49 protein-coding genes and 1 riboswitch (1 of these 50 cut by a window edge) are annotated in these 56,592 nt (G+C 71.2%); of the genes, 14 read left to right on the forward strand and 35 right to left on the reverse strand.

The genetic code is table 11. The annotated features are described in order from the left end of the window. Positions 1-150: 150 nt before the first annotated feature. Positions 151-1,503, reverse strand: a complete 1,353-nt coding sequence (locus ACFRIC_RS07625) for a class II 3-deoxy-7-phosphoheptulonate synthase (protein ID WP_382781000.1) — start codon at positions 1,501-1,503, stop codon at positions 151-153. Positions 1,504-1,639: 136 nt separating this feature from the next. Then, complete coding sequence (locus ACFRIC_RS07630) at positions 1,640-2,857, reverse strand: glycoside hydrolase domain-containing protein (RefSeq protein ID WP_382781003.1); 1,218 nt, start codon at positions 2,855-2,857, stop codon at positions 1,640-1,642. Positions 2,858-2,984: 127 nt separating this feature from the next. On the opposite strand from ACFRIC_RS07630, the gene ACFRIC_RS07635 reads away from it, so the two are divergent. Together ACFRIC_RS07635 and ACFRIC_RS07640 are read left to right on the forward strand one after the other, a co-directional pair. After that, positions 2,985-3,041 (forward strand): trp operon leader peptide, encoded by a 57-nt coding sequence (locus tag ACFRIC_RS07635; protein WP_101392327.1) that lies wholly within the window; start codon positions 2,985-2,987, stop codon positions 3,039-3,041. 113 nt (positions 3,042-3,154) lie between these two features. Next, entirely contained in the window at positions 3,155-5,056 is a 1,902-nt protein-coding gene (locus tag ACFRIC_RS07640; RefSeq protein ID WP_382781007.1) for an anthranilate synthase family protein, read from the forward strand. Here ACFRIC_RS07640 and ACFRIC_RS07645 read toward each other — a convergent pair. The 5 genes from ACFRIC_RS07645 to ACFRIC_RS07665 all read right to left on the reverse strand — a co-directional run bounded on the left by ACFRIC_RS07645 (position 5,008) and on the right by ACFRIC_RS07665 (position 10,231). Next, positions 5,008-6,003, reverse strand: a complete 996-nt coding sequence (locus ACFRIC_RS07645; protein ID WP_382781009.1) for a 2-hydroxyacid dehydrogenase — start codon at positions 6,001-6,003, stop codon at positions 5,008-5,010. The genes ACFRIC_RS07640 and ACFRIC_RS07645 overlap by 49 nt on opposite strands. A gap of 79 nt (positions 6,004-6,082) precedes the next feature. Further along, positions 6,083-7,111 carry a 6-phosphofructokinase gene (locus tag ACFRIC_RS07650; protein ID WP_382781012.1) on the reverse strand — a complete coding sequence of 343 codons (1,029 nt, stop codon included), beginning with the start codon at positions 7,109-7,111 and terminating at the stop codon, positions 6,083-6,085. A gap of 141 nt (positions 7,112-7,252) precedes the next feature. Continuing rightward, a complete protein-coding gene (locus tag ACFRIC_RS07655) occupies positions 7,253-7,954 on the reverse strand; it encodes a response regulator (RefSeq protein ID WP_382781015.1) in 702 nt (233 codons plus the stop codon). Between the two features lie 19 nt (positions 7,955-7,973). Next, entirely contained in the window at positions 7,974-9,197 is a 1,224-nt protein-coding gene (gene macS / locus ACFRIC_RS07660) for a MacS family sensor histidine kinase (protein WP_382781018.1), read from the reverse strand. A 107-nt stretch (positions 9,198-9,304) separates the two neighbouring features. Continuing rightward, entirely contained in the window at positions 9,305-10,231 is a 927-nt protein-coding gene (locus ACFRIC_RS07665) for a lysophospholipid acyltransferase family protein (RefSeq protein ID WP_382781021.1), read from the reverse strand. Positions 10,232-10,390: 159 nt separating this feature from the next. Between ACFRIC_RS07665 and ACFRIC_RS07670 the strand changes: the two genes are divergently transcribed. Both ACFRIC_RS07670 and ACFRIC_RS07675 read left to right on the forward strand, forming a co-directional pair. Beyond that, complete coding sequence (locus ACFRIC_RS07670; RefSeq protein ID WP_382781024.1) at positions 10,391-11,200, forward strand: alpha/beta hydrolase; 810 nt, start codon at positions 10,391-10,393, stop codon at positions 11,198-11,200. After that, positions 11,193-11,957, forward strand: coding sequence for a hypothetical protein (locus ACFRIC_RS07675; protein WP_382781027.1), 765 nt, complete (start codon positions 11,193-11,195; stop codon positions 11,955-11,957). Before ACFRIC_RS07670 ends, ACFRIC_RS07675 begins: the two co-directional genes overlap by 8 nt. Before the next feature lie 144 nt (positions 11,958-12,101). Here ACFRIC_RS07675 and ACFRIC_RS07680 read toward each other — a convergent pair whose 3' ends face one another. The 6 genes from ACFRIC_RS07680 to ACFRIC_RS07705 form a co-directional block, all read right to left on the reverse strand. Then, positions 12,102-12,866, reverse strand: a complete 765-nt coding sequence (locus ACFRIC_RS07680) for an endonuclease/exonuclease/phosphatase family protein (RefSeq protein ID WP_382781030.1) — start codon at positions 12,864-12,866, stop codon at positions 12,102-12,104. Positions 12,867-13,008: 142 nt separating this feature from the next. After that, on the reverse strand, positions 13,009-13,962 hold the full coding sequence (locus ACFRIC_RS07685) for an ROK family glucokinase (RefSeq protein WP_382781033.1): 954 nt from the start codon (positions 13,960-13,962) through the stop codon (positions 13,009-13,011). Positions 13,963-14,016: 54 nt separating this feature from the next. After that, on the reverse strand, positions 14,017-14,517 hold the full coding sequence (locus ACFRIC_RS07690; RefSeq protein WP_382781036.1) for a DUF5304 domain-containing protein: 501 nt from the start codon (positions 14,515-14,517) through the stop codon (positions 14,017-14,019). A 92-nt stretch (positions 14,518-14,609) separates the two neighbouring features. Continuing rightward, complete coding sequence (locus ACFRIC_RS07695) at positions 14,610-15,779, reverse strand: ArsA family ATPase (RefSeq protein ID WP_382781039.1); 1,170 nt, start codon at positions 15,777-15,779, stop codon at positions 14,610-14,612. 330 nt (positions 15,780-16,109) lie between these two features. Next, complete coding sequence (locus ACFRIC_RS07700) at positions 16,110-16,550, reverse strand: SRPBCC family protein (protein ID WP_355769797.1); 441 nt, start codon at positions 16,548-16,550, stop codon at positions 16,110-16,112. A 124-nt stretch (positions 16,551-16,674) separates the two neighbouring features. Further along, the gene (locus tag ACFRIC_RS07705) at positions 16,675-17,430 is read right to left on the reverse strand and encodes a metallophosphoesterase (protein ID WP_382782718.1); all 756 of its coding nucleotides are present in this window, start codon (positions 17,428-17,430) and stop codon (positions 16,675-16,677) included. A 338-nt stretch (positions 17,431-17,768) separates the two neighbouring features. Here ACFRIC_RS07705 and ACFRIC_RS07710 point away from each other — a divergent pair, with 338 nt between their 5' ends. Then, complete coding sequence (locus ACFRIC_RS07710; RefSeq protein ID WP_382781041.1) at positions 17,769-19,565, forward strand: AMP-dependent synthetase/ligase; 1,797 nt, start codon at positions 17,769-17,771, stop codon at positions 19,563-19,565. Positions 19,566-20,018: 453 nt separating this feature from the next. Here ACFRIC_RS07710 and ACFRIC_RS07715 read toward each other — a convergent pair whose 3' ends face one another. Then, entirely contained in the window at positions 20,019-21,161 is a 1,143-nt protein-coding gene (locus ACFRIC_RS07715) for a glycosyltransferase family 4 protein (RefSeq protein WP_382781044.1), read from the reverse strand. A 180-nt stretch (positions 21,162-21,341) separates the two neighbouring features. On the opposite strand from ACFRIC_RS07715, the gene ACFRIC_RS07720 reads away from it, so the two are divergent. Continuing rightward, positions 21,342-22,547: a glycosyltransferase 87 family protein gene (locus ACFRIC_RS07720; protein ID WP_382781046.1), complete on the forward strand. Its 1,206-nt coding sequence runs from the start codon at positions 21,342-21,344 to the stop codon at positions 22,545-22,547. Here the strand turns inward: ACFRIC_RS07720 and ACFRIC_RS07725 are convergent. Further along, entirely contained in the window at positions 22,508-23,836 is a 1,329-nt protein-coding gene (locus tag ACFRIC_RS07725) for an MATE family efflux transporter (RefSeq protein ID WP_382781049.1), read from the reverse strand. The genes ACFRIC_RS07720 and ACFRIC_RS07725 overlap by 40 nt on opposite strands. A gap of 135 nt (positions 23,837-23,971) precedes the next feature. On the opposite strand from ACFRIC_RS07725, the gene ACFRIC_RS07730 reads away from it, so the two are divergent. Further along, positions 23,972-24,505 (forward strand): PadR family transcriptional regulator, encoded by a 534-nt coding sequence (locus ACFRIC_RS07730; protein WP_382781052.1) that lies wholly within the window; start codon positions 23,972-23,974, stop codon positions 24,503-24,505. Between the two features lie 155 nt (positions 24,506-24,660). Here the strand turns inward: ACFRIC_RS07730 and ACFRIC_RS07735 are convergent, their stop codons facing one another. The 5 genes from ACFRIC_RS07735 to ACFRIC_RS07755 all read right to left on the reverse strand — a co-directional run bounded on the left by ACFRIC_RS07735 (position 24,661) and on the right by ACFRIC_RS07755 (position 30,269). Next, a complete protein-coding gene (locus ACFRIC_RS07735) occupies positions 24,661-25,860 on the reverse strand; it encodes a hypothetical protein (protein ID WP_382781054.1) in 1,200 nt (399 codons plus the stop codon). A 77-nt stretch (positions 25,861-25,937) separates the two neighbouring features. Continuing rightward, positions 25,938-26,960, reverse strand: coding sequence for an NlpC/P60 family protein (locus ACFRIC_RS07740; protein WP_382781057.1), 1,023 nt, complete (start codon positions 26,958-26,960; stop codon positions 25,938-25,940). A gap of 241 nt (positions 26,961-27,201) precedes the next feature. Then, positions 27,202-28,233 carry an NlpC/P60 family protein gene (locus ACFRIC_RS07745; RefSeq protein WP_382781060.1) on the reverse strand — a complete coding sequence of 344 codons (1,032 nt, stop codon included), beginning with the start codon at positions 28,231-28,233 and terminating at the stop codon, positions 27,202-27,204. Positions 28,234-28,643: 410 nt separating this feature from the next. Beyond that, positions 28,644-29,993, reverse strand: a complete 1,350-nt coding sequence (locus tag ACFRIC_RS07750) for an NYN domain-containing protein (protein ID WP_382781063.1) — start codon at positions 29,991-29,993, stop codon at positions 28,644-28,646. 36 nt (positions 29,994-30,029) lie between these two features. Next, positions 30,030-30,269, reverse strand: a complete 240-nt coding sequence (locus tag ACFRIC_RS07755; RefSeq protein WP_037624014.1) for a hypothetical protein — start codon at positions 30,267-30,269, stop codon at positions 30,030-30,032. 152 nt (positions 30,270-30,421) lie between these two features. Between ACFRIC_RS07755 and ACFRIC_RS07760 the strand changes: the two genes are divergently transcribed. Continuing rightward, positions 30,422-31,180, forward strand: a complete 759-nt coding sequence (locus tag ACFRIC_RS07760) for a rhomboid family intramembrane serine protease (RefSeq protein ID WP_382781066.1) — start codon at positions 30,422-30,424, stop codon at positions 31,178-31,180. 42 nt (positions 31,181-31,222) lie between these two features. Further along, positions 31,223-31,504 carry an Lrp/AsnC ligand binding domain-containing protein gene (locus ACFRIC_RS07765; RefSeq protein ID WP_339128929.1) on the forward strand — a complete coding sequence of 94 codons (282 nt, stop codon included), beginning with the start codon at positions 31,223-31,225 and terminating at the stop codon, positions 31,502-31,504. A gap of 39 nt (positions 31,505-31,543) precedes the next feature. On the opposite strand, the gene ACFRIC_RS07770 is transcribed toward ACFRIC_RS07765, so the two are convergent. From ACFRIC_RS07770 to ACFRIC_RS07795, 6 genes are all read right to left on the reverse strand, one after another. Further along, positions 31,544-32,905 (reverse strand): aminotransferase class V-fold PLP-dependent enzyme, encoded by a 1,362-nt coding sequence (locus ACFRIC_RS07770; protein WP_382781070.1) that lies wholly within the window; start codon positions 32,903-32,905, stop codon positions 31,544-31,546. Positions 32,906-33,092: 187 nt separating this feature from the next. Further along, positions 33,093-33,209: riboswitch (SAM riboswitch) on the reverse strand. 84 nt (positions 33,210-33,293) lie between these two features. After that, positions 33,294-34,358 (reverse strand): anthranilate phosphoribosyltransferase, encoded by a 1,065-nt coding sequence (trpD, locus tag ACFRIC_RS07775; RefSeq protein WP_382781073.1) that lies wholly within the window; start codon positions 34,356-34,358, stop codon positions 33,294-33,296. A 179-nt stretch (positions 34,359-34,537) separates the two neighbouring features. Continuing rightward, the gene (locus ACFRIC_RS07780) at positions 34,538-36,178 is read right to left on the reverse strand and encodes a cytochrome bc complex cytochrome b subunit (protein WP_382781075.1); all 1,641 of its coding nucleotides are present in this window, start codon (positions 36,176-36,178) and stop codon (positions 34,538-34,540) included. Next, a complete protein-coding gene (locus tag ACFRIC_RS07785) occupies positions 36,175-37,251 on the reverse strand; it encodes a Rieske 2Fe-2S domain-containing protein (protein WP_382781078.1) in 1,077 nt (358 codons plus the stop codon). Before ACFRIC_RS07785 ends, ACFRIC_RS07780 begins: the two co-directional genes overlap by 4 nt. Continuing rightward, positions 37,248-38,057, reverse strand: coding sequence for a c-type cytochrome (locus tag ACFRIC_RS07790; protein WP_355765867.1), 810 nt, complete (start codon positions 38,055-38,057; stop codon positions 37,248-37,250). The genes ACFRIC_RS07785 and ACFRIC_RS07790 overlap by 4 nt, the downstream gene beginning before the upstream one ends. Before the next feature lie 64 nt (positions 38,058-38,121). Further along, complete coding sequence (locus tag ACFRIC_RS07795) at positions 38,122-38,742, reverse strand: heme-copper oxidase subunit III (RefSeq protein WP_328453310.1); 621 nt, start codon at positions 38,740-38,742, stop codon at positions 38,122-38,124. A gap of 202 nt (positions 38,743-38,944) precedes the next feature. Between ACFRIC_RS07795 and ACFRIC_RS07800 the strand changes: the two genes are divergently transcribed. Next, entirely contained in the window at positions 38,945-39,346 is a 402-nt protein-coding gene (locus tag ACFRIC_RS07800; protein WP_382781082.1) for a hypothetical protein, read from the forward strand. 85 nt (positions 39,347-39,431) lie between these two features. On the opposite strand, the gene ACFRIC_RS07805 is transcribed toward ACFRIC_RS07800, so the two are convergent. From ACFRIC_RS07805 to coxB, 4 genes are all read right to left on the reverse strand, one after another. Continuing rightward, on the reverse strand, positions 39,432-40,703 hold the full coding sequence (locus ACFRIC_RS07805) for an Ig-like domain-containing protein (protein WP_382781084.1): 1,272 nt from the start codon (positions 40,701-40,703) through the stop codon (positions 39,432-39,434). Positions 40,704-40,833: 130 nt separating this feature from the next. Beyond that, on the reverse strand, positions 40,834-41,232 hold the full coding sequence (locus ACFRIC_RS07810; protein WP_355765877.1) for a cytochrome c oxidase subunit 4: 399 nt from the start codon (positions 41,230-41,232) through the stop codon (positions 40,834-40,836). Then, on the reverse strand, positions 41,229-42,962 hold the full coding sequence (gene ctaD, locus ACFRIC_RS07815; protein WP_382781088.1) for a cytochrome c oxidase subunit I: 1,734 nt from the start codon (positions 42,960-42,962) through the stop codon (positions 41,229-41,231). The genes ACFRIC_RS07810 and ctaD overlap by 4 nt, the downstream gene beginning before the upstream one ends. Next, positions 42,959-43,924, reverse strand: a complete 966-nt coding sequence (gene coxB / locus ACFRIC_RS07820; protein ID WP_382781091.1) for a cytochrome c oxidase subunit II — start codon at positions 43,922-43,924, stop codon at positions 42,959-42,961. The genes ctaD and coxB overlap by 4 nt, the downstream gene beginning before the upstream one ends. A 298-nt stretch (positions 43,925-44,222) precedes the next feature. On the opposite strand from coxB, the gene ACFRIC_RS07825 reads away from it, so the two are divergent. Beyond that, positions 44,223-45,605, forward strand: a complete 1,383-nt coding sequence (locus tag ACFRIC_RS07825; protein ID WP_382781093.1) for a cysteine desulfurase/sulfurtransferase TusA family protein — start codon at positions 44,223-44,225, stop codon at positions 45,603-45,605. A 124-nt stretch (positions 45,606-45,729) separates the two neighbouring features. Here ACFRIC_RS07825 and ACFRIC_RS07830 read toward each other — a convergent pair whose 3' ends face one another. After that, positions 45,730-46,704, reverse strand: coding sequence for a carbohydrate kinase family protein (locus ACFRIC_RS07830; RefSeq protein WP_382781096.1), 975 nt, complete (start codon positions 46,702-46,704; stop codon positions 45,730-45,732). Positions 46,705-46,837: 133 nt separating this feature from the next. On the opposite strand from ACFRIC_RS07830, the gene ACFRIC_RS07835 reads away from it, so the two are divergent. Together ACFRIC_RS07835 and ACFRIC_RS07840 are read left to right on the forward strand one after the other, a co-directional pair. Then, a complete protein-coding gene (locus tag ACFRIC_RS07835) occupies positions 46,838-47,059 on the forward strand; it encodes a hypothetical protein (protein WP_326788238.1) in 222 nt (73 codons plus the stop codon). A gap of 236 nt (positions 47,060-47,295) precedes the next feature. Next, positions 47,296-49,272, forward strand: coding sequence for a hypothetical protein (locus ACFRIC_RS07840; RefSeq protein WP_382781100.1), 1,977 nt, complete (start codon positions 47,296-47,298; stop codon positions 49,270-49,272). A 138-nt stretch (positions 49,273-49,410) separates the two neighbouring features. On the opposite strand, the gene erpA is transcribed toward ACFRIC_RS07840, so the two are convergent. After that, positions 49,411-49,767, reverse strand: a complete 357-nt coding sequence (gene erpA, locus ACFRIC_RS07845; protein WP_037623995.1) for an iron-sulfur cluster insertion protein ErpA — start codon at positions 49,765-49,767, stop codon at positions 49,411-49,413. A gap of 334 nt (positions 49,768-50,101) precedes the next feature. On the opposite strand from erpA, the gene nadA reads away from it, so the two are divergent. Next, a complete protein-coding gene (gene nadA, locus ACFRIC_RS07850; RefSeq protein ID WP_382781102.1) occupies positions 50,102-51,286 on the forward strand; it encodes a quinolinate synthase NadA in 1,185 nt (394 codons plus the stop codon). A 214-nt stretch (positions 51,287-51,500) separates the two neighbouring features. Here nadA and ACFRIC_RS07855 read toward each other — a convergent pair whose 3' ends face one another. The 3 genes from ACFRIC_RS07855 to ACFRIC_RS07865 form a co-directional block, all read right to left on the reverse strand. Beyond that, complete coding sequence (locus ACFRIC_RS07855) at positions 51,501-54,638, reverse strand: efflux RND transporter permease subunit (protein WP_382781105.1); 3,138 nt, start codon at positions 54,636-54,638, stop codon at positions 51,501-51,503. Positions 54,639-54,794: 156 nt separating this feature from the next. Continuing rightward, a complete protein-coding gene (locus ACFRIC_RS07860; protein ID WP_382781108.1) occupies positions 54,795-55,469 on the reverse strand; it encodes a response regulator in 675 nt (224 codons plus the stop codon). Then, positions 55,466-56,592, reverse strand: partial view of a sensor histidine kinase gene (locus ACFRIC_RS07865; protein ID WP_382781111.1) — the 3' portion only. 169 nt of this gene lie beyond the right edge of the window; the window shows 1,127 of its 1,296 coding nt (coding positions 170-1,296); the start codon falls outside the window, past its right edge; the stop codon is at positions 55,466-55,468. The genes ACFRIC_RS07860 and ACFRIC_RS07865 overlap by 4 nt, the downstream gene beginning before the upstream one ends.

Below are 56,592 nucleotides of genomic sequence, written 5' to 3' on the forward strand. Positions count from 1 at the left end.
TTTGTGGGGCTCGCCGTCGCTTTTCTGGTCATCGCAACAACCCCCCCCCACACACACCACACACGATCTATCTGGGGGGTGGTGGTTTCTGTTGGCGCCCCCCCCCCCCCACTCCAGGTGCCCGTAACAGGCGTGACGCCTGTTGATCTCCTACTGGTCGCGGTACATCTCGGCGACGAGGAAGGCCAGGTCGAGGGACTGGCTGCGGTTCAGGCGCGGGTCGCAGGCCGTCTCGTAGCGCTGGTGCAGATCGTCGACGAAGATCTCGTCGCCGCCGCCCACGCACTCGGTGACGTCGTCACCGGTGAGCTCGACGTGGATGCCGCCCGGGTGCGTACCGAGACCCTTGTGGACCTCGAAGAAGCCCTTCACCTCGTCGAGCACGTCGTCGAAGCGGCGGGTCTTGTGGCCGGAGGCCGCCTCGAAGGTGTTGCCGTGCATCGGGTCGGTGACCCAGGCCACGGTCGCGCCGGAGGCGGTGACCTTCTCGACCAGCTCGGGCAGCTTGTCGCGGACCTTGTCCGCGCCCATGCGCACGATGAAGGTCAGCCGGCCGGGCTCGCGGTCCGGGTCGAGGCGCTCGATGTACTGCAGCGCCTCCTCGGCCGTCGTCGTCGGGCCCAGCTTGATGCCCACGGGGTTGCGGATCTTCGACGCGAACTCGATGTGCGCTCCGTCGAGCTGACGGGTGCGCTCGCCGATCCACACCATGTGGCCCGAGACGTCGTACAGGTCGCCCGTACGGGAGTCGACGCGGGTCAGCGCCGACTCGTAGTCGAGGAGCAGCGCCTCGTGGGAGGCGTAGAACTCGACGGTCTTGAACTCCTCCGGGTCGGTGCCGCAGGCCCGCATGAAGTTCATCGCGTTGTCGATCTCACGCGCGAGCTGCTCGTAGCGCTGGCCGGACGGGGACGACTTCACGAAGTCCTGGTTCCAGGCGTGCACCTGGCGCAGGTCGGCGTAGCCGCCGGTGGTGAAGGCGCGCACCAGGTTGAGCGTCGAGGCGGACGCGTTGTACATCCGCTTCAGCCGCTCGGGGTCCGGGATACGGGCCTTCTCGTTGAAGTCGAAGCCGTTGACCGAGTCGCCCCGGTAGGTCGGCAGCGTCACGCCGTCGCGGGTCTCGGTGCCCTTGGAGCGGGGCTTGGAGTACTGGCCGGCGATCCGGCCGACCTTCACCACCGGCACCGAGGCGGCGTACGTGAGGACGGCGCCCATCTGGAGCAGCGTCTTGAGCTTGTTGCGGATGTGGTCGGCCGACACGGCGTCGAAGGCCTCGGCGCAGTCGCCGCCCTGGAGAAGGAACGCCTCTCCCTTGGCGACGGACGCCATCCGGGCGCGCAGCTGGTCGCACTCGCCCGCGAAGACGAGCGGCGGATACGACTCGAGGTCCGCGATCACATCGCGCAGAGCCTCGGCATCGGGGTACTCGGGCTGCTGCGCCGCGGGCAGGTTTCGCCAGGTGTTGCCAGCGCTCGCGCTGGACTTAGCGTTCACGGTCACCCGGACAACATTACGGGGTCGTGTCGGGCGTCCCATCCACATGCCCATCAAGTGAGACGAACCGCGCTCGATCGGTGACGCTCCGGACGGGCGCCGCGACCGCTCGCGACACCCGCCCGGAGAGGTGCGGACGGTCCTAGTCCACGTCGAGGCGGTCGCGGTCGATGGAGATCCGCACCCCGCCGTGGGTCTCGGTCGTGTCGCCCACGTACTGGTGGACACGCTGGTGCTTGGACCACAGCGTCGAGGGGATCGAGGAGTCGGACGTGCTCGACACCCGGTTCCAGCGGGCGAAGTGGATCACGTCGGGCAGGGTGACCCGGCTCTTGTTGGCGATCAGGTCGGACACCAGGGACGAGGTGTTGCCGTACGCGCCGGAGCGGTAGCCGAGCGCGTGCAGACGCACGGTGTAAGCCTGGAGGTAGGCGAGCACCGAGTCGGTGACCTTGCCTCCGGGCTCGTAGTGCTCCAGGTCGAGGTAGAGCACCGTGCCCTTGCCGAAGCCCAGCGCGGCCGCCTGCTTGACGGCGTCGTCGGCGCCCGCGGTGCCCTGCGAGACCGGGCTGGTGATGGCCGCGCAGCCGCCTCCGCAGCTCCCGCCGTCGGAGGAGGGCTGCCGGCCCACGTACAGCGGGAAGAAGCGCCAGCCGCGCGTGTACTGCGTCCGCACCCAGTCCGCGGTCAGGTGCTGCTGGGCGCAGGCGCGGTTGATGCCGCCGATGTAGACACCGATGGCGCCGTACGGGGAGTCGTCGCGCCAGGCGTCCATCGCCGACTGGCTGGGGGCGGTGCAGGCGTCGAAGCCCTCGCCGCGGAAGGAGGTCGCGTCCTTCGGCAGCGGGGCCGCCGCGCGCTGCTGCCCCGGCTCCTCGCGGCGGGCGGCGGCGACGGGCAGTCCGGCGCTGCTCAGGACGTCCTGGATGCGCGCGCGGTCGTATCCGTAGGCCGCGGTGACGGCGATGCGGTCGGCGGTGGCCCGGTAGGTGCGGGCCACCGGGTTCTCGGTGACGGCTCTGGGGGCCACCGGGGCGGGCTGCACCAGCAGGGCCTCGGTACGGCCGCTGGCCCTGGCCGGGCAGTTCTGGTCGGTGCCCGGGGTGCCGAGGTAGACGGCGTGCCGGTCGAAGCGGACGCAGGTGTCGGGATGTTTCTTCAGGTCCACGATCCGCCAGGAGTCGGGGACGGTGAAGATGTAGCCGCGGTAGGCGACCTGGGTGAGGTCCTCGGCGTCGCTCGGTCGCGGGGCGGAGCTCGCGGGGACGAGCGGTCCGGCGGCGAGGGCGGCGGCCGCGAGGAGCACGGTCAGGGCGCGGGCTCCGGTCCGGAGGGTCTGGGGCGAACGGCTTGCGCGCATGGTTCTCGTTTCTCGGTGCGTTCGGGCTGTCTCTGGCCATGCATGGCCGGTGACCGGACGGTAGGAACGCCCCGCGGGGCCGTTTCACGCTGTTGCCCGCCCCTCACCGTCGGGTAAGGTGCGGCGCATGTTCGCGCATTCGAACCAGAACTGGTGGTGGACCGCTCATCCGGCGGCCCACTGACTGCGCGTCGACACACGACTTCGCGAAGGCCGCCCGAGGGGCGGCCTTCGGTGTTTGCGGACCCGGGTCGTTCCTCTCCGAGATGCACGATCCCGAGAGAAGGACCGCACCCGATGAATCTGCTCGACCTGCTGGACGATCCCCGTCCCTTCGCCCTGCTGCGCCGCCGTACGCCGGGCCGCGACCATGACGTGGTCGAACTGCTGCTGGGGCCGGTGCGCGAGGTGGCGCGCCTCGCCGACCTCCCCGACGAGTGCCTCGCGCTGATCCCGTTCCGGCAGATCCGGGAGCGCGGCTTCGACGTACGCGACGACGGCACCCCGCTCGCGGTGCTCGTCCCCGAGGAACGCCATGAGGTGCCGCTCGCGCGGGCGCTGGCCGAGCTCCCGGACCACGACGTCCGGGTCGAGGGCGGCGGCTTCGACGTGGGCGACGAGGAGTACTCCGGGATCGTGGAGCGGGTGCTGCGGGAGGAGATCGGGCGCGGCGAGGGCGCCAACTTCGTGATCCGGCGGACGTACGAGGGCCGCATCCCGGGGTTCGGACGGGCGGACGCCCTGGCGCTGTTCCGCCGGCTGCTGACCGGCGAGCGGGGCGCGTACTGGACGTTCGTCGTGCACACCGGGGAGAGGACGCTCGTCGGCGCGAGCCCCGAGGTGCATGTGCGGATGTCGGCCGGGACGGTCGTGATGAACCCGATCAGCGGGACGTACCGCTACCCGGCCGGGGGGCCGACGCCCGAGGATCTGCTGGCGTTCCTCGCCGACGGCAAGGAGATCGAGGAGCTCTCGATGGTCGTCGACGAGGAGCTCAAGATGATGTGCACCGTGGGTGACATGGGCGGGGTGGTGATCGGGCCGCGGCTCAAGGAGATGGCCCATCTCGCGCACACCGAGTACGAGTTGCGGGGCCGCTCCTCGCTGGACGTGCGGGACGTGCTGCGGGAGACCATGTTCGCGGCGACCGTCACCGGCTCGCCCGTGCAGAACGCCTGCCGGGTGATCGAGCGTCACGAGGTCGGCGGTCGGGGCTACTACGCGGGGGCCCTGGCGCTGGTCGGGCGGCAGCCGGAGGGCGGACCGGACGGCGGGCCCGGGGCGCAGACCCTCGACTCCCCGATCCTCATCCGCACCGCCGACATCGACGCGGACGGCCGGCTGCGGGTGCCGGTCGGCGCGACCCTCGTCCGCGGATCGGACCCGGCGGGCGAGGTCGCCGAGACGCACGCCAAGGCGGCGGGTGTGCTCGCCGCCTTGGGGGTGCGGCCCGGCCGGCCGCGCCCGGACGGCGCCCGGCCGCGGCTGGGCGACGATCCCCGGGTGCGGGCGTCGCTGGACGGACGGCGTGCCTCGCTGGCGCCGTTCTGGCTGCGGATGCAAGAGCGTTCCGGTGAACTCGCCGGGCACGCGCTGGTCGTGGACGCCGAGGACACCTTCACCGCGATGCTCGCGCACGTCCTGCGGTCGTCCGGGCTCGAGGTGACGGTGCGCCGCTACGACGAGCCGGGGCTGCGGGAGGCGGTCCTCGCGCACGAGGGTCCGGTCGTCCTCGGCCCGGGGCCCGGCGATCCCTCCGACGGGACGGACCCGAAGATGCGTTTTCTGCGCGGGCTGACCGCCGAGGTGCTGCGTGACCACCGGCACGGCGTCCTCGGTGTCTGCCTCGGGCACGAGCTGATCGCGGCCGAGCTGGGGCTGGAGATCGTCCGCAAGGACGTGCCGTACCAGGGCGCGCAGACCCGGATCGACCTCTTCGGGCGGCCCGAGACCGTCGGGTTCTACAACAGCTTCGTGGCGCGCTGCGACGACGAGGAGCTGGCGGAGCTGGCCGCGCACGGCGTCGAGGTCGGCCGGGCCGCGAACGGCGAGGTGCACGCGCTGCGCGGTCCCGGCTTCGCGGGCGTGCAGTTCCACCCGGAGTCGGTGCTGACGCTGAACGGCGCGGCCGTGGTGCGGGAGCTGACCGGTCAGCTCCGGGGCACGAGCACGTTCTCCGAGCGGCGGCCCTCGGCGTAGTCGCGGACGTTCGCGGCGGTCGCGTCGACGATCTGGCCCACGGCGTCCAGGGTGTAGTACGCCTGGTGCGAGGTGACCAGGACGTTCGGGAAGGTGACCAGGCGGGCCAGGGTGTCGTCCTCGACGGTCTCGAGGGACTTGTCGAGGAAGAACAGCCCGGCCTCCGCCTCGTACACGTCGAGGCCGACGCCCGTGAAGCGGCCCTCGCGCAGTTCGGCGACGAGGGCCTGGCTGTCGATGAGGCCGCCGCGGCTGGAGTTCACCAGGATCGCGTCGTCCTTCATGGCGCGCAGGGCCTCGGCGTCGATGAGGTGCTGCGTCTGCGGCATGAGCGGGACGTGCAGGGTGACGAGGTCGGACTCGGCGAGCAGGCGCTCCTTGGAGACGTACCGCATGCCGAGTCCGAGGCACGCCGGGTTCTCGGCGATGTCCCAGCCGAGCAGGTTCATGCCGAAGCCGTGGGCGATCCGGGCGAAGGCCGCGCCGATCTTCCCGGTGCCGACGATTCCCGCGGTGCGGCCGTGCATGTCACGGCCCATCAGCCCGTCGAGGCGGAAGTCGAAGTCGCGGGTGCGGTTGGCGGCGCGCACGATGCGGCGGTTGACGGCCATGCCGAGGGTCCAGGCGAACTCGGCGACCGAGTAGGGCGAGTAGGACGAGACCCGGGCGACCGTCAGGCCGAGACGCTCGGCGACGTCGAGGTCGATGTTGTTGAACCCGGTGGAGCGCTGGGCGACGAGCTGGGTGCCGCCGGCCGCCAGGGTCTGCAGGACACGGTGTCCCAGGGCGCAGTTGACGCTCGTGGACACGGCCTCGTGGCCGGCCGCGATGGGGGCGGTGTCCTCGCTGAGGAAGACGTCGAGGCAGCGGACCGCGTGGCGCTCCCCGAAGGCCTTCTCCAGCAGGGGCTTCTCGTCGGACTGGACGCCGAACGCCAGAATCTCCACCGGTCTCTCCCGTGCTGGGGTACGGGCCGAATATACGGCCCGTACCCCTTGACCGCGCGGGCACGGCCGGGTGCCGGTGTCAGCCGAAGAACACCCCGACCTCGGCGTACAGGGCGGGGTCGACCGTCTTCAGCCTGGCGGTGGCCTCGGCGATCGGGACGCGGACGATGTCGGTGCCGCGCAGCGCCACCATCTTGCCGAAGTCGCCGTCACGAACGGCCTCGATGGCGTGCAGCCCGAAACGGGTGGCGAGCCAGCGGTCGAAGGCGCTGGGCGTCCCGCCGCGCTGGACGTGCCCGAGGACCGTGGTGCGGGCCTCCTTGCCGGTGCGCCGTTCGATCTCCTTGGCCAGCCACTCCCCGACGCCGGAGAGCCGGACGTGCCCGAAGGAGTCCAGGCTGCCGTCCTTGAGGACCATGTCGCCGTCCTTGGGCATGGCGCCCTCGGCGACGACGACGATCGGCGCGTACGAGGCCTTGAAGCGCGAGGTCACCCAGGCACAGACCTGGTCCACGTCGAAGCGCTGCTCGGGGATGAGGATGACGTTCGCGCCGCCGGCCAGGCCCGAGTGCAGGGCGATCCAGCCCGCGTGGCGGCCCATCACCTCGCAGACGAGGACGCGCATGTGCGACTCGGCGGTGGTGTGCAGGCGGTCGATGGCCTCGGTCGCGATGTTGACCGCCGTGTCGAAGCCGAAGGTGTAGTCGGTGGCGGAGAGGTCGTTGTCGATGGTCTTCGGTACGCCGACGACGTTGATGCCGTACTCGTCGCCGAGCCGCGCGGCGACGCCCAGGGTGTCCTCGCCGCCGATGGCGATGAGCGCCTCGACCTCCTGCTTGACGAGGTTCTCCTTGATTCTGCGGATGCCGTTCTCGTGCTTGAGGGGGTTGGTGCGCGAGGATCCGAGGATGGTGCCGCCCCGCGGCAGGATCCCGCGCACGGCGGTGATGTCGAGCCGTACGGTGTCGCCTTCGAGCGGCCCCCGCCAGCCGTCCCGGTAGCCGACGAAGTCATAGCCGTACTCCTGCACGCCCTTGCGGACAATGCCCCGGATGACGGCGTTGAGCCCGGGGCAGTCGCCGCCTCCGGTCAGTACTCCGACCCGCATGGAAAGTCCCTTCGCCACGTTTGGCTGTCGGACTCACGCTAATAGTGATCCACGTCACTTCGGCATGGTGCGGACGGGCTGTTCCGGTGAATTGTCGGGTAGTTGATCAATAGATCACCCGGAAGGTGGCATCTGTACCGTTCACGCCCCGTCCAGGCCCCGCTCGATGGCGTAGCGGACCAGTTCGGCGCGGTTGTGGAGCTGCAGCTTGCCCAGGGTGTTCTGGACGTGGTTCTGGACGGTGCGGTGGGAGATGACCAGACGTTCGGCGATCTGCTTGTAGCTCAGACCCTTGGCGACCAGGCGCAGCACCTCGGTCTCGCGGTCGGTGAGCTGCGGGGCCCTCGGCTCGTCGGTGCCCGTCCCGGGGGCGGTTTCCGAGGCCAGCCGGCGGTACTCGCCGAGGACCAGACCCGCGAGGCCCGGGGTGAACACGGGGTCGCCCGCGGCCGTCCGGCGCACCGCGTCGGCCAGCTCCTCGGCGGACGCCGACTTCAGGAGGTAGCCGGTCGCCCCGGACTTCACCGCCTCCAGCACGTCGGCGTGCTCGCCGCTCGCCGACAGGACCAGGACGCGCAGGGACGGGTCGGCGCCGACCAGCTCCTTGCAGACCTGAACGCCGGGCTTGGCGGGCAGGTTCAGATCGAGGACGAGGACGTCGGGCGCGGCCGCGAGCGCGCGGCGCACGGCCTGTTCGCCGTCGCCGGCGGTCGCGACCACGTCGAACCCGGCGGCCTCCAGGTCCCGGGCCACGGCGTCACGCCACATGGGATGGTCGTCCACGACCATGACCTTGATGGGGGTCTCCCCCGTCCGCGGCTGGTCCGCGGTCGTGCCCGTCATCGTCCTGCCGCCGCCTTCGTCATCGTGTCCTCGCCTTCCCCCGCGCGTCCTTCGGTACCTTCAGCTCGACCTCGGTGCCCTGTCCCGGGACCGAGACGAGTTCCGCCGTGCCGCCCAGCTCGCGCAGCCTGCCGCGGATCGAGAGCGCCACGCCGAGCCGCCCCTCGCCCTCGGCCTGGGCGAGCCGCCCCTCCGGGATGCCGGGGCCGTCGTCGCGGACCGTCACGATCACCGCGTCCGGTTCGTCCTCGACGAGGATCCAGGCCGGGGCGTCCTCGCCCACGTGCCTGCGCACATTGTCCAGGGCGGCGCCCACGGCCGCGGCCACCTCCCGCGCGGCGGGCGGGTCGAGCGGCACCGGCGCGCCGGGCTCGGAGAGGGTCACGCGCGCGGTGGCGTACGGGGCCAGCAGGACACGCAGATCGAGCGGGCCCTCGGGATCCTCGTCGTCGGGCTCGTCGACGGCACGGACCAGCGCGCCGAGCGCGGCGTCCTCCGACACCCGGGAGACGGGCACCAGACCGCCCGACACCAGCGTGCGCAGCGCGACCTCCTGCTCGCCCGCCATCCGGCCGAGCTCCGCCGCCTCGCCGCCGAGCGCGCTGCCGCGCCGCTGCACCATGGCCAGGACCTGGAGCACCCCGTCGTGGATGTCCCGGGCCAGCCGCTCACGCTCCCGGGTCGCCGCCTCGATCTCCAGGGCGCGGGCGAGGGTGCGCTCGGAGGCGCGGGCCACCTCGACGACGTAGCCGATGGCGATGGAGGCGACCCAGACGAGGATCACGTTGTGCACGGTGTCCCGGGTCGGGGCGCCGCGCTCGACGAGGTTGGCCGCGGCGACGAGCGTGGAGGCGAAGGCCGCCCAGCGCCAGCCGCCCTTGATCGCGAAGGCCAGGACGGCGCCGGCCGTCCATATCGACGGCAGCGTCGGGCCGCCCCCGTCGATGCGCGCGGCGGAGTCGGCGACGCGGGTGAGCAGGATGCCGGTCAGCGCCACGGTGAGGTCGGCGGCAAGGAACCGCTTGGTGCAGTTGGCCGCGCCGGAGACCCTGGGGAGCGTGGCCAGCGTCCAGACGAGCAGGAACGCGAAGAACGCGACGGCCACCCACGGGCGGTCGAACTTGTCGTACGTCGTGGCGAACAGCCCGATCGCGTACAGCACGGTCAGCACCCGGTAGCCGGTCAGCGCACGCCACAGCGGCTGCTCGACCGACATCCTCATGACTCTCTCGCGCCTGGCCATGCCCCCACCCCGCCCTGCCCCGCCCTGCCGACGTCCCTACGGACGCTCCTGGGAGCCGGACCGTTGCCTTCCGGCCGGCCCGGCCTCCTCCGTGCCCCCGGCCCCGCCTACGGACCGGCCTGTTCCACGTCCCGCGCTCCGGGAGCGGCCTGCGCCCCGGGAGCGGCCTGCGCTCCGGGAGCGGCCTGCGCCTCGTCGGGAGCGGCCTGCTTCTCGGCCTGCGTCCCGGTCTCTTCCCCGGCCGTCGGCTCCGCGGTCCGCTCCGCCGGCTCCTGGGCCTGCTCGTCGGCCTGCTTCTCGGCTTGCTTCTCGGCCTGGGCGAGCTGCGCCTTGGCCGCCTTCTCGGCGTCCTTCTCGGCCTTCGCCGCCTCCGCGATCTGCCGCTTGGCGGCCGTCGCGTAGATGTCGACGTACTCCTGCCCGGACAGCTTCATGATCTCGTACATGACCTCGTCGGTCACCGCGCGGAGCACGAACCGGTCGTGTTCCATGCCGTTGTAGCGGCTGAAGTCCAGCGGCTTGCCGATGCGGATGCCCGGACGCATCAGCTTGGGCATCAGCTTGCCCGGCGGCTGGATCTTCTCGGTGTCGATCATCGCCACCGGGATGACGGGCGCGCCGGTCGCGAGCGCCACCCGTGCGAGGCCGCCCGGCTTGCCGCGGTAGAGGCGGCCGTCGGGCGAACGCGTGCCCTCCGGGTAGATGCCGAACAGCTCACCGCGCTCGATCACGTCTATACCGCTCTTGATGGCCGCCTCGCCCGCGCCGCGCGCGCCGGAACGGTCCACCGGGAGCTGGCCGACGCCCTTGAAGAAGGCGGCCGTCATCCGGCCCTTGATGCCCGGGGTCGTGAAGTACTCGGCCTTCGCGATGAAGGTCACCTTGCGTTCGAGGACCGCCGGCAGGAAGAAGGAGTCCGAGAACGAGAGGTGATTGCTCGCCAGAATCGCCGGGCCCTCGGCGGGGATGTTCTCGAGGCCTTCCACCCAGGGCCTGAAGGCGAGCTTCAGCGGCCCTCCGATGGAAAACTTCATTGCGCCGTAGATCACCCGCGTGCCTCCTGTGTCGTAGATCAGACCTTAACCCGGAGCGCCGTAGAAGGACCCGACGACCCTGGTCGGTGTCAGTACGGTCGCGTACGGTGAAGCACACCCGGAGTCGTTTTCCGCCCAACTCATGAACAGGAGACCGAGGTGCCGGTCCTTCCTGGAGCCGAGCCGTTCCGCCACGAGGGCGGAGACGTCGGCGTCCTCCTCTGCCACGGTTTCACCGGCTCCCCGCAGTCACTGCGTCCCTGGGCCGAGTATCTCGCCGACCGTGGTCTGACCGTCGCGCTGCCGCTGCTGCCCGGGCACGGCACCCGCTGGGAGGACATGCAGCTCACCGGCTGGCAGGACTGGTACGCCGAGGTCGACCGCGAGTTGCGCGCGCTGCGCCGGACCTGCTCGCGGGTGTTCGTGTTCGGGCTCTCGATGGGCGGCGCGCTGGCGCTGCGGCTCGCGGCGAAGCACGGGGACGAGGTCGACGGCGTCGTGGTCGTCAACCCGCTGAACAAGGTGCACGGTCCGGCCGCGCGTCTCCTGCCGGTCCTGCGGCACCTGGTCCCCTCGACGAAGGGCATCGCGAGCGACATCGCGAAGGAGGGCTCCGAGGAGATCGGCTACGGCCGGGTGCCGCTGCACGCCGCGCATTCGATGCGCCGGCTGTGCGCGGTCGTCGACGCGGAGCTGCCGCAGGTCACCCAGCCGCTCCTGCTGCTGCACAGCCTCCAGGACCATGTGGTCTCCCCCGCGGACTCGGCGCGCATCCTCGGGCGGGTGTCCTCCACGGACGTCACGGAGATCGTGCTGGAACAGAGCTACCACGTCGCGACGTTGGACCACGACGCGGACCGGATCTTCGAGGAGAGTCACTCCTTCGTCACCCGGATCGCGCCCGGTGCCGGCAAGGAGGCCGACGCCGGTCGGGTGGGCGGGCAGGAAGGGACGGCAGCCGGTGACTGAGCACGACGCGGACCGCGGCGACTCCGAGGAGAAGGGCGTGCCTGTGGGCGAGCCGCTCGACGGTGCCCGCGGCGAGGGGGTCGGCGACCCGCTCACCGAGTCCGCCGGGGACCCGCTCGCGGAGCCGTCCGGAGACGCCCGCGGCACGTCCGCCGGCGACGAGCAGAGCGTGCCCTTCGACGAGGAGGCCGCCTGGAAGTCGATCGTCGAGGGCTACGGCGAGGAGCCGCCGGACCCGCCGGGCTCGCGGCCCTTCCGGTCGATCGAGGACCTGGCGCTCCCCGAGCCCGGTCCCGACGCCGACGCCGGGACCGGCGGCGGCTCCGGGGACGACACGGGCGAGGACGACACCCCGGCTCCGGGTGCCGGGTCCGAGCCGGAGGCCTCCGGCTCGGGGCCCTCCGCCGTCAAGCCGCTCGGCAGTTCGATCTCCTTCGCGCCCGGCGTCGGCGGCCCGCGGGACTACCGCGCGCCCGAGCCGTCCGAGGACGACTTCGACGAGGACGACGAGGGTCACTTCGTCCCGCCCGAGCCGCCCCCGCTGCCCGCCGCGGACACGACCGCCAAGTTCGCCTGGCTCGGCGTGCTCGGCGGCCCCGCCCTGCTGCTGCTGGCCGTCCTGTTCGGCTGGGACATGACCTGGTGGCTCACCACCCTCGGCATCGGCGGCTTCCTCGGCGGCTTCGCCACGCTGGTGACGCGCATGAAGGACGACGACGAGGACCACGAGGACCCGGGGCGCGGCGCGGTGGTCTGACCGGGATCGCGGCCCGGGTGCGTCGAGATCCGGGTGCGCCGAGAACCGGGTCCGGTGGAGATCCGGGTGCGGTGGAGATCCGGGTCCGGGCGTGGTTCCGCAGGCGGGTGGTTCGAGGTGGGGTGGGAGGCTTCGGCCCGCTCCCTAGGACGCGGGCACTCTGAGGGCGGCCAGTACGGGCAGATGGTCCGTGGCCGCCCTCAGGTCCGCTTCGCTCACTCCGGGCAGGCCGAGCGGCACCCCGCAGCCGAGGACCTCGATGCCGGAGCTCGCGAAGACGGCGTCGATGCGCCGGTAGGGACCCGCGAACGTCCAGGTGTGCTCCCCGCCCCAGGGCCGGGTCGCCCAGCCGTCCTGGAGCGCGCCCGCCAGACGGCGGAACGTCGGTCCCGCCGGGCCTTCGTTGAGGTCCCCGCCCGCGACGACGTGCGGGGCGCCGAGACCGGCGAGACGGTCGAGGAGCATGCCGCCCTGCTCGTGGCGCTCGGCCTTCTGGAGCGACAGATGACAGCTCAGCACGCCGAGCCGGGCGCCCCCGAACCGCACGACCGCCGTGGCGAAGCCCCGGCGGTGCTGTCCCGGGGTGAGCGGCAGCAGGACGTCCTCGGTGCGCTCCACGGTGGCCCGCAGCGTGCACAGCAGCGCGGGCCCGGAGGCGGTGGCGCCCCCCGACAGGATGACGAGACCGGAGGCGGCGGCGAGACGCGCGAGCTTCTTGCGCCAGCGGAAGAAGCGGGGCGCCTCCTGGACCAGGACGAGGTCCGGTGCGCAGGCGCTGATCACTCGGGCGAGCGCGTCGGTGTCGTCGCGCATCGAGCGGATGTTGTAACTGAGCACGCGGATCACGGCCGAGCCGTCGGCTTCGGTGCGGGACGCGGGCAGCGGACTGGCGGAGAACGCGGTCGGCATGGCGATCAAGATACGCGCCCGACGCCCGCGCGGGGGGCCGAAGAACCGCATGGCTCGCCTTCGGGAACGAAAGGTGCGGACACGACTGCGCCCGCCGGCCTGTGCGGGGGGCGGCGGGCGCTGTCGTGCGAGACGGGGTGACCTACATGATCGGGTCGGGCTCCCGGGCCAGGTCCGCCGCTCCGACGAGACCCGCCTTGTTGCCGAGCTGCGCGGCGATCACGTCGGCGACCGGACGCCAGTTGCCGCCGACCAGCCAGCGCTTGTACGACTTACGGATCGGGTCGAGGACCAGCTCGCCCTCGTCCGACAGGCCGCCGCCGACGATGAAGGCGGACGGGTCGAAGAGCGAGGCGAGGTCGGCCAGACCCGCGCCGGCCCAGCGGGCCAGCTCACGGTAGGAGTCCACCGCGACGTGGTCGCCCTGCCGGGCGGCCATGGAGATGTGCTTGCCCTCGATGCCTTCGGGGGTGCCGTCGCCGAGCCCCAGGAGGACCTCCGCCGCCTCCGGGGTCGCGTTGGCCCGCTGCTTGGCGTACCGGACGAGCGCGCGCCCGGAGGCGTACTGCTCCCAGCAGCCCTGCGAGCCGCAGCCGCACAGCAGCCCGTCCGGGACCATCCGGATGTGGCCGAACTCGGCGGCCACGCCGAAGTGGCCGCGGCGCAGCTTGTTGCCGATGATGATGCCGCCGCCGAGGCCGGTGCCCAGGGTGATGCAGATGACGTTGCGGTGGCCCTTGCCCGCGCCGAACTTGTACTCGCCCCAGGCGGCCGCGTTCGCGTCGTTCTCCACGACGACCGGCAGGCCCACACGCCGCTCGACCTCGGCCTTGAGCGGCTCGTTGCGCCAGTCGATGTTCGGCGCGAAGTAGACCGTCGAGCGCTGGCGGTTCACATATCCGGCGGCACCGATGCCGACGCCTACGATGTCGTGCCCGGCGCGCGCGCCCTCCACGGCCGAGGCGATGGCGTCCACGATCGCCTGCGGCGTGGTCGGGGTCGGCACCTTGTGCGTCGAGAGGATATTGCCTTCCTCGTCGACCACACCGGCCGCGATCTTCGTGCCGCCGATATCGACGCCGATGGTGAGTCCCATGAATCCCTCAGTTTCGGTCGAGCCCCGCTACGGCCAACCGTACCCGAGGGGCGATTAGTCCAGGTCGATGTGTTCGCCCGGACCGGACTCGTCGTCGCGGGAACCCGTGTCCCGAGTGGTCCAGCGACGCTCCTGGTTCTCGACGGCCGAGCGGTACGCGGCGAGCAGTTCCGAACCGGCGGCGGCGAGGTGGTCGAAGACCTCGGGGTTGCGTTCCAGCACCGGTTCCACGGCGGCCTTGGCCTGCTGCACGACCTGGTTGACCATCTGCTGGGCGGTGCCGGAGGCGACCGCGCCGAACAGCGGGGACTGGAGTCCGGAGAGCTTGTCGGCGACGGCGTCGACGAGTTTGCGCAGTTCCTCGGCGGCCGAGCCGGGCGGCGGGCCCTGCCGGGCGCGGCGGCGGGCCTTCTCCGCGGCGAGGTCCTCGGCGCAGGCCGTCGCCCAGGCGTCGTCGTCGGTGGCGTGCGCTTCCTGGACGGGTACCTCGTCGACACGGACCTCGTCGGCCGTCTCCTCCTGAGCGGCCTCGGACGGTGGGCGCTCTTCGCTCATGGCGGGACTCCTGCCTACGATTTCCTTGCTTTCGACGTTACCCGAACGGGCGTATCCCGTTCACCGTGCCGGTGCCCCGGATCGCGGCAGGGTCACTTCTCGCGCGGCCACAGCCCGGGATCCGGCGTGAAACGGACCCGCAGCTCGCCCTCGCGCAGCGCGGCTCCGGCCACCGTGCAGCGGCGGAGCGCGGAAGGCAGCGGGACGATCCTGCGGAACTGGCCGACGGTCACGACGAGTTCGTCGCCGCGCCGGATGAGGTCGAGTTCGTCGCGTATCGCGCCGGGCAGCGGAATGTGCCACACGAGCACGCCGTCGTCGGCGAGGCGGTCGGTCACGGGCCACTCGACCGGGGTGGGCGCGGTGTTGACGCCGGGCACGGGGAGCGCGGCGAGGTCGTCGGTGCCGCGCGGGTCGTGGCCGCGGTGCGGGACCTCGTGGACGGCGTACGTCTCGCGCCATTCGTCCAGGGCCTTGCGCTGCTGGGCCGCGAGGGCTCCCAGCCAGGCGTCGTGGGTGGCGCCGGGCAGGACGCGGTTCGCCACGAGGCCGTCCACGGGCAGTCCGCGCAGGGCGAGGGCGGTGGAGGCGGTGCGGACCGCGTCCGTGCCGGCCGGTCCGGGTTCGGCGACCAGCCGTACGGTCGTGGCGCGGTCCTCGACCACCGCCTGCACGGCGGCCAGTTCGATGTCCCAGCGCCCCGCGGTCTCGTACAGCCACTCGGAGGGCATGGGCACGCCCGCGAGCCGTCCGAGGACCGGGCGCAGGGCGCGGGCCGCCTGGCGCTCCGGCGGGAGCAGGCGGCGCAGGTAGCGGCGGAGCTCCTCGGGGAGGGCGAGGAGGGCGAGGGCCTGGGGGGCCGGGGGCAGGTCCACGACGAGCAGGCCGTACGCGTCCGACAGCGCGGCGTCGCGCAGGGCGCGCAGGAGGGCCAGTTCCTCGGCGCCGGGGAGCGGGGTGACTTCCTCGGCGTCCAGGCGGGAGGCGCCGAGGAGGTCGAGGGCGGTGGTGGCGCGGCGCTGGAAGGCGGTGAGGTCGTCGCGGAAGCGGGCGGCGGGGTCGGGGCGCCAGGCGGTGAGGCCGGGGGCGGCTTCCACGGGGTCGGGGCCGGTGGGGACGCCGAGGACGGCGCCGAGGGTGTCGGTGCGGTCGGCGGTGAGCACCAGGGTGCGGGTGCCCTCGCGGGCCGCCCGCAGCGCGGTGGCCGCGGCGACGGTGGTACGGCCTGTGCCGCCTTGGCCGGTGATCAGGATGGTGCGCATGGGGCTGAACGCTACCGGTGCGGTGGCCTCGGCGGTTTCCGGGTCCGGCCGGTGGGTGGGTCGGGGCCGCGCCGGTACATCAGCCCGTCGCCGTCGGGTGAGGAGTGACCGTCGGTGGCGACGGCCATTGATGTACCGCCACGTCCCCTCGCGCCGGATCCCGGCTGCGGGTGCGCGATCCAGACGGTTCCAGCAGGATTCAGCCCCGGCCGGCGAAATTTTCAGCCCCTCCGGCGTTTGAGGAGCGGGGTCTGGGGCGGAGCCCCAGGTATGGGACGGGTAGGGGCGGAGGGGGCGAAGAAAGGCCGGGGTGGGCCGGGCCCCCGGGGGTCAGGCGGTTTCTTCTACGCGCTTCTTCAGGCCGGCCAGGGCACGGTCGATGATGACCTTCTCGGCCTTGCGCTTGATCATGCCGAGCATGGGGATCTTGACGTCGACGGTCAGCCGGTAGGTGACCTCGGTGGCCCCCTCGCCCGCGGGCTTGAGAAGGTACGAGCCGTCCAGCGACCGGAGCATCTGGGACTTGACCAGGGTCCAGGAGACCTCGTGGTCCCCGGTCCAGGTGTAACCGAGGGTCTGGTCGTCCTTGATCGCACCGGCGTCCATGACCAGCCGGACCTGCTCGGCACGGCCGAGGTCGTCCGACTTGAGGACCTCCGCCTCCTTCACCTCGCCCGTCCAGTCCGGATAGCGGGCGAAGTCGGCGATCACCGCCATGACGTCAGCCGGTGCCGCCTCGATCGTGATGCTCGAACTGGTGTGTTCCGCCATCGCGGTGGCTCCTCCAGATGCGGTCCGGTGAGGGAGGGTGGTGCGCACGTGTGTGCAGCGTGAAGGCTACCGCGCACGGCCGTGGGCGCCGTCACCCCACCTGCCCTTCAGCCCCGTCGCGGCGTCACCACTCCAGCACCCAGGGACGGCCCGACCCCGCGAAGTGCCCCACATTGACGCATTCCGTCGCCCCGACACGCATCCGGCGGGCGAGGGGCTGATGGACGTGGCCGAAGAGCGCGTAGCGGGGGCGCGTACGCCGGATCGCGTCGAGAAGTGCGCGGGAGCCTCGCTCGAAGCGGCGCGCGACGGTGTCGTACACGAGCTCCGGCACCTCCGGCGGGATGTGCGTGCACAGCACGTCGACCTCGCCGACCGCCTCGATCTTGGCCGCGTACTCCTCGTCGCTGATCTCGTACGGCGTCCGCATCGGTGTCCGCAGTCCCCCGCCGACGAACCCGAAGACCCGGCCACCGATCTCCACCCGCTCCCCGTCGAGGACGGTGGTGCCCGGTCCGGCGTACTCCGGCCACAGGGTCGGCATGTCGACATTGCCGTAGGTGGCGTACGTCGGATTCGGGAACGCGGCGAACATCTCGGCGTACTGCTTGCGCACGGCCTTCTCGATCGCCGCGGCCCGGTCGGTGCCGATGCCCGCCCACAGCCGGGCGCCGAACGCGCGCGCCTCCTCGAAGCGGCGGGCCGTGCGCAGCTCGACGATGCGGTCGGCGTTCTCCACGCCGAACAGGTCCGGGAAGATGCCGCGCGCGTGGTCGGCGTAGTCGAGGAAGAGGACCAGGTCACCGAGGCAGATCAGGGCGTCGGCGCCGTCGCCGGCCCGGGCCAGGTCGCGGGCGTTGCCGTGCACGTCGCTGACCACATGAACGCGCGTCCTCGGACGGCCGACAGGTGTGGATGCCATGACGATCAAGCGTAGGCGCGTGCGGCAAACGTGAACAGAGGCGGCCGGACCTGCGATTACTGGCATGCCCGGAAGGCCGTGGACTACTGTGCGCGCAGGAACGCCACCACGTGTGACGCATGGAACATCTCGCCGGGACCCCCTGTCGAAGAGGCCATACCGGCGGGTAACGTCCGGGCAGTCCAGTCGTACTCGGGATTTCAACAAGTGATCTCTTGAGTACTTGCCCGAGCCTTGGACCGCACCGTCGCATCACACAGAGTCGTGGCGTCGGCGCCCTATGAGGAGCAGCAGTCTTGCGCGAGTTCAGCCTTCCGGCTTTGTACGAGGTCCCTGCGGACGGAAATCTCACCGACATCGTCCGCAGAAACGCCGCGCAGCATCCCGACGTAGCCGTGATCGCCCGCAAGGTGGGCGGCACCTGGACGGACGTCAGCGCCACCACCTTCCTCGCCGAGGTGCGTTCCGCTGCCAAGGGCCTGATCGCCGCGGGCGTGCAGCCCGGTGACCGGGTCGCCCTGATGTCCCGTACCCGCTACGAGTGGACGCTGCTCGACTTCGCCATCTGGAGCGCCGGCGCCGTCACCGTGCCGGTGTACGAGACCAGCTCCCCCGAGCAGGTGCAGTGGATCCTCGGCGACTCGGGCGCGCGGGCCTGCATCGTCGAGCTGCCGGCGCACGCGGCCTCCGTGGAGTCGGTGCGCGACCGGCTGCCCGCCCTCGAGAACGTCTGGCAGATCGAGGCCGGCGGCGTCGAGGAGCTGGGGCGCCTGGGCGCGGACGTCAGCGACGCGACCGTCGAGGAGCGCAGCTCGCTCGCCAAGGCGGACGACCCGGCGACCATCGTCTACACCTCCGGGACGACCGGCCGCCCCAAGGGCTGCGTCCTGACCCACCGCGCCTTCTTCGCGGAGTGCGGCAACATCGTGGAGCGGCTGCGCCCGCTGTTCCGCACCGGCGAGTGCTCGGTCCTGCTGTTCCTCCCGCTCGCGCACGTCTTCGGGCGGCTCGTGCAGGTCGCGCCGATGATGGCGCCGATCAAGCTGGGCTGCGTCCCGGACATCAAGAACCTCACCGACGAGCTGGCCTCGTTCCGGCCGACGCTGATCCTCGGTGTGCCGCGTGTCTTCGAGAAGGTCTACAACTCGGCGCGCGCCAAGGCCCAGGCGGACGGCAAGGGCAAGATCTTCGACAAGGCCGCGGACACGGCGATCGCGTACAGCCGCGCGCTGGACACCCCCTCGGGGCCGTCGCTCGGTCTGAAGATCAAGTACAAGACGTTCGACAAGCTCGTCTACAGCAAGCTGCGCGCGGTGCTCGGCGGCCGTGGCGAGTACGCGATCTCGGGCGGTGCCCCGCTGGGTGAGCGGCTCGGCCACTTCTTCCGCGGTATCGGCTTCACGGTCCTGGAGGGCTACGGCCTCACCGAGTCCTGCGCGGCCACGGCCTTCAACCCGTGGGACCGTACGAAGATCGGCACGGTCGGTCAGCCGCTGCCCGGCTCCGTGATCCGTATCGCCGACGACGGCGAGGTGCTGCTGCACGGCGAGCACCTGTTCAAGGAGTACTGGAACAACGAGGGCGCGACCGCCGAGGCGCTCGCCGACGGCTGGTTCCACACCGGTGACATCGGCACCCTCGACGAGGACGGCTACCTCCGCATCACCGGCCGCAAGAAGGAGATCATCGTCACCGCGGGCGGCAAGAACGTCGCCCCGGCCGTCATAGAGGACCGCATCCGCGCCCACGCGCTGGTCGCGGAGTGCATGGTGGTCGGCGACGGGCGTCCGTTCGTGGGCGCGCTGGTCACGGTCGACGAGGAGTTCCTGGGCCGCTGGGCCGAGGAGCACGGGAAGCCGGCCGGCTCGACGGCGGCGTCGCTGCGCGAGGACGCCGATCTGATCGCGGCCATCCAGAACGCCATCGACGACGGCAACGCGGCGGTGTCCAAGGCGGAGTCGGTCCGCAAGTTCCGGATCCTCGCCCACCAGTTCACCGAGGAGTCGGGGCACCTGACGCCGTCGCTGAAGCTGAAGCGGAATGTGGTGGCCAAGGATTACGCGAACGAGATCGAGGCACTTTATCGGGGCTGATGCCCGAGCGACCGGGTTCCGCCCCGGCCGGGAACTTCACGGCTCGGCCCCTCCACATGGAGGGGGCGAGCCGTTTCCCTTCCGGTCCAGGTGTCTCCGGGGGCCGCCGTAGGCGGTGGAGGTCGTTCCCGGGCGGGAGGTGCGTCGTGGTTGCTCGCGCAGTTCCCCGCGCCCCTGAACGGCCGCCCTGACGGGCGCCCGCCAGGGCCCGTTCAGGGCCCGTTCAGGGGCGCGGGGAACTGCGCGGCCAGGCCGGGGCGGCCCGCAGGCGCCCGCGGACAGCAAGCGGCACCCCCGTAAGCGCGGCGCAGCCGTCCCTGGCGGGCGCCCGCCAGGAGCGGGGCCCGTAGGACGTGCCCCGCCAGGGGCGCGGGGAACTGCGCGACCAGGCCCCGGCGGCCCGCAGGCGCCCGAGATCCGCAAGCGGCACCCCCGTAGGCGCACCCGGGGACGCTAGAGCAGCTCGCGCAGGTGTTCGGCCAGTAGGTCCCAGCGCCATTTCTCCTCGACCCAGGACCGGCCCCGTTCGCCCATGCGGCGGCGGAGTTCGGGGTCGCCGAGCAGGGTGACGACGCGGTCGGCGGCCTCCTCGGCGGAGCCGCCGCGGACGACCCAGCCCGTCTCGCCGTCGAGCACCGCGTCGGGCGCGCCCCCCGAGTCGCCGGCCACCACCGGAAGGCCCGTCGCCGACGCCTCCAGGTAGACGATGCCGAGCCCCTCGACGTCGAGTCCGCCCCGGCGCGTGCGGCACGGCATCGCGAACACGTCGCCGGCCCCGTAGTGCGCGGGCAGTTCCGACCAGGGCACCGCCCCGGTGAACCGGACCGAACCCGCGACCCCGGTCTCGTGCGCGAGTTTGCGCAGGTCCTTCTCGTACGGCCCGCCGCCGACGATCAGCAGCACCGCGTCCGGCTCCTTGGCCAGGATGCGCGGCATCGCGAGGATCAGGGTGTCCTGGCCCTTGCGCGGGACGAGGCGGGAGACGCAGACGACGACGGGCCGGTCGGTGAGGCCGAGCCGGGCCCGGACCTCGTCGCCGCCCGAACCGGGGTGGAAGGTCCGCTCGTCGACACCGGGCGGCAGCTGCACCATCCGCGCGGCCGCCTCAGGCGTCAGCGCGGCGGCGATCCGCGAGCGGGTGTACTCGCCGAGGTAGGTGATCGTGTCGGTGGACTCGCCGATCCGGCGCAGCAGCGTCCGGGCGGCGGGAAGCTGGGCCCAGCCGGCCTCGTGGCCGTGCGTGGTCGCCACGAGGCGGGTCGCGCCCGCTCTGCGCAGGGCCGGCGCCATCAGGCCGAGCGGTGCGGCGGCACCGAACCACACCGACGTGCAGCCGTGCTCCCGCAGCAGGCCGACGGCCCGCCGGGTGGCACCCGGCGTCGGAAGCAGCATGGTCGTACGGTCCCGTACGACGGTGAAGGGCTGCTCGGCGTCGAACGCGGCGGTCGCCTCGGCGCCCTCGTGGCCGCGCTTCCAGGTCGAGGCGTAGACGACGAGCCGCTCGGGGTCCAGGCGCAGCGCCATGTTGTGCAGAAAGGCCTGGATGCCGCCGGGGCGGGGCGGGAAATCGTTCGTCACGATCAGGGTCTTGTGCATCGTGTTCGACACTATCGAACCTATACTCACAGCTCCGCGCGGCCGCGCTTGACGGCTCGTACACAGACCGGTGGGTCACCCTGGGTCCGCGATGAAGCGCGACGGTGGGACACACGGATTCCGGACGATGAGGGCCAGGTGGGCATGACCGGGGCACGGAGGACGAGGTTCCCCTTCGCCATGACCGCACTGCTGCTGATCTGGGGTCTGACCAGACTGGCGCTGCTGCTCTTCGTGGCCAAGGTGTACGTCTTCCCCGGCCCGGACGTCACCAGCGACGTCTCGGTGATCTACCACGGCTGGTACGAGGTCCTTCAGGACGGCCGGTTCCCGCTGCACGACGTCACCTGGCAGTATCCGCCGGCCGCCTCCCTCGCGATCCTCTCCCCCGCCCTGCTGCCGTTCCTCGACTACGCGCACGCCTTCTTCGTGCTGGCCTTCGTCGCCGACCTGGTGGTGTTCGGGCTGCTCCTGTTCGCGGGCTCGCGCCCCGGCAGGAGCGTCCGCGGCGCCTGGGTGTGGATGGTCGGGGTCCCGCTGCTCGGGCCGACCGTGTACGCCCGCTACGACGTGATGGTGACGGCCGTCGCGGTCGCCGCGCTGCTCGCCGGCTCCCGCCACCCGCGGCTGATGGGGGCGCTCACGGGGTTCGGCGCGATGGTGAAGGTCTGGCCGGTCCTGCTGCTGCTCGGCGCGGTGCGCGGGCGGGCCTGGGCCTGGGCCGCGGGGACGGCGACCGGGATCGCGGCGGTGTTCTTCGCGACGATGCCGGGCGCGTTCTCCTTCCTGACCTTCCAGCGCGACCGCGGCACCGAGGTGGAGTCGCTCGGCTCCCTCGTCTTCCACGTGGCCAGGCACCACGGCTGGAACGGGCGGGTGCTGCTCAACTACGGCTCGGTGGAGTTCGTCGGTCCCTACGTCGACGTGGTGAGCACCGCGGCGCTGGTCCTGACCGGGCTCGCCTTCGGCTGGCTCATCCTGTGGCGGCTGTGCGCCAAGCGGTTCCTGTCGCACACGCTCGCCGACGCGGCGTTCGTCGCCGTGCTGATGTTCACCACGACCAGCCGGGTCATCAGCCCGCAGTATCTGGTGTGGCTCGTCGGGATCGCCGCGGTCTGCCTGTGCTTCCGGGCCGGCCGGATGGCGCTGCCCGCCTTCCTGGTGCTCGTCGCGTGCTTCGTGACGGTGCTGGAGTTCCCGACCTGGTTCGGCGACGTCGTCGGCAGCACGGACCTCGGCATCACCCTCCTGGTGCTGCGCAACGGCCTGCTGGTGGCCGCCTCGGTGCTGGCCGCGCGGGAGCTGTGGCGCTCCACGGTCTCCCGGCCCGCGCCGGAGCTGCCCGCTCAGGCCGCCCGCGCCAAGGAGACCCTGGCCTCCCCCTGAGGTCCGGTCCGCGCGCTCCGCCGGGCCCACAGCCACAGGGCCGCGCACTGCACCGTCATGGACAGCGCGAGGGCCAGACAGACGCCCGCGAGCCCCAGTCCGGACAGGGCGAGGGCGAGAGGGAGCTGGACCGCGGTGCCCGTCAGCGTCACCCGCAGCAGCACCGGCGCTCCCCCGCTGCCCTCGAAGACCCCGCCGAGGGCGATGAAGCAGGCCATCAGCAGCAGGTAGGGGCCGACACAGCGCAGGAACAGCACGCCGTCGTGGGCGACTGCGGGGCCGGCGCCGAAGGCCCGCATGATCCAGGGGGCGAGGGCGGCGAGCAGGCCCGCGGCGAGGAGGCCGACGCTCCCCGAGACGAGGACGGCCTGGCGTCCGATGGCGCCCCGCTCGTCACGGCCCGCGCCCCGGCTGTGCGCGGTGTGGATCGAGGCGGCCTGGCGGACCGCGTAGAACGCCATGGTGGCGACGTACATGACCTTGTAGGCGATCGCGTAGGCCGCGACCGCCGTGGTGCCGAGCCGGGCCACGATCGCGACCAGGACCAGGGCGCCGCCCTGCCGCACGGTGAAGTCGGCGGACATGGGCAGTCCGGTGGTGAGGGTGCGGCGCAGGGCGGCGCCGGTGGCCTCGGCGGGCCGCGCGCCGGCCGCCTCGGCGAGCAGCGTGTCGCGGCGCAGGGCGCGCAGTCCGGCGACGAGGGCCACCGAGCGGCACAGGACGGTCGAGAGGGCGGCGCCCCGGACGCCGTACGCGTGGATGAGGAACGGGTCGAGGCCGAGGATCAGGCCGTTGGCCAGCAGGGCGAGGCGCATCGGGGTGCGGGTGTCGCCGGCGCCCTTGAGGATGCCGTCGACGAGGTTCTGGGCGAAGAAGACGGCGATGCCGGGCAGGGAGATCGCGAAGTACTGGACGGCGAGGGTCAGCGCGCGCCCGTCGCCGCCGAGGACCAGCCGGGCCAGTGGTGCGCGCAGCAGGAAGCCGCCCAGGGCGATCACCGGCGTGACCGCGGCGCACAGCGCCCAGCCGCCGCGTACGGCCGCGCGGACCGCGCCCGGGTCGCCGGCGCCCCGGGCGTGCGCGACCAGGACGGTGGTGCCGGAGGCGAAGACCAGGGCGACGCCGAGCAGCACGTTCTCGGTGTTCGTCGCGACGGCGACGGCGGCCACGGCGGCGCCGCCGAGCCGGGAGACCCACACCGTGTTGATGATCCCGGCGGCGACGGAGGCGAGCAGCGAGAGGTAGACGGGGTGGGCGAGCGCCATGAGCTGCTTGCGATGGGCGTTCACAGAGGCTCCCTCGATACGAGCTACCTCGTTTAGAGGTAGCTCGATAAGAGGTACCATTGCCTGGCTGAACCCCGCAACCACCCGGACACGCCGACCCCGCGGGCCGTCGGCGTCCACGAAGGAAGGGCCGGCCGGATGCTGGAGCTGTCGATCCTGGGCTTCCTGTACGAGGAGCCGCTGCACGGCTACGAGCTGAAGGAGCGCATCAAGGCGCTGACCGGACACGTCCGGCCGGTCAGCGACGGCGCCCTCTACCCGGCGATCACCCGCCTGGTCGACGGCGGCCTGCTCGACCAGCACACCGAGCCCGGCAGCGGCGCGGCCCCGCGGCGCATCCTGTCGCTCACCGAGAAGGGGCGCGCGGACCTCATGGAACGGCTGCGCCACCCCAAGCAGGCCGAGATCACCGACCAGGTCCGCTTCAACACCCTGCTCGCGTTCCTGCGCCACCTCGGCGACCCCCGCGAGCAGGCCGCGGTGCTGCGCCGCCGCCAGGAATTCCTCCTGGCCCCGACGAGCTTCTTCTACGAGGGCGAGCGGCCCGTGCGCGCGGAGGAGGCGGGCGACCTGTTCCGGCAGGGAATGCTGCGGGTGGCGCGGGCGACCGGCGAGGCGGAACGGACCTGGCTCGCGGAGGCCATCAGCCGGCTGGAGGGCGAACAGGCCTGAGGATCGGTGAACAGGGTCGATGAGCAGGCCTGAAGGTCGGTGACCAGGTGGACAGGGTCGGTGAACAGGCCTGAGGGTCGGCCGAGTCGGCCTCCAGGGCTCGGGCGGGCCGGATCCCTGGCGCCAGGGCGCCGGGCGAAACGGCGCCCGGCATCTCAGCTCAGTTGGTCCCTGAGGTACTGGCGCCACAGCGCGGTGAACGACTCCGGTGTCGTGTGCAGCACCTCCCGCAGCGCGGCATCGACCGCCCCCGCCCGCTTCCCGTGGTCGCCCACCGCACGGTAGAAGTCGTTCAGCCGGACCTCGCCCCACCGGTCCGCGATCAGCCGGCAGGCCATCCAGCCGCCCTCGTACGCCCGCGCCAGCCGGCCCGCGTCCCCGCTGAACCCGAAGTCCCCGTCCCCGGGCAGCGCGGCCGGGACGTCCCCCTCGGCCACCGCGCGCTGCAGTTCCGGAGCGACCTGGCCCGCCGTCCGCCCGCTGCCGCGATAGCCGGCCCAGTCCGCGTACCCCTCGGACAGCCACAGCGGGGTGGCGGCCGTGGTGTGCGCGCGGGTGGCGACGTGCGTGGTCTCGTGGGTGAGCACGACCTGCTTGCCGAGGTCACCGAGGACGCCGTACGCGTCCGGGTTGACGATGATCCGGTCCGCGGGCGCCTTCGCCGAGCCGCCCGCCTCACCGGTGGTGACCGCCGCGATCCCCCGGTACCCGGACGCCGGGGCCCCGAGCAGCCCCGCCATCCCCTCCAGCGACTTCGGTACGAGGACGACGACGTGCCGGGACCAGTCCGCGCCCCAGGCGTCCGAGACGGCCGGCACGGCACGGTCCGCGAGGCCCGCGAAGGCCCGCAGCCGCCCGTCGGACTGCCCGACCCCCAGGACGAGGCTGTGCCGGCCCCGTACGGCCGTCACGGTCCCCTCGTCCCACAACTGGTCGCCGCCCTTGCCGGCCGGCTCGTCGGAGGTGACGCGCCAGGTTCCGCCGGTTCGGGTGAGCCCGAGCGCGCGGTCCACCTTGACCGGCGCGGTGTCGTAGCCGTCGATGCCGTAGCGCAGTTCGGCACGGGCGGTGGCACGGTCGCCGGAGCGGTTCAGGTCGGCCAGCCGGTAGGACCAGGCCGAGAGCGGCACCTCACGCAGGCTCGCGAGCCCCTGTCCGGCCCCGGCCGCCGTGCCGGTGGCACGGAACGCCGCGTCGTCCCGGTCCAGGACCGCGGCCGCCCGCCGGTCCAGGACCCGCTGCACATCCGCCGCCGCGGTGTCCGGCGCGGCCCGGCCGCCGCAGCCGACGAGCCCGGCGAGCAGCAGCACGACGGAGAGCCACGCTCGCGACGCACCACACCTTCGACCGGCCATTCTCCCGATCGTACGGTGCCCGCGGCCGCCCGCCGGACCGCCCGCCGGGCCCGTACGGAGCCGGGACGGCGCCCCCGTCAGACGCGCGTGACGGACGAGATCGGCATCATCCCGACCGGGTCGTAGCGCACCGGTGCGCCCGGGTAGGGCGCGTGGATCACCTGGCCGTTGCCCACGTACATGCCGACATGGCTGGCGTCGGACCGGTAGGTCACCAGGTCACCGGGCCGCGCCTGGGAGAGCGGGATCTGCCGTCCGGCGAACCGCTGGGCCTGCGAGGTGCGCGGCAGGCCGACCCCGGCGTGCGCGTAGGACCACTGCATGAGGCCCGAACAGTCGAAGCCGCCGGGCCCGTTGGCGCCCCACACGTAGGGCCGGCCGAGCGCCGAGCGGGCCGCCGCGACAGCGATGGCCGCGCGCGACGAGGAGGCGACGGAGCCGCCGAGTCCCGGCAGGTCGCCGCGGGTCGCGCGCGACGCCCGGTCGTAGGCGGCGCGGTCCGCGTAGGGGAGCGAGTTGAGCAGGTGCCGCGCCTTGGCCAGTTTGCCCTCGATGACCCGCTTGTTCCGGGCGACGGCCTTGCGGCTGCGTTCCAGCTCGGCCAGTTTCCCGTCGGCCTCGCGGCGTTCCTGGGCGAGGTCGCGCAACGCGAGCTGGAGGTTCTTGAGTTCGCCGGCCTGGCGGGTGCCGATCCGGTCGAGGGCGGAGGCCTGGTCGAGATAGTCGTCCGGGTCGGCGGAGAAGAGCAGCGCGAGGGACGGGTCGATGCCGCCCGAGCGGTACTGCGCCCCGGCGAGCGAACCCAGCGCGTCGCGCATGGTGTTGACGCGGTCCTGCTGCCGGGCGATCTGGTCCTGCGCCGTGCCGATCTGCTCGCGCAGCGCGTCGCCGCGCTCGTCGGCCTTGTTGTACGCCTCGGTGGCCTTCTCCGCCTGGGCGTAGAGGCGGTCCACCTCGGCCCGGGTCTCGTCGTGCGGCGCCGCCGAGGCGGGCAGGGTGCCGAGCGCGGCGGCCGCCGCGGACATCACGCAGGCGGCGGCACCGAAGGCGCCGGCGCCCCGGTGGAAGCCGGTCGGTGCAAGGCGGCGATGGAACCCCACGGGTGACCGCACTCCCTTCCGCTGACGGTCCCCCGCCGTCGGGGGATCGCGGCAGACAGTAACCGCGCGACCACACGTCGGCCAAAGACCCTCGCGGGCACGCACAGTGACGCCCCGCCGGAGACGCAGGTCACCGACGGGGCGTGGGGTCAGCGCGAGTTGTCGCAATTCGCCCGTTTGGGCGGTGTGGCGGGAGAGCGCTCGGGGCGGCCCGCACCGCGTGCGGGACCGCCCGTCCGGATCAGATCCGGACGCCGAACTGGAAGGGCATGTTGCCGATCGCCTCGTAGCGGACGACCGCGCCGGTGTGCGGGGCGTGCAGCACCTGGCCGTTGCCCGCGTAGAGGCCGACGTGGTGCTGGTCGCCGTAGAAGATGACCAGGTCGCCGACCTGGAGATCGCTCTGCGAGTAGATGCGGGTGCCCGCGTTGGCCTGGGCCTCCGAGGTGCGGGGTATCGTCACGCCGGCCTGGGCGTAGGCCCAGGAGGTGAGGCCCGAGCAGTCGAACGAGCTGGGGCCGGAGGCGCCGTAGACGTACGGGGAGCCGATCACGCTCTGGGCGGCGGCGAAGGCGGCGCCGGCACGGCCCGAGCCCTTGCTGTTGCCGAGGTCGACGCGCTGGCTGGCGCGGGTGGCCCGCTCCTGCTCCTGGGTGGCCAGCGCGGCCTTCTCCTGGGCGGTCAGCGTGTTGAGGAGCTTCTGCGCGGAGCCCAGCTTGCTCTGGACTTCCTTCTTCTTCTTGGCGAGCTCGGCCCGGGTGTCGGCGAGGTCCTTGAGCTTCGCGGAGGCCTCGGCACGCTGCTGGGCGAGCGAACGCTGCTTCTCCTGGACCTTCTTGAGCGACTCGACCTGCTGGGCGCTCAACTGGTCCATGGCCGAGGCCTTGTCCAGGAAGTCGTCCGGGTCGGAGGAGAGGAAGAGGGCCACGGAGGGGTCGATGCCGCCGGTGCGGTACTGGGCGCTGGCCATCGAACCGAGACCGTCACGCAGCTCGTTGAGCTCTTCCTGGCCACGGGCGACGTTGTCCTGGAGAGCGCTGATCTGCTTCTGCAGCTTCTGCTGCTTCTCCTTGGCGCCGTCGAGCTTCTCCGTGGCCTGCTCGGCCTCTTCGTAGAGCTTGTCGACCTTGGTCTTGACCTCGTCCTTGTTGGGCTTCTCGGACGGCGCCGCGTTGGCGGCGTTGGCGCTGAGGACAACAGCGGCAGCGGCGGCGGTGGTGAGCACGGTCACACGGGTGCGGCTCGGCTGCTTGGGTCGACGGTGGGACGCCACGAAGGCGAGCTCCTTCTTCCTCCAGCCGCCTGCCGAAAACGCCGACGGGCGGTGCCCCTCCACCGTCACTCCCCATGAGTGATCACCCTAGTTGGAGGTTCGAGGCACGACCCTAGTGACCTACTTGTGATCAGTTCAAATCCAAACCTGAAAATTCTTTGTCACGGAGAGCATTCTTTGCCATCAACTCACCTGCAGTGATGTCCGCTTGACACTACGTCGTGTGAATGTCCGACGAATTCGGGCATCAGTCCTAGACGTTACGCATGGGACGTAGGGGACTCGCGCGACTTAGGGAACCGATCGCCGACCGCGCGGAACCAGACAGCATCCACCCCGAATTCACCCCCAAAGCGGAGCGAAAGGGGCGAAAGAAGGAAAGAACGCTCAGGCGCGCGAGAAGCGCAGGGTCAGCCGCGCGAGAAGCGCTTGAGGAGTACCGCGGACGCCACCGGCCGGGCGCCCGCCTTGGCGATCCCGTCGGCCACCTCACGGTCGGTCGAGACGACGATGACCGGGCGGCCGGGCGGCTCGGCCCGCACGAGCTGACGGATCAGCTCGTCCGCCGTGACGCCGGGCTTGGAGAAGAGCACCCGCACCCCGCGTGGGGGCGCGAGCAGCACCGGCGCGGCCAGTTCGGCCCCGTCGAAGACACAGGTGACCTCGGCGCCGGTCTGCGCGGCGAGCTGCGAGAGCTGCCCGAGCAGCCGCAGCCGCTGCTTCTCCAGCGGCATCTGGGGATAGCCGGTCTTGGTGACGTTGTAGCCGTCGACGACCAGGTGCGCCTGAGGCAGCGCGAGCAACTGGTCCAGGATCGCGGGGTCGTTCTCGGACAGCGCGCGGGCGGCGATGTCCTTCGGGGTCATCCGCCCCGGCTCGACCGCCTCGACCGTCTCCGCGGGCCGCACGGACACGGGAGGCAGCGCCAGTTCCCGGCGCAGCCCCTGGGCCGCCTCCAGAACCGTGTCGAGCAGCAGCCGCACCCGCATGTCCTCGACGCTGCGCCCCTCGCGGGCCGCCTTGCGGGTGGCCTCCAGGGCCGCCTCGGCCTCGGAGAGCCGTGCCTTGAGGCGCCGCGTCTCGCTCTCGGCCGCGGACACCTGCGCCTGGCTCTCCGCCTTCGCGCCGTCCGTCTCCGCCTGCAGCTTGCGCAGGGCCGCCTCACCGCGCTTGACGTCGCTGAGGGCCCCGCGCAGCTTGCGGTGAAGCGATTCCGCTTCCTTGCGGGCCGACTCCAGTTCCGTACGCAGCCGTTCGGTCTCGGCGCGGGTCTGCCCGCGGGCCTCCGCGAGTTCCGCGCGCAGCCGGTCCAGTTCGGCGCGGCTCTCCTCGCCGGCGCGCTCGGCGTCGGCGCGCAGGGCCTCCTCGCCCGCGGCGGTCACGAGCTTCACCCAGCCGGTCGGGCGCACGACGTAGGCCGCGGCCGCCACGTCCAGCGGATCCGCGGCCGGGGGCGGCGCGCCCGAGTCGAGCGCGCCGACGAGCTCGGACTGGGTCTCTCTGAGCTTCTCGGCGATGCGCTGTCTGAACAGCGGGTCGGTCTCCAGCGCCGCCGCCATCGCGTTGCCGGCGAACTTGACGCGACGATTGGGTGCGAACCGGGCGTACTGTCTCAACTGCACGGGCAGTTCGGACACCGTCAGCCCGCCGAAGCCGTCGGAGACGATCTGCACGACCCGTCGGCGCACGCCGTCGGGCAGCGGACGGTCGAGCACCTCGGCGGTGCCGTCGTCCGGCTCCCCGCCTGTGGTCTCCACCATCCGATTCACCCCAATATCCGTGCGGGGCCCGCTCCGTCAGGAGCCGGCGCCCGGCCTGTCCACGAGTTCGACCTGATCCACCGCGTTGCACCAACGGCACCGCACCGACTCGATGGTCTCACTGACCACCTCGCGCTCCTCGACCTTCGGCTCACCGGCGAGGTCCAGGTGCACATACTCGACGACCTTCGACGAGCGGGTCACGTCGAAACGCGTGAGGTTGCCGCAGAGGGTGCAGCGCCAGCGGGTCTTGGCATCGGGCAGGGGAACCGTCATAGGGCAGTCGCTTTCCTTCTAGTGTCCGTCCGGCGCCGGTTTCCCGGGGCTTTGGCTCGTAACCCTACGGCCTGGCGGGTACTCGACGCTCGGGTGTCCACGGCGGCGAGGCGGTCTGTGTGCATCGGCGTGGTTACGTCATGCTCTGCACCATGATCGGCAATTGGAGTGCGACGGTCGGCAGGGCGCTGCGGGGCCGGTCCGCGCCGGTGACGTACGGACTGATCGTCCTGTGCTGTCTGATCTTCGTGATCGGCCCCGCCTCGGGGCTCGATCCCGCGTACGGCACGGGGGACGAGCTGCTGGTCGCGCAGCGGGCGTACTTCCGCCGCTGGGGCGTGGTGCCGGCCGCCCTGTTCGACGGGGCCCCGGGCGAGGCGCTCACCCCCGCGACCGCCCTGTTCGTCCACGGAAGCTGGCTCCATCTCCTGGGCAACATGCTCTTCTTCTACGTGTTCGGGCTGATGACCGAGGAGCGCATGGGCCATCTGGAGTTCGCCCTGTTCTACCTGGGCTGCGGATACCTGGCCCTGCTCGGGTACGCCGCGGCCAACGCGACCTCGCAGCAGTCCCTGGTCGGGGCCTCCGGGGCGATCTCCGCGGTGCTCGGCGCGTTCCTCTACCTGTTCCCCAAGGCCCGGGTGACCAGTCTCTTCCCGTTCCTGTTCTTCCTGCCGCTGCGGTTCCCGGCCTGGGTGGTGCTGCCGTTCTGGTTCAGCCTCCAGTGGCTGGCGGCCGGGCGCAGCGGTTCGGGTGGTCCCGGGGTCGCCTACCTGGCCCACCTCGTGGGCTTCTCCCTGGGTTTCGTCTACGCCTGGGCGCGCTTCCGGCGGCGCCCGGCCGTCGTGCCCGCCCGGGGGGTCCTGCCGGGGCCCCCGGTGGAGCGGCCGGGTCCGGTGGACCGCGAGTAGGGTGAGATCCCCAGCAGCGGCCCCCTAGGGAGAGAACCAGCCGTGATCACCGCGATCGTCCTCATCAAGACCAGCGTGGACCGCATCCCCGAGATCGCCGAGTCGATCGCGTCGCTGGAGAGCGTCAGCGAGGTCTTCTCGGTCACCGGCACCTACGACCTGATCGCCATGGTCCGGGTCCACGCCCACGACGACCTGGCGGACGTCATCCCCGGCCGGATCAGCAAGATCCCGGGCGTCGAGGCGACGGACACGCACGTGGCGTTCCGTACGTACTCCCAGCACGACCTGGAGGCGGCGTTCGCGATCGGTCTCGACTCCTGACCGACGCGGCGCCGCCTCCGGGCGGATCCGGTGCGGGGGTCAGACCGCCGGGACGCAGCGGCCGTCCTCGGTGCGGTACCGCCAGCGCGCGCCGTCCCTGACGAGCTCGCGCACCGCGCGGACGAACCGCTCGACGTGCTCGTCGGGGGTGCCGGCCCCGAAGCTGACGCGGATGGCGTTGAGGGACTTCTCGCCGGGGGCCGCCTCGGGGGCTCCGCACTCCCCCGCGGTCTCCGGGTCGCTGCCGAGCAGGGTGCGCACGAGCGGGTGGGCGCAGAACAGTCCGTCGCGCACCCCGATGCCGTACTCGGCGGAGAGCGCGGCGGCGAAGTGCGAGCTGTTCCAGCCCTCGACGACGAAGGAGATGACGCCGACCCGCGGGGCGTCGTCACCGAAGAGGGAGAGCACGCGGACCTCGGGGACCTCGGCGAGGCCCTCGCGGACGGTACGGATCAGGTGCCGCTCGCGGGCGAGCAGGTTGTCGAAGCCCTCGTCGGTGAGCGCCTTGCAGGCCGAGGCGATCGAGTAGGCGCCGATGACGTTCGGCGAGCCGGCCTCGTGGCGGGCGGCGCTGTCGTGCCACTCGACGTCCACGCCGCCGTCCGCGCGCCGGGTGACCTTGCGGCTGGCGCCGCCGCCCGCGAGGTAGGGGTCGGCCTCGGTCAGCCAGTCGGAGCGGCCCGCGAGGACGCCGGAGCCGAAGGGCGCGTACAGCTTGTGCCCGGAGAAGGCGACCCAGTCGACGTCGAGGTCCTGGACGGACACCGGGTGGTGCGGGGCGAGCTGGGCGGCGTCGAGGACGATGCGGGCGCCGTGGGCGTGCGCGGCGGCGGCCAGTTCCCGCACCGGCCACAGCTCGCCGGTGACGTTCGAGGCGCCGGTGACGCAGACGAGGGCCGGTCCGTAGGGGTCCCGGGCGGCGAGGGCGCGCTCCAGGGTGTCGACGGCCTCGGCGGGGGTGCGCGGGGCGTTCAGGTAGGTCACGCGGGCGTCGCGCCAGGGCAGCAGGGAGGCGTGGTGCTCGGTCTCGAAGACGAAGACCTGGCAGTCGGCCGGGAGGGCCGCGGCGAGCAGGTTGAGCGAGTCGGTGGTGGAGCGGGTGAAGACGACCTGGTCGCCGTCGCGGCAGTCGAGGAACTCCGCGACGGTCCTGCGGGCGTTCTCGAAGAGGTCGGTGGAGAGCTGCGAGAGGTAGCCGGCGCCCCGGTGGACGCTGCCGTAGTACGGCGCGTATGCGGCGACGTCGTCCCACACGCGCTGGAGGGCGGGCGCGCTGGCGGCGTAGTCGAGAGCCGCGTAGGTCACCTCGCCGCCGGTGACGAGGGGGACGGTGACATCCCGGCCCAGAACGGGCAGGGGTGCACAAACGGTCTGGTCGGCGGCAAGGGTGGAAACAGACATGGCGAGCTCCTGTGAGAGGCAGGCGGGATCACCGCGCGAGCCGGCCGCCTCAGGGCGGCGCTCGGCGCGGGAGAAAGGTGAAAAGGGTGTGCGGAGGCGGGGCTCGGCGCCCTAACGCATTCGCTTGCTCACAGAAGGCTCCCTCGAACGACCAGGACCCCTGGTGGTCCGCCCGGAGAGCGGGAGGGGTCCGCGCTTGCCGTAGGCCTCGCTGCCTACGACCTGGTCTTCACCCGGGGCACCCCGCCACGGACGGAGGGTTGCCGGACAGCCGGCCGGGGCCTGATGGCTGTCACTCATGACCTGATACAGCATCTTGCCAGAGGATCTTCCCCGCGCAAGACGCAGTCCACGATCCGGACTGCGTCCCGCGCGGGATCCCGGGTGTTCAGGCGTTGCTGGCGGCCACCCAGCGCTCCAGGGTGCGCTTGGCGGCGCCTGAGTCGATGGCCTCGGCCGCCCTGTCCATCTGGTCGCGGAGCTGCCCGGCCAGCGGCCCGTCGGCCGGCGTCAGGGCCACCAGGGCCGCCGCCGAGTTCAGCAGGACCGCGTCCCGTACGGGCCCCCTCTCGCCGTCCAGGAGACGCCGGGCGACCTCCGCGTTGTACGAGGCGTCGGCGCCGCGCAGGGCCTCCACCGGGACGATGTCGAGCCCGACGTCGCGGGGGTCGAAGCGCTCCTCGGTGACCTTGCCGTCGCGGACGACCCAGACGTGCGAGCCCCCGGTGGTGGTCAGCTCGTCGAGACCGTCGTCGCCGCGGAAGACGAGCGAGGAGTTGCCGCGCTCGGCGAACACGCCCGCCACGATGGGCGCCATCCGGGGATCGGCGACACCGACCGCCTGGGCCTTCACCCGGGCCGGGTTGGTCAGCGGTCCGAGCACGTTGAAGGTGGTCCGGATGCCCAACTGGCCGCGGGCCGCCGCCACATGACGCAGCGCCGGGTGGAACTTGACCGCGAAGCAGAAGGTGATCCCGGCCTCCTCGGCCACCTCGGCGACCCGCTTCACCGGCAGTTGGAGATTGACGCCGAGCTTCTCCAGGACGTCCGAGGAGCCGGACGCGGAGGACGCGGCCCGGTTGCCGTGCTTGACGACCTTGGCGCCGGTGCCGGCCACCACGATCGAGGACATCGTCGAGATGTTGACGGTCTTCGCGCCGTCGCCGCCCGTGCCGACGATGTCGACGGTGCGGCCGGGCACCTCGATCACATTGGCGTGCTCGTACATCGCCCGGACGAGTCCGGCGATCTCCTGGACGGTCTCGCCCTTGGCGCGCAGGGCCACCACGAACCCGGCGATCTGCGCGTCGGTCGCCTCGCCGCGCATGATGCGGTCCATCGCCCAGGCGGTGTCGTCCGCGCTCTGGTCGCGGCCTTCGAGCAGTCCGTTCAGTACCGCGGGCCAGGAACGGCCCGCCGCGGTGTCGCCTCCAGCGGGGTTCACAGCGCTCATGGTCGCTCCTGGGTTCGTGGGTCACGCGGTCGCGGGTGACACGGGTGACACGGTTCGTGGGTGACGCGGGGTGGATCGCCCCGCACCACCGGGTGAGACCACCCTATCCAGCCCGGAGGACGGCAAAGAGCCCCGTCCGTGTCATGGACGGGGCTCCAGCCGTGGCGAACTGCCGGGGATCAGTGGTGGCCGTGGCCGCTCGCGATCTCCTTGTACTCCTCGACGGTGGGCTTGGGGATCTGGCCTTCCTCCCCGTAGAAGCCCTGGCTCATCTTGGCGCGCAGCTTCTGCGTGCCCGAGACCTTGCGCTCGACACCGTTCTCGTCGACCGTCGGGCCGATCTCGGCCGGCTTGTACTGCTCGTGCGCGGTGAGCGTGTGCAGCGCGTCCTGGCTGAGCGGCTCGTGGACCTCGATGAACTCACCGTGCGGCAGGCGCTTGATGATGCCCGACTCGCGGCCGTGCAGCACCTTGTCCCGGTCCCGGCGCTGGAGGCCGAGGCAGACACGCTTGGTGGCGATGAAGGTCAGCACCGGCACGACGAAGAACGCGATCCGGACGAACCAGGTGATCGAGTTGATCGACAGGTGGAAGTGCGTGGCCCACAGGTCGTTGCCGCCACCGATGAGCAGGACGAAGTACCAGCTGATCCAGGCGGCGCCGAACGCGGTCCGGGTCGGGACGTTGCGCGGACGGTCCAGGATGTGGTGCTCGCGCTTGTCGCCGGTGACCCAGCCCTCGATGAACGGGTAGACCGCGATCGCGACCAGGACCAGCGGGAAGATGACCAGCGGGATGAACACACCCAGGACGAGCGTGTGACCCCAGAGGTTGATCTCCCAGCCCGGCATGACGCGGATCAGGCCCTCGGAGAAGCCCATGTACCAGTCGGGCTGGGCGCCGGTGGACACCTGGTCCGGACGGTACGGGCCCAGGGCCCAGATCGGGTTGATCGAGGCGATCGCCGCGATGGCCGCGATGACACCGAAGACCAGGAAGAAGAAGCCTCCGGCCTTGGCCATGTAGACCGGCAGCAGCGGCATGCCGACGACGTTGTTGTTCGTCTTGCCGGGACCCGCGAACTGCGTGTGCTTGTGGTAGAAGACCAGGATCAGGTGGCCGACGACCAGGCCGAGCATGATGCCCGGCAGCAGCAGCACGTGCACCGCGTAGAAGCGGGCCACGAAGTCGCCGCCCGGGAACTCTCCGCCGAACAGGAAGAACGACAGGTACGTGCCGACGATCGGCACGGACAGGATCGCGCCCTCCATGAAGCGGACACCGGTGCCGGAGAGCAGGTCGTCCGGCAGCGAGTAACCGGTGAAGCCGGTGAACATGCCGAGGACGAACAGCAGGAATCCGAAGACCCAGTTGATCTCACGGGGCTTGCGGAACGCACCCGTGAAGAACACGCGCATCATGTGCACGAACATGCCGGCGAGGAAGATCAGCGCGGCCCAGTGGTGGATCTGACGGATCAGCAGACCACCGCGCACATCGAAGGAGATGTGCATGGTCGAGTTGAACGCCTCGGACATCAACTGGCCCTGCAGCGGGACGTAGCTGCCGTGGTACTCCACCTCGTTCATCGACGGGTGGAAGAACAGGGTCAGGTACACACCCGTGAGGATGATGATGATGAAGCTGTAGAGGCAGACCTCACCCAACATGAACGACCAGTGGTCGGGGAAGATCTTGCGCATGTTGGACTTGGCCAGGGAGTAGATCCCGAGACGGCCGTCGGCCCAGTCGGCGACCCGCTCACCGGCGGGTGCCTTCTCGCGCGAGGAGCGCGAGTCGGGGGTGGTGGTAGTGCTCATCCGCGCTCCCAGAATGCAGGACCGACGGGCTCCTTGAAGTCGCTGAGCGCTTCGAGGTAGCCCTCAGCGTTCACGCCGATCTGCAGCTGAGGCAGGGCGTGACCGGCCGGGCCGAAGATGACCCGAGCACCGTCGGAGAGGTCGAAGGTGGACTGGTGGCACGGGCACAGCGCGTGGTGCGTCTGCTGCTCGTACAGGGAGATCGGGCAGCCGACGTGGGTGCAGATCTTCGAGTACGCCACGATGCCCTGGTAGGACCACTCGAGTTCCTGCTTGTCCTTGATGTCCTCCGGCTGGAGCCGGATGATCATCAGGGCCGCCTTGGCGATCTCCTTCTGGAAGTCCTCGTCGTGCTCCTCCAGGCCCTCGGGCTTGGCGAAGGTGAGCGAACCGACGGCCAGGTCCGAGGGACGCAGCGGCTCGTTGGTGTTCATGTTGACGAGGAGCTTGCCCTTGGACCACAGCGTGTGGCGCAGCTTCGTGCCGGGCAGCGGGCCGAGGTCGCGCAGCAGCATGACGCCGGAGAGCGGGAACAGGGCCAGCGCGCCGAACATCGTGTTGCGGATCAGCTTGCGGCGGCCGAGAGCGGACTCCCGGGCGCCGTCCTTGAAGTCGGCCAGGACCTTGGCCTTGACCGCGGGCTCCGCCTCGATCGGGTGACGCTCGTCGGCGATCTCCACGTCGGACATCAGGGTGCGGGCCCAGTGGACCGCGCCCGCGCCGATCGAGAACAGCGCCACGCCGAGGCACATGCCCAGCGCGAAGTTCAGCGCGCTGATGTGCCCGAGCGGGAACACGAAGATCGACTTGTCGTTCGGGATCGCCACGTAGGAGGCGATGAAGCCGACCGTGGCCACCATCGACAGCACGAACAGCAGGGCGACCAGACGCTCGGACCGCTTGGCGGCCCGCTCGTCGATGTCCTGGATGCGGTGCTCGTGGGGCGGGAGCCCCGGGTCCGCGAACGGGTTCTGCTCGTCCGCGACGGCTACCGGACCGTGACCGTGACCTGCGTGGTCGTCGGAGGCCCGCTCGGCGGGCACGTTCTCTTCTGGAATGTCTTGGCTACTCATGACTTCTTGGCCTTTGCGGTCCGAGCGGCGACCCAGACGGCGACGGCGATCAGGGTTCCGAGACCGAAGACCCAGCCGAACAGGCCCTCACTGACCGGCCCGAGGCCGCCCAGCTCGAGACCGCCGGGGCTCTCGGTGTTGTCACCGTTGACCGCGTCGAGGTACGCGATGATGTCCTGCTTGTTCTTCTCCGTCAGCGTCGTGTCGGGGAAGGACGGCATGTTCTGCGGGCCCGTCTGCATGGCCTCGTAGATGTGCTTCGGGTCGACACCCTCCAGGCTCGGCGCGAACTTGCCGTGCGTCAGCGCGCCGCCCTTGCCGGTGAAGTTGTGGCACTGGGCGCAGTTGGTACGGAAGAGTTCACCGCCCTTGGCGATGTCCGCGCCCTCGGGGCTGACCTGGTTCTTGGTCGGGATCGCGGGGCCGGCGCCGAGCGAGGCGATGTAGGCCGCGAGCTGGTCGATCTCGGCCTGGGTGTAGATCACCTTCTTGCGCGGGATCTGAGCGCCGGGCTGCTGGGCCGGCATACGGCCGGTGCCGACCTGGAAGTCGACCGCCGCGGCGCCCACACCCACCAGGCTCGGCCCGTCGGAGCTGCCCTGACCGCCGGTGCCGTGGCAGCTTGCGCAGCCCACGGAGTACAGCTTCTGGCCCTCGGTGATACCGAGGGACTGGGCGGTTTCATCGGCCTGCGCCTTGCCCGCGGGTGCGAACGCGGCGTACAGCCCCCCGGTGGCCGCCAGCGCGAGGAGTAGGACGACGACCGCCGCCAGCGGATGGCGTCGTCGTGCGGAGAGCTTTTTCACGGATTACCCCGGTGTCAGGATCTTCTGCGTCGGTGCTTCTGGATGTTTCGGGCGGTGGGCCCGATTACTTGATCAGGTAGATCGTGGCGAAAAGGCCGATCCAGACGACATCGACGAAGTGCCAGTAGTAGGACACGACGATGGCGGCGGTCGCCTGCTCGTGAGTGAACCTCCGAGCCGCGTAGGTGCGACCGAGGACCAGCAGGAAGGCGATGAGTCCGCCCGTCACATGCAGTCCGTGGAAGCCGGTGGTCAGGTAGAACACCGAGCCGTACGGGTCGGAGGAGAGCGAGAGCCCGTCCTTCTTGACCAGTTCGGTGTACTCGAAGACCTGACCGCCGATGAAGATCGCACCCATGATGAAGGTGACGATGAACCACATCCGGAGCTTCTTCACGTCCCCGCGCTCGGCGGCGAAGACGCCGAGCTGGCAGGTCAGGGAGGAGAGCACCAGGATCGTGGTGTTCGTCGCCGAGAACGGAAGGTTCAGGCTCGAGGCCATTTCCTTCCAGTGATCCGGCCCGGTCACCGATCGCAGGGTGAAGTACATCGCGAAGAGGGCCGCGAAGAACATCAGCTCGGAACTCAGCCAGATGATGGTTCCGACGCTGGTGAGGTTCGGCCGATTGACCGACGGGTGCGCGTGCCCGGTTTCTACTGTCGTTGCTGTCGCCACGACCGACATTATGTCGGTCGCTTATCCCGCCCTCACGCCGGGGGGTGCCGTTCGGGGTGTTGACCGGGTGTGTCCAGCCCGGATGGACCATCGAAGCCGTGTCCGAACCGGTGTTGACGAGGTGTTCAAGGGAGTAGCATCCGCGCATCGGGCAGGGGACGATCAGCCCGACCGCACGATGTCCGTACGACGCTGACGTCTCGGAGGAAGAATGCAGCCGACCGCCACGGTGCTGGTCTACAGCGACGACTCCAACACCCGCGCGCAGGTGCGGCTCGCCACCGGGCGCAGGCCCGCCCCGGACGCTCCCCTCGTCGAGTTCGTCGAGTGCGCGACACCGGACGCCGTCATCAGGGAGCTCGACAAGGGCGGCATCGACGTCTGCGTCCTGGACGGCGAGGCGGTTCCGATGGGTGGCATGGGGGTGTGCCGGCAGATCAAGGACGAGATCTTCAACTGCCCGCCCGCGCTCGTGCTCATCGGGCGCCCGCAGGACGCCTGGCTGGCCACCTGGAGCCGCGCCGACGCCGCGGTGACCCTGCCGGTCGACCCGGTGGAGTTCGCCGCCTCACTGGCCTCCCTGCTGCGTCGCAGGAACCTCCAGAGCGCCTGAGCGTCCCGCGCCCCGCCAGGGCCTGTCCGCATCCCTCACGTCGTCCCACGGCGGAGGACCGGCGGACAGGCCGCGGGGCGCGGTCTCACACGCTCTCAGGGCGCAGTCTGGCGCGCTGGGCAGGGCTGGGGGCGTCCGGGGAACCGGCCACCAGGGCGCTGCCCTCGCGCCAGTTCTTCCAGTCGAGGTTCCAGTCGCCGAAACCGTTGCCGAACGCGTCCATCGTCTTGCCGTCGGAGTTGACGACCTTGACTATGTCGCCCTCGTTGAACGTGTTGAAGAACCACTCGGCGTTCTCGGTGCTCATGCCGGTGCAGCCGTGGCTGACGTTCGCGTATCCCTGGGAGCCGGTCGACCAGGGCGCGGCGTGGACGTACTCGCCGCTCCAGGTGACCCGGGTCGCGTAGCGCACCTCCAGGTCGTAGGAGTCGGAACTGCCCTCGGCGATGCCGATGCTGGTACCGCGCATCCGTACGAGGGCCTCCTTCCCGAGCACGACCTTGACGCCGTTGCGCGTGTCGAAGCCGGGCTTGCCCGTGGTGACGGGGATCTCCTTGATGTCCTGGCCGTTGCGGTAGACGGTCATGGAGTGGGTGGCGGCGTCGGTCAGGGCGACCAGGCTGTCGCCTGTGGTGATCTTCACGGTCTTGGCGTCGCCGCCCCACAGGCGTTCGCCGATCCTGATGCCGGCGAGGTTGCTGTGGGCCGTGACGCTGGCGTGGGCGGGCCAGTACTCCTTGGGGCGGTAGTGCAGCGTCTTGTCGTCCACCCAGTGCCAGGCGCCGTCGACCGCGGGGACGGAGTCGACCCTGAGGGCGCGTTCGACTATGGTGCGGGCCGCCTTGTCCTTGACGGGGGCGCTGAGTTCGGCGGTTATCGGCTGGCCGACGCCGTACCTGCCCGTCTTGGGCCCGAACTCCACGTTCAGCAGCTTCTTCGTCTTCGGCGTACTGGTGTCGAAGCCGATGACCTTGCGGCCGGGGGCGCCGTCCTCGTCCTCGGTGCTGACGTGCACCGTGTAGTGGGCGCCCGCGGCCAGCGGTGAGGTGCTGTGCCATCGGCGGCCGTCGGCGGCCAGTTCGCCCGCGACATAGCGCCCCGACGCGTCCGTGGCGGTCACGTCGGTGATGCGCCCCTCGTCACTCTCTGAGGTGATTTCCAGGGGCTTGTCGGGGTCGATCTTGGTCTGCTTCTTGCTGTCCTCGGAGAGGCCCTTGAACGAGATCTGTCCCGCCGCGTCGTACGGCTTCGCCGAGAGCGGGTGGTCGTCGGAGCCGCAGGCGGCGGCGCCCGCGCCGAGGGCGACCACCAGCGCGGTGCAGCTGACGACCGTGCGGATTCGCGGTGAGTGATTCATGAGTCCACGCTATGGACGCCCGTCAAGCACGGCGCGCCGGGTGAGCCGAGCGAGGGACACAAGTCGCGGCAAACGAGGGAGCCCGGACTCTCCTGACGGAGTGTCCGGGCTCCCGGGCGTTCAGCGCGTGCTACTGGGTGCGGTTCTCACCGTGGTAGTACTCGAAGACCCAGCCCCACAGGCCGAGCATGATCAGCGGCGCCGAGAAGTACAGCAGCCACCAGCCGAAGACGACGCCCAGGAAGGCGAGCGCGCCACCGGTGCCGAGCGCGAGCGGCTGCCAGCTGTGCGGGCTGAAGAAGCCCACCTCGCCGGCCTCGTCCGCGACGTCGGCCTCCTTGTCGTCCTGCGCCATGGCGTCGACCCGCCGGGCCGTGAAGGCCAGGTAGTAGCCGATCATCATGCTCAGGCCGAAGCCCATGAAGAGGGCCGTGGTGCCGGCCGGCTCCTTGGACCAGACGCCGTAGACGATCCCCATGATGAGGATGAACAGCGCCAGCCAGATGAACATCTTGCCTTGGACCTTCACTTGCCGGCCTCCTTTCCACCAGGAAGGGCCGACGAGCCGTGACCGGCGGTCTCGAGCTGTTCGAGAGCGGCGATCTCGGGGTGGTGCAGGTCGAACGCCGGGGATTCACTGCGGATCCGCGGCAGGGTGAGGAAGTTGTGCCGCGGCGGCGGGCAGGAGGTCGCCCATTCGAGCGAACGGCCGTAGCCCCACGGGTCGTCGACCTCGACCTTCTTGCCGTACTTGGCCGTCTTCCACACGTTGTAGAGGAACGGCAGGATCGACAGGCCGAGCAGGAACGAGCTGATCGTCGAGACCGTGTTCAGCGCGGTGAAGCCGTCGGCGGCGAGGTAGTCCGCGTAACGACGCGGCATGCCCTCGGCACCCAGCCAGTGCTGCACCAGGAACGTGCCGTGGAAGCCCACGAACAGCGTCCAGAAGGTGACCTTGCCCAGACGCTCGTCGAGCATCTTGCCGGTCATCTTCGGCCACCAGAAGTGGAAGCCGGAGAACATCGCGAACACCACGGTGCCGAAGACGACGTAGTGGAAGTGCGCCACCACGAAGTAGGAGTCGGACACATGGAAGTCCATCGGCGGCGAGGCCAGGATGACGCCGGTCAGACCACCGAAGGTGAAGGTGATCAGGAAGCCGACGGCCCAGAGCATCGGTGTCTCGAAGGACAGCGAGCCCTTCCACATCGTTCCGATCCAGTTGAAGAACTTCACGCCGGTCGGTACGGCGATGAGGAACGTCATGAAGGAGAAGAACGGGAGGAGGACGCCACCGGTGACGTACATGTGGTGCGCCCACACGGTCACGGAGAGACCCGCGATCGCGATGGTCGCGCCGATCAGGCCCATGTAACCGAACATCGGCTTGCGCGAGAACACCGGGATGACTTCGGAGATGATGCCGAAGAACGGCAGGGCGATGATGTACACCTCTGGATGGCCGAAGAACCAGAAGAGGTGTTGCCAGAGCAAGGCTCCGCCGTTTGTCGCGTCGAAGACGTGCGCACCGAATTTACGGTCCGCCTCCAGGGCGAACAGCGCCGCCGCGAGGACGGGGAAGGCCAGCAGCACCAGAACCGCGGTGAGCAGGACGTTCCACACGAAGATCGGCATACGGAACATCGTCATGCCGGGAGCGCGCATGCAGATGATCGTGGTGATGAAGTTGACCGCGCCGAGGATCGTGCCGAAACCGGAGAAGGCCAGACCCATGATCCACATGTCGGCGCCGATGCCCGGCGAGCGGACCGCGTCCGACAGCGGGCTGTAGGCGAACCAGCCGAAGTCGGCCGCGCCCTGCGGGGTGAGGAAACCGCCGACCGCGATCGTCGAGCCGAAGAGGTACAGCCAGTAGGCGAACATGTTCAGCCGCGGGAACGCCACGTCGGGCGCGCCGATCTGCAGCGGCATGATCCAGTTCGTGAAACCGGCGAAGAGCGGCGTCGCGAACATCAGCAGCATGATCGTGCCGTGCATCGTGAACGCCTGGTTGAACTGCTCGTTCGACATGATCTGCAGTCCCGGACGCGCCAGCTCGGCGCGCATCAGCAGCGCCATGACGCCGCCGACCAGGAAGAACGCGAACGACGTCACCAGATAGAGCGTGCCGATCGTCTTGTGGTCGGTGGTGGTGAGCCACTTGACCACGACACTGCCGGGCTGCTTGCGCCGCACCGGCAGCTCGTTCTCGTACGAGTCTTCGGCGGCGGCACCCTGGGGTTCGTTGAGGATGCTCACAGGTTGTTCGTCTCCCGGTTCTTCTCGTGGCCCGTCTGCTCAATGCCGGCCGGGACGTAACCGGTCTGTCCCTTCGCCGCGAGCTCCTTGAGGTGGGCCTCGTAGCGCTCGGGGGAGACGACCTTCACGTTGAAGAGCATCCGGGAGTGGTCGACGCCGCACAGCTCGGCGCACTTGCCCAGGAAGGTGCCCTCACGGTTGGGGGTCACCTGGAAGGAGTTGGTGTGGCCCGGGATGACGTCCTGCTTCATGAGGAACGGCACCACCCAGAAGGAGTGGATGACGTCCCGCGAAGTGAGGATGAACCGGACCGTCTGACCCTTGGGGAGCCAGAGGGTCGGACCCGGGTTGCCCGTCTGCGGGTTCTTCGTGGCGGGCGTGCCGACGTCGTAGACACCGCCGGCGTTCGCCGGGAAGTCTGCCTTGAACCGGTCCGGAATGGCGGCCAGGTTCGGGTCGGTCTTGGCGTTCCCGGAAGAACCGGGGACGTCCTCGATGTAGTTGAAGCCCCAGCTCCACTGGAAGCCGACCACGTTGACCGTGACGTCGGGCTTCGGCTTGAGGCTGAGAAGCTTCGTCTCGTCGCGTGCCGTGAAGTAGAACAGCACCGAGACGATGATGAGCGGGACCACCGTGTACAGCGCCTCGATGGGCATGTTGTACCGGGTCTGCGGAGGAACTTCGACCTTGGTCCGGCTGCGCCGGTGGAAGATGACGCTCCACAGGATCAGGCCCCAGACCAGCACGCCCGTGGCGAGCGCGGCCGCCCACGAGCCCTGCCAGAGGGAGAGGATCCGCGGAGCCTCCTCCGTGACCGGGGTGGGCATACCAAGGCGGGGGAAGTCTTCCCAGTTGTACGAGCAACCAGTGGCTGTCGCCAGGACCAGGCCCGCAGTCATTGCCTGCAGCAGCTTCCGCCGCATCGGGCGCCGCGGCGAGCGGTCGGAGCCGTTGGGACTCACGTAGCGCCTTCCCGAGAGTCTCGCCCGCGCTGTTGGCTGCGGCCTTCTCGCTGGTCGGTCGCCGCCCTGCGTCGGGCAGGGGTTTGGATGTTTATGCGGACCAAACCCTACTGGACGCTATTTGGGGTCGCGCGGGGAGGGTGCCCAACGCGCCGCCCGACTCCCCGAAGGAGTGCTGTTTGGCCTTCAAGGCCTTGTCAGAGTACCTGGAATGCCCCGGTCCGGATGGCTTCTGACGCCCCCTTGGGAGGGCCGGCGGCGGGCGGGCGCGGACCCTGACGGAGCTAGCGTGGGGGGCGTGTCCTACTTCGACGCCGCCTCCGCGGCCCCGCTGCATCCCGTCGCCCGGCAGGCCCTGCAGGCCTCGTTCGACGAGGGGTGGGCCGATCCCGCCCGCCTCTACCGCGAGGGAAGGAGGGCCCGGCTGCTCCTCGACGCGGCGCGTGAGGCCGCGGCCGAGGCGGTGGGCTGCCGCCCCGACGAGCTGGCCTTCACCAGCTCCGGCACCCGCGCTGTGCACTCCGGGATCGAGGGTGCGCTGGCGGGCCGGCGGCGCGTCGGACACCACCTGATCGTGTCAGCGGTCGAACATTCGTCGGTGCTCCATTCGGCGGACGCGCACGAGGCGTCGGGCGGCGCGGTGACCCGCGTTCAGGTCGCGCGCACCGGAAGGGTGTCCCCTTCCTCCTACGCCGAGGCCCTGCGCCCGGGCACCGCGCTGGCCTGTCTCCAGTCCGCCAACCACGAGGTGGGCACGGAGCAGCCGGTGGCCGAGGTGGCACAGATGTGCCGGGAGGCAGGAGTGCCGCTGCTGGTGGACGCGGCCCAGTCCCTGGGCTGGGGCCCGGTGGAGGGCGACTGGTCCCTGTTGGCGGCGAGTGCCCACAAATGGGGTGGTCCCTCGGGCGTCGGCCTGCTCGTCGTGCGCAAGGGCGTACGGTTCGCTCCCCAAGGGCCCGTGGACGAGCGGGAGTCGGGGCGGGCGGCCGGGTTCGAGAACATCCCGGCGATCGTCGCCGCGGCGGCCTCGCTGCGCGCCGTCCGGGCGGAGGCGGCGCAGGAGGCGGCCCGGCTGCGCGAACTGACGGAGCGGATCCGGGCGCGGGTGCCCGCGCTGGTGCCGGACGTCGAGGTGGTCGGCGACGCGGTCCACCGGCTCCCGGGGATCGTCACCTTCTCCTGTCTCTATGTCGACGGGGAGACTCTGCTGCACGAACTGGACCGGGCGGGCTTCTCGGTCTCCTCGGGCTCGTCGTGCACGAGCAGCACCCTGACCCCCAGCCATGTCCTGAAGGCGATGGGTGTCCTGAGCGAGGGCAATGTCCGCGTGTCGCTGCCGCCCGGCACCCCGGAGGAGGACGTCGACCGGTTCCTGTCGGTGCTCCCGGGGGCGGTCTCGGGCGTCCGCGAGAAGCTGGGTGCGCCGACGGCGGTGACGAAGGTGCCCGCCTCCGCCGACGCGCTGGTGGTCGACGCGCTGGGCAGGCGCTGCCCGATCCCCGTCATCGAGCTGGCCAAGGTCATCGGGGACGTGCCGGTCGGCGGGACGGTGCGGGTCCTGTCCGACGACGAGGCGGCCCGCCTCGACATCCCCGCGTGGTGCGAGATGCGGGGCCAGGAGTACGTCGGGGAGGAGCCGGCCGATCACGGCTCGGCCTACGTGGTCCGCCGGCTGTCGTAGCACCGCACCGCGAACCGGGCCCCCGGCCTCCGCGGAACCGGGCGGGCCCGCCTCCTCCGGACAGGGCTCCGGGCCCGCTCCCGTCGGACGGAGGCGGGCCCGGACCCGGGGTCTGCGGCAGGGTCTAGGACAGGTGCGCCCGGACCTCGGTGGCGGCGTCGTCGCCGTACGCCTTGGTGAAGCGGTCCATGAAGTGGGCGCGGCTGAGCTGGTACTCCTGCGTGCCGACCGTCTCGATGACCAGGGTGGCGAGCATGCAGCCGACCTGCGCGGCGCGCTCCAGGCCGACGCCCCAGGCGAGGCCGGAGAGGAAGCCGGCGCGGAACGCGTCACCGACGCCCGTCGGGTCCGCCTTGAGCTCCTCCTCGGGGCAGCCGACCTCGATCGGGTCGTGGCCGACGCGCTCGATACGGACACCGCGCGAGCCGAGGGTGGTCACCCGGTGGCCGACCTTGGCGAGGATCTCCTCGTCGGTCCAGCCCGTCTTGGACTCGATGAGCCCCTTCTCGTACTCGTTCGAGAAGAGGAACGTCGCGCCGTCGAGCAGGACCCGGATCTCGTCGCCGTTCATGCGCGCGATCTGCTGCGAGAAGTCGGCGGCGAACGGGATCCCGCGCGAGCGGCACTCCTCGGTGTGGCGGAGCATCCCCTCGGGGTCGTCCGCTCCGATCAGGACGAGGTCGAGACCGCCGACCCGGTCCGCGACGGCCTTGAGCTCGATGAGGCGGGCCTCGCTCATCGCGCCCGTGTAGAACGAGCCGATCTGGTTGTGGTCGGCGTCCGTGGTGCACACGAAGCGCGCGGTGTGCAGCACCTCCGAGATGCGCACGGACGCGGTGTCGACGCCGTGCCGGTCCAGCCAGGCGCGGTACTCGTCGAAGTCGGAACCGGCGGCTCCGACGAGGATCGGGCGGGTACCGAGCTGACCCATGCCGAACGCGATGTTCGCGCCGACCCCGCCGCGCCGGACATCGAGGTTGTCGACCAGGAAGGAGAGGGAGACCGTGTGCAGCTGATCGGCGACCAACTGGTCGGCGAAACGGCCGGGGAAGGTCATGAGGTGGTCGGTGGCGATGGAGCCGGTGACTGCGATACGCACGGCTAGGACACGCTCCTGCGAGGGGAGGGGATTGACAGTTAACGCTACCGGGTCCGCACGCGACCCCTGAAGGGCCAAAACTACCCGATAGTAGATCTTTCTTCGTGACGGCAACGGTGCTTACGGTTCCGGTATGACGAACCTCAAGGTCCATGGCACCGCCCCGCTCGGCCCGGTCGGCGACCTGGAAGGCGATCTGGCGTCGCTGCGCGGCGACTGCGCCCGGATGGCCGGTCACTGGTCGGCCCCCGCACCCGTCCCCCCGCTCCACGTCTCCCCCTCCCTCATCCACGGGGTGACCGTGCCGCCCGCCTCGGCGCGGTTGCTGGACGCGATGTCCGACTACGGCGACTGACCGGCGGCGTCCGTACGGCGCCGCCGTACGGGTGAGGGCCCGGCGGCGCCGAACGGGTGAGAGTTTCCCGGCGGCGCCGACCGGGCGAAGAAGGAGTGCGCTCGCAGGGAACCGTGCGCTCCCCCGCTGCGTCCCATCGCCGTCCCCCGTAAAAGGGATGCGCCATACGACCCTGGAGTGCCCGTCATCGACAGGGCCGGGTCATGGGACTGCAGTGGAGCCGAAGGAGCGATGCGGTGAGCACCGAGCGACCCGACAACGACGCGACCGATCCCGCCGGGAGTCACGCCGAGGGTCCCGCCGAGAAGGCGGCCGAGAACACCGCCGAGGCCGCCCCGGAGAACACCACCGAGGTTCCCCCCGGGGAGCGGGCCGAGGACACCGCTGCGGATTCAGTCACCGGCAGGGTGACGGACTCCTCCGGCGGCGGGACCGAGGTTCCCGTCGAAGGCGAGGCCGGCGAGGCGGTCGAGGGTGCCGCCGACGTGGCCGCTCCCGGCGCGCGCGACGCCGACCCCGGCTCCGACCCCGAGTCCGAGTCCGACCCCGAGTCCGGCTCCGGCTCCGGCTCCGGCTCCGGCTCCGGCTCCGGCTCCGGCAAGGACTCCCCCGATTCCGCCGCTCTCCCCGAGGGTTCCGGGGACGGTCGGGACGGGGACGAGCACCCCGACGTCGCCGTCCTCGGGGGTGACGCGGGGGCCGGTGGGGGCCGTCGGCGGAACACCCCGGCGCTCGTCGCCTCGGTCGTCGCCGCCGTGCTGCTCGTCGGGGGCGGCGGCGCCTACTTCGCCACGACGGCGTCCGGCGGCGACCGCTCCGGCACCCCGGGGGCCGACGGCACTCCCCCGCCGCTCGCCCTCGACGGCTACGCCGCGAGCACCACCGGCGACGGGTCCACGGGCGGTACGGCGGGCATCGCGCCCGGCGAGCCCAACCCCTACGGCACCACCTACCGCGCGAGCGGCACGCTCCCCGAGGGCCCCGGCTCGGCGCACGTGCAGTGGGCCGAGGGCAAGGTGACCCGGACCGAGGTGGCGCGGCTCGCGAAGGCCCTGGGCCTGGCGGGAACGCCCCGGCTCGCCGGGGACGCCTGGACGGTCGGCACCGCCAAGGACGGCACCGAGCCGAATCTGCGGGTGACCGCGGACGCCCCGGGAACCTGGACCTACAGCTCCGCCCTCCCGGGAGGCGACAACTGCGTCAAGGTGACGGTGTGCGGCCCGGCGGGCTCCGGCTCCGCGTCCGGTTCCGCGTCCGGCTCCACGCCCGGCCCGGTGAGCGAGGCGGCGGCCGAGAAGGCGGCGGCGCCCGTGCTGAAGGCGGTGGGCCAGGACGACGCGAAGCTCGACGCGAGCCAGCTCATGGACCGGGTACGGGTCGTGAACGCCGACCCGGTCGTGGACGGACTGCCCACGTACGGCTGGACGACCGGCCTGCGCATCGGCGCGGACGGTCATGTCGTGGGCGGCAGCGGCCAGTTGAAGACTCCGGTGCGCGGAGACGCGTACCCGGTCGTCGGCGCGCGGAAGGCGCTGGACGCGATGAACGGATCGGCGCCGGCGACGGGCGGCGACCGGCGCATGGGCATCGGCGGCTGCGCGAGCCCCGTACCGCTGAAGGACCGGGACGAGATGCCGTGCGAGCACCCGTCCCCGGAGCCGAAGGCGCAGACGGCGACCGTCGAGAAGGCCACCTTCGGGCTGGCGGCGCAGCGCGCGGACGGGCGGCAGGCACTGGTGCCGTCCTGGCTGTTCGAGGTGCGGGCCCCGGGCGCGCAGGACACGTACACCGTGACGCACCCGGCGGTCGACCCGGCGTTCCTGGCCTCGCCGGAGTCGCCGGCGCCGCCGAGCACGGACCCGACCGTCCCGGCGCCGCCCGGCGAGCCTTCCGCACCGGCGGCCACGCGTGACGTCGGCGTCCAGGGCTACACCGCCGACGGCAGGGACCTGACGGTCGGCTACACCGGCGGGGTGTGCGCCCACTACACGGTGTCGGTGAGCGAGAGCTCCGGCAAGGTCACCGTGACCGTGACGGCGAAGCCCTGGAAGAACAAGGTCTGCATCATGATCGCCAAGTTCTACGAGAAGACCGTGCGCCTGGACGAGCCGCTGGGCCGCCGCGAGGTCGTGGGCAGCGACGGCAAGGCGGTCCACCACGGGCTCGTCGCCGTCCCCGGGGCCTCGGGAGCGGCGTCGGCGGGCCCCCGGTAGCGGCCTGCCGGTCCCGGGCACGCGAAGGCGTCCCGGACATGCGAAGGCGGCGTCCCCTCACAGGGGGACGCCGCCTTCGTTCGTACTCCGCGTGTACGTGCCTTCGCCACGAGCCGTGGACCGGGCCCCGGGGGCCGACTAGCTGAAGGAGTCGCCGCAGGCGCAGGAGCCGGTCGCGTTCGGGTTGTCGATCGTGAAGCCCTGCTTCTCGATGGTGTCGACGAAGTCGATCGAGGCGCCGCCCAGGTACGGGGCGCTCATGCGGTCGGTGACGACCTTCACACCGTCGAAGTCCTTCACGACGTCGCCGTCGAGCGAGCGCTCGTCGAAGAAGAGCTGGTACCGCAGGCCGGAGCAGCCGCCGGGCTGAACGGCGACGCGCAGCGCCAGGTCCTCGCGGCCTTCCTGGTCGAGCAGGGCCTTGACCTTGGCGGCGGCGGCGTCGGACAGGATGATGCCGTCGTTCACGGTGGTGGTCTCGTCCGATACGGACATCTGCTTCTCTCCCGGGTTGTACGGAGACTGCTTGCCGCAGGTTGCAACCCGCGGGGCCGCGGATTCATTCCGGGCCGAGCTCATGTCTTGTGCCTTCTCTTCATGCTCGCACATGCGCCCGCGCACGAACACCGGCCTGTGGACAACCCCACGGACACCGGGGTGTCACCCGCCGGAGAGGCGACCGGGATTCACGTCACATGGACGCTATGGCCATCGTCAACGTGACGTGAAGCGGTTATGATAGATAGCGTCAAATAGACGAAAAGGCATCGTACCGCCGGCCCGCTCCACCAGGAGCCCGGCGACCCGCAGAACAGAAAGGGTGCGTGTCGTGACCACCGCCCAGACCCAGGAGCTCGACGTACAGCCGACGCCCCTCGCCCTGCTGCTGCTCGGCCGCCAGGCCGACCCGAAGAGCGAGCGGGGCGTCGAGTGCCCCGGCGACCTGCCCTCGCCGTCCGACCCGGACCTGGTCGAGCGCGCGCGGGCGGCCAAGGAGAAGCTCGGCGACAAGGTCTTCGTGCTCGGACACCACTACCAGCGCGACGAGGTCATCCAGTTCGCTGACGTCACGGGTGACTCGTTCAAGCTGGCCCGCGACGCGGCGGCCCGCCCGGAGGCCGAGTACATCGTCTTCTGCGGTGTGCACTTCATGGCGGAGTCCGCCGACATCCTGACGGGCGACGCCCAGAAGGTCGTCCTGCCGGACCTCGCCGCGGGCTGCTCGATGGCCGACATGGCCACCGCCGAGCAGGTCGCCGAGTGCTGGGACGTCCTGACCGAGGCCGGCATCGCCGAGCGGGTCGTTCCCGTCTCGTACATGAACTCCTCCGCGGACATCAAGGCGTTCACCGGCAAGCACGGCGGCACGATCTGTACGTCGTCGAACGCCCAGCGCGCCCTGGAGTGGGCCTTCGAGCAGGGCTCGCAGGTGCTGTTCCTGCCCGACCAGCACCTCGGCCGCAACACCGCCGTCCGCGACATGGGCATGTCCCTGGACGACTGCGTGCTCTACAACCCGCACAAGCCGAACGGCGGGCTGACCACGGAGGAGCTGCGCGGCGCGAAGATGATCCTGTGGCGCGGCCACTGCTCGGTGCACGGCCGCTTCAGCGTGGACTCGGTGAACGACGTGCGCGAGCGCATCCCCGGCGTCAACGTCCTCGTGCACCCCGAGTGCAAGCACGAGGTCGTCGCGGCGGCGGACTACGTCGGTTCCACCGAGTACATCATCAAGGCCCTGGAGGCCGCCCCGGCCGGGTCCAAGTGGGCGATCGGCACGGAGCTGAACCTCGTACGGCGTCTCGCGAACCGGTTCGCGCCCGAGGGCAAGGAGATCGTCTTCCTCGACAAGACGGTCTGCTTCTGCTCGACGATGAACCGCATCGACCTTCCCCACCTGGTGTGGACCCTGGAGTCCCTCGCCGAGGGCAACCTGGTGAACCGCATCGAGGTCGACAAGGAGACCGAGGCGTTCGCGAAGCTGGCGCTGGAGCGGATGCTGGCGCTGCCGTAGCCACCGCCGCTCCCCCGCGCACGACATCGAAGAGGCGCCCCTCGGACCGAGGGGCGCCTCTTCGATGTCACCCCTCTTCGCCGTCACCCCGCTCCGCCGTCACCCCGCTCCGCCGTCATGCGCTCCCTCTTCACGCCGCCGCGCCCGGCCGGACAGCGCGCGGCCCCCGCCCCGGCGCGTGAACGCCGGGGCGGGGGCCGCCTCGTGGAACCGGTCAGACTCCGGCCGGCTCCGGGGACTTGTCCTCGTCGCCGACGGCACTCTTGTCGGTGCCCGCGCCGGACTTCGCCTCGCGCTTGGCCGCCCGCTTCTTCGCCCTGCGCTCCTTGCGGAGTTCGAGCATCGCGTACAGCGTCGGGACGAGCAGCAGCGTCAGCAGCGTCGACGTGATGAGACCGCCGATCACGACCACCGCGAGGGGCTGCGCGATGAAGCCGCCCTCACCGGTCACGCCCAGCGCCATCGGCAGCAGCGCGAAGATCGTCGCCAGCGCCGTCATCAGGATCGGGCGGAGCCGGTGCCGGCCGCCCTCGATCACGGCCTCGACCACGCCGTAGCCCTGCGCCCGGTACTGGTTGACGAGGTCGATCAGGACGATCGCGTTCGTCACCACGATGCCGATGAGCATCAGCATGCCGATCATCGCCGGAACACCCATCGGGGTGCCCGTCACGACGAGCAGGCCGATCGCGCCGGTCGCCGCGAACGGGATCGACACGAGCAGGATCAGCGGCTGGACGAGCGAGCGGAACGTCGCCACCAGCAGCATGAAGACGATCGCGATCGCCGCGAGCATCGCCAGGCCCAGGTTCTTGAACGCGTCGCTCTGGTCCGAGGAGACACCGCCGATCGACGCCGTGGCACCGGCCGGCAGCTTCAGCTTCGCGAGCTTGGCCGTCAGGTCGTTGCTGACCGCGCCGGTGTTGTCGCCGGTCGGCCTGGCGGTGATCGTGGCGGCCCGCTGGCCGTCGATCCGGGTCATCGCGACCGGTCCGTCGACCAGCTTCACGTCCGCGATGTCGCCGAGCTTGACCGCGCCGAGCCGCAGCCCGCGCAGCTCCGCGATCGTGGTGACCGGCTTCGCGGACTTGATCACCACGTCGCGCTCGGTGTCGTCCAGGACCGCCTTGCCGGTGGTCGTGCCGCGCACCGCCTGGGTGACGGCCGCGCCGAGGGTGGCGTCGTTGAATCCTGCCGCCGCGGCCTTGGAGTTGGCCTTGACCGAGATGCGCGGGACGCTCTGGGACAGGTCGCTCGTCACGTCGGTGACGCCGTCGAGCTTCGCCACCTCGTCACGGACCTGGCCGGCCGCCTCGCGCAGCACGGCCGCGTCGGCCGCCTTCACGACGACCTTGAGGTCCTGGCTGCCGAACCCGTCGCCGGCCGCGACGGTGATGGTGCCGGCGCCGGAGAGCGTGCCGAGCTCCTTCTCCACGCGGTCCTGGACGTCCTTCGAGGACGCGGAGTCCTCCAGCATGATCTGGTACGACGCCTGGTTGGTGTCCGTACCGCCGCCGAAGGCCGCCATGAAGCCGGAGGAGCCGATGGTGACCTGGTAGTCCTTGACACCCTTGACGCCGTCGAGGAGCTTCTCGACCTTCTTCGCCTGCGCGTCGGTCTCGGCCAGGCTGGTGCCCGGCTTCAACTGCTGCTTGACGCTGAGGACTTCCTGCTCGCCCTGGTCGAAGAAGTTGGTCTTCAGCAGGGGCGCCATGCCGAACGTGCCGACGAGGATCGCGACCGCGATGAGCACACTGGTCAGCCTGCGGCGGGTGGCGAAGCGCAGGACCGGGACGTAGAAGCGCTGGAGACGGCTGCGCTCCTCCTTCTCCTCGGCCTTGCGGCGGGCCTCCTCGGCGTCCGCGGGGGTGCCCTTGGGCGCGCGCAGGAACCAGTACGAGAGCACGGGGACGACCGTCAGCGACACGAGCAGGGACGCCAGCAGCGCCGCCGTGACCGTGAGGCTGAAGGAGCCGAACAGTTCGCCGACCATGCCGCCGGTCAGACCGATCGGCAGGAAGACGGCGACCGTGGTGAGCGTCGAGGAGGTGACCGCCCCGGCCACCTCGCGAACGGCGGTGAGGATCGCCTCCTGGCGCTCCTCGCCGTAGCCGAGGTGCCGCTTGATGTTCTCCAGGACGACGATCGAGTCGTCGACGACCCGGCCGATCGCGATGGTGAGCGCGCCGAGCGTCAGCATGTTCAGCGACAGGTCACGGGTCCACAGCACGACCAGGGCCAGCACCACGGACAGCGGGATGGACACCGCGGTGACCAGCGTCGAGCGGACCGACGCCAGGAACAGCAGGATGACCAGGACCGCGAACAGCAGACCGAGGGCACCCTCGGTGGTCAGCCCGTGGATGGACTTGGAGACCGCCGGGCCCTGGTCGCTGACGACGGTGATCGCCGATCCGGCGCCGAGGTCGGCGCGCAGGCCGGGGAGCTTGTCCTTGACCGCGTCGGAGATGGCGACGGCGCTGCCGTCGTGGTCCATGGTGACGGTCACGGCGAGACTCGGCCGGCCGTCGGTGCGCGTGATGGAGTCGGCCTTGGCCGGCTCCTGCGCGACCGTGGCGACGCTGCCGAGGCGCACCGGCTTCTTGCCGGGCTGTCCCACGACCATCAGGTCCTGGATCTGGCGCAGCGAGGTGAAGCCGCCGCCGACGCGCACGGTGCGGTTGCCGCCGTCCTCGTCGAAGGAGCCGGCCGGGACGGTCGCCCCGCCCGCCTGGAGTGCCTGGCCGAGGGCGGCCGGCGTCAGGCCCGCCTTCGCCAGCTTCCGGTCGTCGGGCGTGACGGTGACCTGGAGGTCCCGCACACCGGCGACCTGGACCCGGCCGACGCCGTCGATGCCCTCCAGGGAGGGGACGACGGTGCGGTCGAGCCGGTCGGCGAGCGCCTGCTGGTCCTGGCCGGAGGTGACGGCGAGGACGACGGTCGGCATGTCGTCGGTCGAGCCGGCGATGACCTGCGGGTCGACCGCGTCGGGGAGCTGGGCGCGGGCCCGGTTGACGGCCTGCTGGACGTCGGCGACGAGCTGCTTGGTGTCGTTGCCGTAGTCGAAGGACGCCATGATGACGGCGTTGCCCTCGCTCGCGGTGGAGGTGACACCGGTGATGCCGTCGACGGCCTGGAGGCTGTTCTCGACGGGCTCGACGACCTGCTTCTCGACCACGTCGGGAGACGCACCCTGGTACGGCGCGAGCACCGACACCACGGGCAGTTCGATGGTGGGCAGCAACTGCTGCTTGAGCTGGGGGATCGCTATCGCCCCGAAGACGAGCGCGATGATCGACATCAGCCCTATGAGGGCCCGCTGCGCGAGGCTGAATCTGGACAGCCAGGACATGGGTGGTGGGTCTCTTTTCCGTGGTTCGAGCGGAACGCGGGGGACGGGGGAACTCCCCACGTCACACCTTGGGTCATGGACGGGCGGTGATCCGTAGCCCCTGGGTCCATTTCCTTACCCGGAACCTACTCCAGGCGCAGTACGCGCAGATGACGCTCAGTCCACCCGGGGGCGTACCAGCCCCGACTCGTACGCGATGACGACGAGCTGGGCCCGGTCACGGGCGCCGAGTTTGGCCATGGCGCGGTTGACGTGCGTCTTCACCGTGAGCGGACTCACTTCGAGACGCTCGGCGATCTCGTCGTTGGAGTGGCCCGCGGCGACCTGGACGAGGACCTCGCGCTCGCGCCCGGTGAGCGCGTCGAGCCGCGCGGAGCGGGCGGCGCCGGGCTCGTCGTCGTCCCGCGCGAGGAACCGGGCGATGAGGCCCTTGGTGGCGGCCGGGGACAGCAGCGCCTCGCCGCCGGCGGCGATCCGGATGGCGTTCAGCAGTTCCTCGGGCTCGGCGCCCTTGCCGAGGAACCCGGACGCGCCGGCGCGCAGCGACTGCACGACGTACTCGTCGACCTCGAAGGTGGTCAGCATCACGACGCGTACGTGGGCGAGGCCCGGGTCGGCGGTGATCTGGCGGGTGGCGGCGAGTCCGTCGGTGCCCGGCATCCTGATGTCCATCAGCACCACGTCGGCCCGCTCCTCGCGGGTCACCGCCACGGCCTGGGCGCCGTCGGCGGCCTCCCCCACGACCTCCATGTCGGGCTCCGAGTCGACCAGCACGCGAAAGGCGCTGCGCAGCAGCGCCTGGTCGTCGGCGAGCACGACACGGATCGTCATACGGGGTCCCCCAGGGCGGTGGCGCGGTTCTTGACCGGAAGGATCGCATGGACGCGGAAGCCGCCTCCGTAGCGGGGACCGGCCGTGCAGCTCCCGCCGATCGCGGTGACGCGCTCGCGCATGCCGAGCAGCCCGTGGCCGCCGCCCTCCTGCGGGCCGGTGTCCGCTCCGGTGCCGGGGCCGTTCCCCTCCGCTCCCGGTCCGCTCTCCTGTCCCGGGAGGGTCTCTCCGCCGGGGCCGTGTCCCGGGCCGCTGTCGAGGACGGTCACCTCCACCACCGGCCCCACCCGGACCACGCTGACCTCGGCCTTCGCGCCCGGGCCGGCGTGCTTGCGCACATTGGTCAGGGCCTCTTGGATCACCCGGTACGCGGCGAGGTCGGCGGCCGCGGGCAGCACCGTTCCGGAGTCGGAGCGGGCCACCTCGACGGGGAGTCCCGCGTTGCGGAAGGTGTCGGCGAGCTCGTCGAGCCGGGCGAGCCCGGGGGCGGGCTCGGTCGGGGCCTCGGGGTCGCCGGACTGACGCAGCAGGCCGACGGTCGCACGCAGTTCGTTCAGCGCGGACCGGCTCGCCTCCCGTACGTGGGCGAGGGCCTCCTTGGCCTGGTCGGGGCGCTTGTCCATGACGTGGGCGGCGACTCCGGCCTGCACGTTGACGAGGGCGATGTGGTGGGCGACGACGTCGTGAAGATCGCGGGCGATCCGCAGCCGCTCCTCGGCGACCCGGCGGCGCGCCTCCTCCTCCCGGGTGCGCTCGGCCCGCAGGGCGCGTTCCTTGATCGCGTGGACGAAGGCGCGCCGGCTGCGGACGGCGTCACCGGCCGCGGCGGCCATGCCGGTCCAGGCGAAGACGCCGAGGTTGTCCTGGGTGTACCAGGGCAGCGGCCCGGCGAGCATGGCGACCGCCGTCAGGACGGTCATGGTGACCAGGCCGACGCGCCAGGTGGTGGGGCGGTCGGTGGACGAGGCCACGGTGTAGAGGGCGACGACGGCGGACATGGCCACCGGGGCGCGGGGGTCGGCGGTCACCAGCTCTACCAGGGAGACGCCGACGGTCGCCGCGAGGACCTTCATGGGGGCGCGGCGGCGGAAGACCAGGGCCGCGGCCGCGAGCCCCATCAGGG

The organism is Streptomyces sp. NPDC056738 (assembly GCF_042790435.1).
In the GTDB taxonomy this organism is placed as follows: Bacteria; Actinomycetota; Actinomycetes; order Streptomycetales; family Streptomycetaceae; genus Streptomyces.

What these genes read in the sequence shown, in the direction of transcription:
- ACFRIC_RS07630 (WP_382781003.1), bottom strand. Translation starts at nt 2,857, where the DNA reads ATGCGCGCAAGCCGTTCGCCCCAGACCCTCCGGACCGGAGCCCGCGCC.
- ACFRIC_RS07640 (WP_382781007.1), top strand. Translation starts at nt 3,155, where the DNA reads ATGAATCTGCTCGACCTGCTGGACGATCCCCGTCCCTTCGCCCTGCTG.
- ACFRIC_RS07650 (WP_382781012.1), bottom strand. Translation starts at nt 7,111, where the DNA reads ATGCGGGTCGGAGTACTGACCGGAGGCGGCGACTGCCCCGGGCTCAAC.
- ACFRIC_RS07655 (WP_382781015.1), bottom strand. Translation starts at nt 7,954, where the DNA reads ATGACGGGCACGACCGCGGACCAGCCGCGGACGGGGGAGACCCCCATC.
- macS (WP_382781018.1), bottom strand. Translation starts at nt 9,197, where the DNA reads ATGGCCAGGCGCGAGAGAGTCATGAGGATGTCGGTCGAGCAGCCGCTG.
- ACFRIC_RS07665 (WP_382781021.1), bottom strand. Translation starts at nt 10,231, where the DNA reads ATGAAGTTTTCCATCGGAGGGCCGCTGAAGCTCGCCTTCAGGCCCTGG.
- ACFRIC_RS07680 (WP_382781030.1), bottom strand. Translation starts at nt 12,866, where the DNA reads ATGCCGACCGCGTTCTCCGCCAGTCCGCTGCCCGCGTCCCGCACCGAA.
- ACFRIC_RS07685 (WP_382781033.1), bottom strand. Translation starts at nt 13,962, where the DNA reads ATGGGACTCACCATCGGCGTCGATATCGGCGGCACGAAGATCGCGGCC.
- ACFRIC_RS07690 (WP_382781036.1), bottom strand. Translation starts at nt 14,517, where the DNA reads ATGAGCGAAGAGCGCCCACCGTCCGAGGCCGCTCAGGAGGAGACGGCC.
- ACFRIC_RS07695 (WP_382781039.1), bottom strand. Translation starts at nt 15,779, where the DNA reads ATGCGCACCATCCTGATCACCGGCCAAGGCGGCACAGGCCGTACCACC.
- ACFRIC_RS07700 (WP_355769797.1), bottom strand. Translation starts at nt 16,550, where the DNA reads ATGGCGGAACACACCAGTTCGAGCATCACGATCGAGGCGGCACCGGCT.
- ACFRIC_RS07715 (WP_382781044.1), bottom strand. Translation starts at nt 21,161, where the DNA reads ATGCACAAGACCCTGATCGTGACGAACGATTTCCCGCCCCGCCCCGGC.
- ACFRIC_RS07720 (WP_382781046.1), top strand. Translation starts at nt 21,342, where the DNA reads ATGACCGCACTGCTGCTGATCTGGGGTCTGACCAGACTGGCGCTGCTG.
- ACFRIC_RS07730 (WP_382781052.1), top strand. Translation starts at nt 23,972, where the DNA reads ATGCTGGAGCTGTCGATCCTGGGCTTCCTGTACGAGGAGCCGCTGCAC.
- ACFRIC_RS07735 (WP_382781054.1), bottom strand. Translation starts at nt 25,860, where the DNA reads ATGGCCGGTCGAAGGTGTGGTGCGTCGCGAGCGTGGCTCTCCGTCGTG.
- ACFRIC_RS07750 (WP_382781063.1), bottom strand. Translation starts at nt 29,993, where the DNA reads ATGGTGGAGACCACAGGCGGGGAGCCGGACGACGGCACCGCCGAGGTG.
- ACFRIC_RS07755 (WP_037624014.1), bottom strand. Translation starts at nt 30,269, where the DNA reads ATGACGGTTCCCCTGCCCGATGCCAAGACCCGCTGGCGCTGCACCCTC.
- ACFRIC_RS07760 (WP_382781066.1), top strand. Translation starts at nt 30,422, where the DNA reads ATGATCGGCAATTGGAGTGCGACGGTCGGCAGGGCGCTGCGGGGCCGG.
- ACFRIC_RS07770 (WP_382781070.1), bottom strand. Translation starts at nt 32,905, where the DNA reads ATGTCTGTTTCCACCCTTGCCGCCGACCAGACCGTTTGTGCACCCCTG.
- trpD (WP_382781073.1), bottom strand. Translation starts at nt 34,358, where the DNA reads ATGAGCGCTGTGAACCCCGCTGGAGGCGACACCGCGGCGGGCCGTTCC.
- ACFRIC_RS07780 (WP_382781075.1), bottom strand. Translation starts at nt 36,178, where the DNA reads ATGAGCACTACCACCACCCCCGACTCGCGCTCCTCGCGCGAGAAGGCA.
- ACFRIC_RS07785 (WP_382781078.1), bottom strand. Translation starts at nt 37,251, where the DNA reads ATGAGTAGCCAAGACATTCCAGAAGAGAACGTGCCCGCCGAGCGGGCC.
- ACFRIC_RS07795 (WP_328453310.1), bottom strand. Translation starts at nt 38,742, where the DNA reads ATGTCGGTCGTGGCGACAGCAACGACAGTAGAAACCGGGCACGCGCAC.
- ACFRIC_RS07800 (WP_382781082.1), top strand. Translation starts at nt 38,945, where the DNA reads ATGCAGCCGACCGCCACGGTGCTGGTCTACAGCGACGACTCCAACACC.
- ACFRIC_RS07805 (WP_382781084.1), bottom strand. Translation starts at nt 40,703, where the DNA reads ATGAATCACTCACCGCGAATCCGCACGGTCGTCAGCTGCACCGCGCTG.
- ACFRIC_RS07835 (WP_326788238.1), top strand. Translation starts at nt 46,838, where the DNA reads ATGACGAACCTCAAGGTCCATGGCACCGCCCCGCTCGGCCCGGTCGGC.
- erpA (WP_037623995.1), bottom strand. Translation starts at nt 49,767, where the DNA reads ATGTCCGTATCGGACGAGACCACCACCGTGAACGACGGCATCATCCTG.
- ACFRIC_RS07855 (WP_382781105.1), bottom strand. Translation starts at nt 54,638, where the DNA reads ATGTCCTGGCTGTCCAGATTCAGCCTCGCGCAGCGGGCCCTCATAGGG.
- ACFRIC_RS07860 (WP_382781108.1), bottom strand. Translation starts at nt 55,469, where the DNA reads ATGACGATCCGTGTCGTGCTCGCCGACGACCAGGCGCTGCTGCGCAGC.